Origin of the sequence: Acinetobacter sp. TSRC1-2, assembly GCF_049895885.1 — a bacterium.
In the GTDB taxonomy this organism is placed as follows: domain Bacteria; phylum Pseudomonadota; class Gammaproteobacteria; order Pseudomonadales; family Moraxellaceae; genus Acinetobacter.
This window is the reverse complement of sequence record NZ_JAFCTF010000004.1, coordinates 1-57,671: the sequence shown is the minus strand read 5'-3', so window position 1 is coordinate 57,671 and position 57,671 is coordinate 1. Positions and strand designations below refer to the sequence as shown.

The window sequence follows — 57,671 nt, the reverse complement described above, 5'->3', positions numbered from 1 at the left end:
GTTGATGCCAAGGTGGGGATCGATTCAAATGCACTATATCGCTTACCTGAAATCGCAGCAATGCGCGATAAGTCTCAGGAAAATGAGCGTGAATTGAAAGCTTCCGAATTTGATCTGAACTATGTTGCCCTTGAAGGTAATATTGGTTGCATGGTCAATGGTGCTGGCCTTGCTATGGCTACCATGGACATCATCAAACTATATGGTGGCCAACCTGCAAACTTCCTTGATGTTGGTGGTGGTGCAACCAAAGACCGTGTGATTGAAGCATTTAAAATTATCCTTTCAGATTCATCTGTGCAAGGTGTGTTGATCAATATCTTCGGGGGTATTGTGCGTTGTGACATGATTGCAGAAGCAATTATTGCAGCAGTTCAGGAAGTACATGTCACTGTACCTGTAGTTGTGCGCTTGGAAGGCAACAATTCAGAGTTAGGGGCAAAATTACTTGATGAATCAAATTTTAAATTAATTTCTGCGAATGGTTTGGCGGATGCCGCAGAAAAAATTGTTGCTGCAGTGAAAGCGTAAGGGAGTATCAATCATGAGCGTATTAGTTAATAAAGACACCAAAGTATTGGTACAAGGCTTCACAGGTAAAAATGGTACATTTCACTCAGAACAAGCGCTTGCTTATGGCACTAAAGTGGTGGGTGGGGTAACTCCAGGTAAAGGCGGACAAGCGCATTTAAACCTTCCTGTATTTAACAGCATGAATGAAGCAGTAAAAGAAACGAATGCCGATGCTTCTGTAATTTATGTACCAGCACCTTTTGTTTTAGATTCAATTATAGAAGCTGTAGATTCAGGTATTGGTTTAATTGTAGTGATCACAGAAGGCGTACCCACTTTAGATATGTTAAAAGCCAAACGTTATCTTGAAACCTATGGTAATAACGCACGTCTAATTGGGCCGAACTGTCCAGGCATCATTACACCAGGTGAATGTAAAATTGGCATTATGCCGGGACATATTCATCAGCCAGGTAAAATTGGCATCATCTCGCGTTCCGGAACCTTGACTTATGAAGCTGTGGCGCAAACCACGAAGCTGGGTTTAGGCCAGTCAACTTGTATTGGTATTGGGGGAGACCCAATTCCGGGCATGAACCAAATTGACTGCTTGAAACTGTTTCAAGAAGATCCGCAAACTGAAGCCATTATTATGATCGGTGAAATTGGTGGTACGGCAGAAGAAGAAGCTGCTGAATATATTCAGTCTAATGTAACCAAGCCAGTCGTGGGTTATATCGCAGGTGTAACTGCTCCTAAAGGTAAACGTATGGGACATGCAGGTGCGATTATTTCTGGTGGCAAGGGTACCGCAGAAGAAAAATTTGCTGCCTTTGAAAAAGCGGGTATGGCGTATACTCGTAGTCCAGCAGAATTGGGTTCGACTATGCTTCAAGCATTAAAAGACAAAAGCTTGGCTTAATTTTTTGAAAAATAAAATAGCTCTCATTTGAGGGCTTTTTTATTGGAGTATATTCATTAAAATTAAGGCAAATAAATAATTACAATTTGAGATGAAACTTTTAGATATTTAAATATTCTATTTTAAAAATTGTTAAACGGATACAAACTGTACTATCAACTATAAAGAAATGCACTGATAGAAAAAATATATAGAAATATTTTTCACGATTACTATAAAGTGATATGTGTCATATTAATAGATAAAAACACAAAATGAAACACAAAAACAGGTTGATATGATTAGGTTTGAGGGTATTGTTTATTGGATTGCAACAATTAATAACAATGAATGATGAATATTTTAAATATGAATAAAATTAATTCTAAATTAAATATACTTACACTCTCTTGTGGCACTTTACTGTTTTCTACATTCCTGCATGCAGAATTATTGTATAGAGACACGGTGGATCCGCAACGTGAAGCAACGGTGAGTTTGATTAAGCAGGGGCAGGTGGATGCAGGTTTAAAAAAATTCAGGCAATTATTGGTGCTTCAACCTAACAATCAGAAGCTGATTGCTGACTTTGTGGTAATGGCATATGAAAATCAAAAATTTACTGAAAAAGATATTAAATATCTTTCTAATATACAGAATAAACAATTTCCAGGATATGCAAAAGTAAATGTTATTAAAGCCTTGCGTGATTTAAAAGAATTTGAATTAGCAGAACAATGGGCAAAAAAATTCGCTGAAACTGATCAAAATCAAATATGGACTGTGTGGATAGGAGTATTACAGGCAGAAGCGGGTAAAGAAGTTGAAGCAAAAAAAACCCTTTCTCAGATTGATATTAATTATGTGGAAGCAGATTATTTAGCACAGCTCGCTTACACATATCGAATTCTAAATATGCCAGTTGAAGAATTAAAAGCAGCTAGCCTAGCCGTTGAAAAAAATCAAAATACGAGTTCGCAAGAACAGTATGCATTGGCACTGATGGTAAATGCTAATTATTCTAAAGCTGATCAGTATATTCAAAAGAATGAATTACTAACAAAAAATCCCCAACTTCGAACTTATATACAAATTAATGAATTTACCCAGCGCATTCAAAATGCAGTGGAGTATTACAAACTTTCAATGTATCGCGACCGGGGGAAAGTTGCTTATAAACAACTTGATCTCGTTATTGCTGATATGGAAAAGTTTGAAACTACTTTGCCGCCTGATCTAAATATTAAACGTAAATTTTATTATGAATATATTTATGTGTTAAATGAAAGAAATCGGTCTCAAAAAATCTTTGAACAAATTCCAAAAATTGGGTTGCCGATTGAGCAGATGCCTGCGTATGTGCGTCATTCGATCGCGGATGCATATTTAAAAACTCGACAACCTAAATTGGCTGAAGTGCAATATAAGAGTTTACTGAAAGAAAAAAATTATCCTAATTTTGATGTTTATTCCGGTATTTATTACTCTTTAATTGAACAAGAAAAATTTAAAGAAGCCAACCAATTACTCCTGGATATGGACAAATTATTACCTACTTTTCAATACAGTAATGCAAAAGGAGTGGATAAAGTGACTCATGATGACCGTACTGAATATTTAGGATTGGTCGGTCTCAATTATGCGTATCGTAATGAGGATGCTAAAGCAGAACAACATTTTGAAGAGTTGGTTGCAAAAGCGCCAAATAATGTGGTTTATCAAAATCATCTTGCACTCATTCAACGATGGCGTGAAAAACCACAGCATTCAGAATGGACATTGGCACAATGGGACGGCGTTGAACCAGTTGATCCAGGTGTTCGAGTTAATCATTTACAGAACATGCAAGCATTAGGGGATATTCAACAATGGCGTATGTTAAATGCTTATCTCATGCAAAATTTGCCAGAAGATACCGCAGTCATAAAAAGTAAAAAAGAGCTTGATGATAGAAATCATGCATCTATTCAACATCAGAGTACTTTTTCAGAGAGTGAATCTGATAATTCAGCCTTGCTCAATCGTTTAAAGGGAAGCCAAGAACATGAAAACTTAACACGCATTAATAGTCCTTGGTTTTATGACAACTATCGTACTTATATCGATCATCGTATTCGTTCTGCTGATTATTCAGAAGGTAAAATTGATGATCAACGTTTAGGGTTGGGGCTTGAATGGGCATCTCGTCGTAAAGCTGCAAATATTCTCTTTTCTCAAAGCATTGATGATCAAGATGATCGTTTTGGTGTGCAACTGGATTGGTCACAATGGTTGAATGACCATTGGCAGTATATGTTGGGGTTTAATAGTCAGGCCAATATTCCATTACAAGCCATTAAAAATGGTAATGAAGGTCAGTCTTATAGCGTTGCTATTAATTGGCAGGAAAATGAATCTCGTGAAGCGGGAGTGACATATCAAATAACTGATATTGATGATGGGAATATCCGCCAGGAAATTTCCCCTTACTTTAAACAGCAGATTTTTCAGTCCCCTCATCATATCACTAGTCTGACTTTAGGCGGGTATTACGGTCAAAACGATAAAGTTCAAGTTGACTATTTCAATCCTGAAGAAAGTTATAGTGCTGAACTGACTTTACAGCATGATTGGATGACTTGGCGCAGTTATGATCAAAATTTTAAACAACATTTTCAAGCAACTATCGGAACTTTTGGGCAAGATGGATTTTCCTCAAAACCGATTTATAACGTGTTATATCGACATGACTGGAAAATTTATCGAACATGGAGTCTGAACTATGGCATTGGATGGGGAACACATCCTTATGACGGGGAAGATGAAAAGAGAACATATGGGGTTGTTGGTTTTGAGGGGCGTTTTTAATGAAGCAAATAACAAAACAAATATTTGGATTAATGCTGACAGGTGTTTTGGCAATTCCTAACGTGAGTATGGCTCAAAATCAAACTAGGTCTGCAATCGAAATCCCAGATAACCTGTTTGTTACGCTTACTTTTCATGATGTGCGAGATGATGTTGCTCGCACAGGAGATAGAGATGTTTATGCAATCAGTACTAAAAATTTAGCGCAATATTTTGCATGGCTTAAGCGAGAGGGCTGGAATCCAATTCGCTTAGAAGATATATGGCAAGCTCGTCAAAAGAAAAAAAGGTTACCTCCTAAATCGGTGTTATTAACCTTTGATGATGGTGCATTAAGTAGTTATACCCGGGTCTTCCCTTTATTGAAGCAATATGATCTTCCAGCGGTATTTGCAATTCCAACCAGTTGGATTAATGGCAATACAAAAGATGCCTATGTTGCCTATGGTGAAAATAATTTGATGAACTGGGATCAAATGCGTGAAATGCAAGACTCAGGCTTAGTTGAGTTTGCTTCACACTCTGACAATATGCATAAAGGTATTCTTGCCAATCCGCAAAAAAATATGCAGCCTGCGGCAATAACCCGCGAATATCTACCCAAAGTTAAAAAATACGAGTCTGATCAAGCTTATCAAAAACGAGTCATTGCAGATTTAAAAGAATCTAAAAAAAATTTAGACTTTCAATTGGGTATCAATACTTTAGCAGTTTTTTGGCCCTACGGTGCAGTGACGAAAGAAAGTGAACAACTTGCTGTAAAAGCAGGATTACCAATGTCTTTTAGCTTGGGTAGCATGTCTACGCTTGCAGATACAGGTAAAACATATCAACGTGCTCTTGTGATGAATAATCCAACGCCTGAAACACTTCACGCGGAGATGGTGGATTTTCTAACTTTTGTACGTGCGCCTTACAAGCAACGTAGTAGTTTCATCCGTTTCGATTTAACTGAAATGGTTAGTCCGAATAATCAAATTTTTGATCAAAAACTAGGACAATTTTTAGATCAAGTCAATGCATTAAAAACCAATATGATTTTATTAAAAACTGTAGCTGATGAAAATGACGATGGAAAAATAGATGTTGCTTATTTCCCAACTCGACAGTTAAGTATGCGTCAAGATCTGCTTAACCGTACAGTTTGGCAGGCACGTACGCGTATTGGTAATACTGTATATGCAGAACTGCCAATTAGTTTAGAGACAAAACAAGGTTTAAATCTTGCGGAGCTGACAGCTGATTTGGTTAAAAATAATACACATCTTGAAGGCTTGATGATAGAAATCGGAGATGAGTTTTCATGTGCTATACAAAATAAAACTTGGGATGATGACTGTAGCCAGAAAATGAATAAAGTTTTTCAAATTAAAGAAAGAACTAAAGAAAGGGCAAAGTATTACGCAAACATTAGTAGTAATTATCAAACTGCTCTCAAAATGAGTTTAAAGGATAAACATATTGATGGTTTAAAACCTTTAATTGAGCATAGTTTAGCTTATAGTGATTTCCTTTACATTGAATTTGATCCAGTACGTCATCCTGAAATATTTAAGGCTATACAAAAGCAATTACAACAATTGAATGATCGTCAAATACAACGTTTAATTTTTAGTTTTACGATCAATCCAAATGCCACAAAACGTGAATGGAAGCAATATCAGTATGATTATCAAACCTTAAAAAATCTATCAGTACAAAAAATTGGTATTAATAATTATCAAGTAAAAGAAGGACAGAAGATTCAAGAGAATCTTTATAGAGAGTTAAGCACTAATAGTAGTCCATTAACTTATCGGAATCCTTATGAGCGCGACTTGGCTAAGGGGGCGAAATAATGGAATGGTTTGATCAACTTCGAGTCAGTGATTTTTATTTTGGTTTTGCTTTTTTCTACCCATTATTTATGGCTTGGATTTGGATTGCAGGCGGCATTTGGTTTTATCTAAAGCATGAACGTAAACAACCCGCAATACCACCAGCTAGTGAGCATGCCTGCAGTATTATTATTCCTTGTTTTAATGAAGAAGCACAGATAAGAGATACCATTAAATTTGCGATGCAAACCCAGTATCCAAATTTTGAAGTGATTGCGGTAAATGATGGGAGTCGAGATAAAACGGCTGAAATTTTAAATGAGCTTTTACTGCAATATCCAAAACTTAGAGTGGTTCATTTGGCTGAAAACCAAGGTAAAGCCTATGCGCTTCGTGCAGGTGCGATGGTCAGTCAAAATGAATATCTGGTTTGTATTGATGGTGATGCCTTATTACACCCGCATGCTGTGTTATGGATGATGCACCATTTAACGAATTATCCTCGTGTCGGAGCGGTGACGGGTAATCCACGTATTGTCAATCGTTCTAGCATCCTCGGTAAAATTCAGGTCGGTGAATTTTCATCTATTATTGGCTTGATTAAACGTGCACAACGAACCTATGGACGTATTTTTACCGTATCAGGTGCAATTGCAGGTTTTCGTAAAACTGCTTTAGACCGCATTGGTTATTGGCGTGATGACATGATCACAGAGGATATTGATGTGTCTTGGCGTTTGCAGTTCGATCATTGGGATCTGCAGTATGTACCCAAAGCATTATGTTACATCTATATGCCAGAAACATTGAATGGATTATGGAAACAACGTTTACGTTGGGCTCAGGGTGGAATTGAAGTCCTGTTTGCTTATTCCTCAAGTCTACTAAAATGGAACCTACGTCGCATGTGGCCGATTGCACTGGAATCAATTGTCAGTGTGGTTTGGGCATACGTGATGTCCGGTATTATTGCCTTATATTTATATGGTCTGTTTTTCTCTTTACCAGGAGAGTGGGCAATTCAATCTCTCTTTCCTCAATGGTATGGGGTTATTCTAGGAATGACTTGTCTTGTTCAATTCTTTGTCAGTCTATGTATTGATAAACCTTACGATAAAGATCGAATCTTCAGGAACTATTTTTGGGTCATTTGGTATCCTTTGTTCTTCTGGATTCTCACCATGCTGACCACGGTCGTTGCATTACCTAAAACAATTTTCAAAACTCAAAAACGTGCGCGATGGGTTAGCCCAGACCGTGGATTTAGAGGAGAGACGGAAAATGACTAATGTAAATAAATATTATCTTATTGAAGATGAGTCAAAGTTAGAACTTCCTGAATATATAGATCGACCCGAATATGTACGAAATAAGAGCATCGGTTACAGTTTACAAATCGTGGGGTGGTTCATTTTTATGTGGCTGTTTATGCCAGTGATAACGATATTCTTCTGGTGGCTTGAAGGTAAAACTATTTATCAGCAAATGGTGATACAAGCTGAACCCAATAGCCAGCTGAGTCTAATGAATATCATCGCCATGATTACCATCTTTATTTGTGGACTACTACTTTGGGCAACTTATAATTGGGTTCGTTTTCATGGAGAAGACCGTCGTAGAGCTCCATTAGCCATAGATGAAAAACAGTTAGCCAGTAGTTTTAAAGTCAATACAGTTGATATCCTAAATATGCAACTGGCTAAAAATTTAACTCTTTATTATGATGAACAAGGAAAACTAGAGTTTTTCGAGATCAATCATCAGTTAAAAAAGCGGATTTCAGCCTAGAAGGTTGGGGGTGTTCATTGACAAAGTCATCGGGGTAATAACCAATATGTTTTACCCCATGTTTCTCTAATAACTGTATAGTCTCAATAATTTCTTGTGTTGAAAGTTTCTGATTATTTTTCCAATTTACAGCTTGCAGTTCAAAAATAGTACGATCCAATTCAGGATCGTATTTTTTTGACTGGGTGATTAAGTCTAAATAGAATTGCTGATGATCATCTGCTCCTTCCATATAGGGCATCGCCATGATCGCATTGTAGTCATAGTATTTATATGTGCTGGGCATCGACTGGCTAAACCAGTTCTCACTTACCGGATTCAATACCACGGGTGCATACATATTCCGTGCAGTAAGGATATTTGGTTGCTGTTGTTTAAGTATCTTGCTAATACCTTCAGCAAATTGGTCAAGATATGCTGTTTTGTGTTGAGCTAATGGTGCTTTTTTTGGAGAATTGTGGAGTTTTGATACCTGCTCTGAATTAAACCCCCACGATTGATACATCTTTCGGGCAGGAGCAGAAATATCTTCATAATCACTCAGGGTAATATCATCATGATAGAGCACACCATCCACTGAATTAGACTTCATAAAATCTAAATAAATTTCAGAAACGTATTTCAGATTTTGTTGGTCAAATGGAGAAACCCGAATATAACCTTGCTTTCCACCATCACTATGTGAAACATATGGAATGTGGTAGCTTTTTGGAAATTCCCAAGCCATTAAAGGCAGCCACGCATATATATGTTTTACCTGAGTTTTGCTACGAATTTGCTTCACAACGAGCGGAAACAGATTTTCTCTTAATGGAATATGACGGTTTTTAAAGTAAACCTGATCTACCGAGCCATTCGCATCTGGATCAGCAAAAGCTTGTAAAAAAACGGTATTTGGTTGAATCTGTTGAATCCGTTCTATTAAAGTCCGCATATTCTCCTGTTGCTGTTTTTTGTCTTTGTCATATATGTAATCAATATCGATATGCATAATGCGCATCTGATCAATTTTAGTGGTTCTCTTTGCTAAGGAAATAGGTTTTTTGACAGTATTCTGCTGAACAATATCATCTATGGGGTGACGTTTAATTTGAGTTAAATCTGCAGAGTTTACAGTGGAAGGCAGACAGCCTAAACTTAAATAAAGGCAGTGGGTAAAACGATTTTTATATATTTGTTTAAAATTGATCATTTTGTTTATACTCGCGTTTAGTTAATTTTTGCTCGATAAATCATTGTTTTTTGAAAAAATCATAAATCATTTGTGGTTTTTTTCTGTGAAATTTTATTTTTTAATTTTTATTGCGCTTGAATTAAATCATCAATTACAAGTTTTTTCATTTTGAATATGGCGTCTAGGGCATGGGGATTATTGTTTAAAATCTCCCCTAAATTTTTCGGGACAATTTGCCAGCTGACACCAAATTGGTCTTTACACCAGCTACACCAGTCTTCAGTGCCGTGTAAGGTAATTCCATTCCAGTAATAGTCAATTTCAGCCTGGTTTTCACATTCAATGACTAAGGAAACCCCCTCACTAAATTCAAAGTCTTGTTTAATACCACTGTCCATTGCCATAAGGGTAAAGTCATTTGCAATGACTTGAGCATGTTTCACTTGTCCGGCAAATTCACCCTCGGTATATTTTAAGATGCCTTGAGTCCGAAAGCTCTCGAATAAACTTTGATAGAAATTTAAAGCTGCTAGGCACTGTCCTTGATATGCACCGCAATACATCAAGGTGGGAACAATTTTTTGCTGATTGACCTCTGATAGTTTACCTAAATAGAGTTGCCAGCTAAAGCCATGGTGGTCTTGTAGCCAGCCGTAATAATCACTCCATGGATATTGATTTAATTCCATTAGGGTAGAACCACCATCAATCAAGCGCTTCCAAAATTTATCAATTTCAGAACGACTTTCGCAAATCACCATAAAAGAAATAGAAGGATTGGTTGTAAAAGAGGGACCACCATTAATACCAACAAATGGGATACCTGAAAATTGTGCTTTTACCGCAGTGTCCAGTTCTTGAGTAATTTGGCTATTTGGGAAAATGGAGCAATACCATTCCAACGCAGCTTTTGCATTTTCTTTAAACCGCAAGGCGGGGTAAATAGAGTGAGTCATTATTATGCTCTATATATGCAATATCAGCAGATAATGTAACTTTCTACAGGTATAACTCAAGTAAGTTTATGCAGAATAATTGTATAAAATTTATTCGATTCAAAATAAAAAAATGCAGCCAATTTGACTGCATTTTTTAAATTTTTATTTAGATGAAGTCACTTGAGCCTTTGCGTTAAGTCATGAATATCACCTGCTTGAATACCCAGTTGATTCATCCGGCTATCAATGAGCGAGGGTTAGAGTGTGATAACGTAAATCCCTGTTCATTACTTAATCAGATAGGGGATTTGCCCATGATCCAAATAGCCTTTACCTGGTGCATTGATGTCGTATATCTATACTAAGTTATTGATTTAAATCTGATTAATATCATTATATTTTCCATTAGCTTAATGCTTTTACGGATAATTTCGTGTAAATATTTTAATAATGCTAAACGAATCTGTATTTCTACCTTTCAGTAGACAAGATGTTATTCGTTTCATTAACCACACGGCTGAATAATTCAACCGGTTAAACTATAAATGGTTAAGAAAATAATCAGCGAGACAAAAAGTGGCACACACCCAAATATAACCAGTCTAAAACTTGAATAAAAATAATCGGATCTGTATTGATGTCAATTTCAATATGTTGTGCAGTGCTTAAATCATCCGGAAAAATTGCTCCAACTACCCTTGAGAGCCACTATCCAGTAAAAGCAAAATTAGCTCTAAACTGCCTGATAGCAACATCAGGCAAATACAAACGCTGAAAATGAGGGTGAAAGGATGAGTAATAAGTTCCCCCATTATTGTTTACCTCTCTACATTTGTTCGTTTAAATTATTCAAGTTATTGTTTATTATCTAAAAATAATCTAAATTAAACAGAGTATTGAAGAAATAAATTTGTCTAAAAAATGAATTCATGTTGATATAAATGCGAATTCAGTTGTTGAGCAGACTTATTATTTTATGAAGGAGTATTTTTAGTAAGGTTTATAGAGGATGATTTAAATTCCTCCTCCCGTAAAAGAGTAGAAATGCATAAAGGCCTAGAAGATGCTGATCATCCACACTTTGATTAAATTGGCTAAATGCAGGAGATCTCAAAATAATCAGATCTTGATTTAAGCCGCGCCTAATTCAGATAAAGCTTAATGCAAACAGGTTTGAATACGAACTTTCATGTCCAAGGCCTGTTGCGTAATAAAGTTATTCATCCAGTGCACTGGTTGTCCCATCGGATTAGTTTTAACCGCGGTATTTAGGAAATTTAATTCAGGTTGATTGAATAATTGGCTTTCAATCGCTTCTTCAAGTTGCGCACTATTGGCTGCAAGTGGAAGACTGACCAAATAGAACGCTTTGGGGTAGTTATAAAAAGCATACAGCAAGTTAAATGCTTTTTGATCGGCCTTAAGATTACCCGCACCAATTTCATAGCTACGGTCTTGGTTGCTATAGGTAACACCCATCAAAAAATCGAAATAATTATCCGAAAGTCTTAGTCCAAATTGCAGCCCAATCTGGTCAGCACTGAGTTCATGTTGCACAAAATTATTCAGGATTGAACCATCATCATTCAAAGGTTCTTGCAAGATCAGAAAATGCTCATTGTGTTGATAGATATGACCAGCAAGCTGTGCCTGTTCCAGGCTAGATTTAATGGATTCAAGAGTACAGTCTAACGTAGGCATAATTCAAAACAACATAGGAGATGGGAGAGAATTTGGCTACTCTATGCAATTTTCAGCACGAATAACATAGATGTTTTAGAGGAATAACCAATCAGATAAGATTTTGTAAATTTTAATGTTGGCTTGTGGTAACAGCCCTATCTGAATAAAAGAATAGATCATCATTTAAGTGAATCATTAATAAAAACTTATACTCATTATTAGATAAGCTTTATATGACAATTTTGCATATCAATATAATAAAACAAGCAATAGTTGTGATAACTAAATCTTTATAATGAATATATATATTTTTAAAAGTGTAATAAGTACACGTTGATCTGAGCTGGTGTTGTCAATGTCCATAAATGAGGAAAGACTTACTCATCTTAAACAGCTAGAAGCTGAGAGTATTCACATTATCCGTGAAGTGGCTGCCGAATTTGAAAATCCGGTCATGTTGTATTCTATTGGTAAAGATTCTGCCGTCATGCTGCATCTTGCTTTAAAAGCCTTCTATCCTGCAAAACTCCCATTCCCGCTATTGCATGTCGATACGGGCTGGAAGTTCAAAGATATGATCACATTCCGTGACAACATGGCGAAAACCCATGGTTTCGATTTGATCGTACATCAAAATAAAGAAGGGAAAGACGCTGGGATCAACCCGTTTGATCATGGTAGTTCTAAATATACCGACATCATGAAAACCCAGGGCTTAAAACAGGCTTTGGATAAATACAAGTTCGATGCTGCTTTTGGTGGCGCGCGCCGTGATGAAGAAAAATCACGTGCTAAAGAGCGTGTATATTCGTTCCGTGATACGAAGCACCGTTGGGATCCTAAGAATCAGCGTCCTGAACTTTGGAATCTTTACAACGGTAAAGTGAACAAAGGTGAAAGTATTCGTGTGTTCCCGTTATCAAACTGGACTGAGCTTGATATCTGGCAATACATTTACTTGGAAAGCATTCCATTAGTACCACTTTATTTGGCTGCAGAACGTCCTGTAGTTGAACGCAGTGGCACACTGATTATGGTTGATGATGAACGTATGCCTCTTAAAGAGGGCGAAGTTCCACAAATGAAATCGGTACGTTTCCGTACATTAGGTTGTTACCCATTAACGGGTGCGGTTGAATCAACTGCCAACACCTTGCCGGAAATTATCCAGGAAATGCTTTTGGCCACCAGTTCTGAACGTCAAGGTCGTATGATTGACCATGATGAAGCAGGCTCGATGGAAAAGAAAAAGCAAGAAGGTTATTTCTAAGAATCCCTTTATAAATTTCCCTTGCGCAGCAGTGCTGCTCACCTCTTTATAAAAGAGGGGCAAATAAAAAAGGGCAGTCCTCCATTGTTTATGGAGGACTTAGGTGGATTCAAAGAGATTTAAAACAACCGATTTCTAAAGAATATGTGGAGTTTGAGCAATGTCTCATCAATCAGAACTCATTAGCCAGGATATCTTGGGCTATTTAAAACAACATGAAAATAAAGATTTATTGCGTTTCTTGACTTGCGGTAACGTGGATGATGGTAAATCGACTTTAATCGGTCGTTTGCTTTATGATTCAAAATTGATTTATGAAGATCAATTGCAAGCGGTAACCCGTGACTCTAAAAAAGTCGGCACCACAGGCGATGCGCCTGACTTAGCGCTTCTTGTAGATGGTTTGCAAGCTGAACGTGAACAGGGTATTACCATTGATGTGGCATATCGTTATTTCTCTACAGAAAAACGCAAGTTCATCATTGCTGATACTCCGGGGCATGAGCAATACACACGTAATATGGCTACAGGTGCATCTACTTGTGACCTCGCGATCATTTTGATTGATGCGCGTTATGGTGTGCAAACTCAAACTCGTCGTCATACTTATATTGCAAGCTTGCTCGGTATTAAGAACATTATTGTTGCGATTAACAAAATGGACTTGGTTGAATTCTCTGAAGCGCGCTTCAATGAAATTCAAGCCGACTATGCCAACTTCGTGAGCCAATTGGGCGACCGTAAGCCAAGCAACATCATCTTTACGCCTATTTCTGCATTGAATGGCGATAACGTGGTGAACAAGTCTGAAAATACGCCGTGGTACACTGGCGAAACCTTAATGGGTACGCTTGAGTCTGTTGAAATTAACCGTGATACCGCGAAACGTGATTTCCGTTTCCCTGTGCAGTATGTAAACCGTCCTAACCTCGACTTCCGTGGTTTCGCAGGTACGATTGCGCTTGGTGAAATTAACGTGGGCGATAAAATTGTTGCTTTACCATCGGGCAAATCTTCAACGATTAAAGAGATCGTCACTTTTGATGGCAACCTTGAACATGCATTTGCAGGTCAAGCAGTGACATTGACGCTAAACGATGAAATTGACGTATCACGCGGTAATATGTTGATCCGTGCAGATCAGGGGATTCCTGCAATTTCGCGTTCGGTTAAAGCGACTGTGGTATGGATGGCGGATCAACCGCTTGTGCTGGGCAAGTTGTATAACATTAAAATTGGTACGCAAACTGTTCCTGCCAAAGTGACTGGCATTAACTTCCGTACCAATGTGAATACACTTGAGCAAATGCAAGTGGATCACCTTGAGCTGAATGCAATTGCCAATGTCACTATTGAATTTGATGCACCAGTAGTATTTGACCGTTATCAGGACAGCCGTTATACCGGTTCATTTATCTTCATTGATCGTTTGAACAACGTAACGATTGGTGCCGGTATGGTAGAAGAGTCTGTTGAATGGTCGGCTCATACCAATCCGGTAACAGCGGAAGACCGTGCAGCACGTTTGGGTCAAAAACCTGCGTCAATTACTGTGTCTGCAAAAGCATTGGAAAATGCCCAAGCGATTGAAAACCTGTTGCTTCAACAAGGCATTGTAGCGATTGCGAAAGCTGACCTTGATGCGGCTCAAGTGGCACTTCTTCGTGAAACAGGGATTGCGGTCATTACTACTGTTGCAGAAGCGACAGATGTAACTTTCACGCAAGAGTCTGTTGAAGAATTGGCTGAGAAAATTGTGGAATTGGTTCGTTTATAATACTGAGCTGATTTGAAAGAAGACCCGCTGAAAGGCGGGTTTTCTTTTTAAGAAAACTTAGGTTTCTTGCTTTTCCTTTTTTATATTGGGGATCATTTTTTCAAAAAAAGAATCAGATTTTGCGGTTTCCATTCCATCAGCTGGATTCTTTCTAAATGCTTCTAAATTCAGATCTAATAATTTGGTTTTAAGATAGATTGTCTCATCAGTTTCGGCATTGAGTGTGATAATTTCAGATTTATACTTTTCAAAGGAGCGTGCTAGAGCCTCTTTGTGGCCATATTCCTGCTCTAATTTTGAATATTTATTCAAATTAATATTAGCTACAGTTGCAATCCAAATTAAAGGAACATTTAATATTACTCTGACTATGATTGATGTGATTGTAATTTGATCTAATTTATCAAATTCAATAGTTAAAAAATTGAATAGGGCAAGCAAGAATAAAGAGATTCCAAATACCCACAAATTATTCTTTTTACTTTCCCTAGCTTGATTAACCTTGTCAAAAAAACCACCTGCTAGGCCAGCACTACTTGCTTGATTGATTGTCTTTAAAGCTTGTTCTTCAATACTACTTAAATTAGTTAATCGTGTATCTAGCTCATTTTCTAATGAGTGATTTTTCTCATCACCAAAAATTTTTACATAAAATTTATCTAAGCTAGCTTTTTGCTTATTAAACATTGTTGAGTAGGATGAAAGTGCTTGTCCATCCTTATCAGTTTTATCTAAGAAGATATAATCATAGTATTTTTCAATTTCTTGATATTTTTTCTTTATTGCTTGTTCACGTGAAGTTTCCAATCCTTCTATTACGACTTCGTTATTAAAGAGATAGGAATATAGTTCTTTAGTTTTTGTCGATAGTTTATCAAGCTTTTGACTATAACTAAGTTCCTCGCCTTCAGTTGCTTCAAAGTAAGATTGGTAATGTTCTTTGAGTTTATCTGCTCTATTATATAGATTAGCTAAGTTATCCGAGTCTAATAGTTCTTTTAAAGTCTGTAAGGTCGTAAATCCATCTTCATATTTGTATTCAATCATATCTTTTAAAGAAGAAATTTCTAGTTTTAGTTGTAATAATTCATCTAGTTCTGACTGAAGCTGATTCTTTAAGGCTTTAGCATCTTGGATATCTGCTTGAAGTTGCTCTATCTCACCCTTAATCATTTTTGATGCAGCAGTACGTCCATCAGTTATATGCTCAAGATTATCAGCTAATGTGTATTTAGCCGAAAGCTTTCCATGTAACGCGCTAAGTTGTCTGAGAGCTTCTTCTACCTCTTTTCGCTCCCCATCTGTCATACCTGAAGAAAGCATATCTCTGATTTTCCCCATAAAAATAACTCAAAATAGTAATTATGGTTAAATACTACACTTTTTAAAATGGGTTTGATATTTATTTTATTTAAATATAAGATATATCTTAATTGATCTTAAGATATATCTTTGCTATGCCAAAATCAGACCTGATTGCAGACATCGAAAGCATACCTCTACCACGTAAACGTCTGTTTGAAGCAGGACAGATGAAGCTATTGGTGCTACATTTTATTGCGCAATCTCCCAAGTATAGCTACGACATTATTAAAGACGTGGCATCACTGGTCGGTGGCAACTATAAGCCGAGTACAGGCACCATCTGTCCGACCATTAACTATCTTGAAGAACATCAATATACTCAAGCTGAACTGAGTGCCGATGATCGTAAGCAATACAGTATTACGCCTACAGGTCTTCAACATCTCGAAGAGAATCAAGAAACAGTAAAAAAAATTCTCGACCGCTTTAGCACACGCAAGCAAATCCAGAATGACGAACACTATGTGGACATTAAACGTGCAATGGAAAATCTAAAAATATCCTTGCGCCTGAAAATACAGCATTGTGAGCTTACGCCTGAACAAGTCCAAGAAATTGCAGAAAAAATTGATCAGGCCGCTGTAAACATCGCTCGAATGTAATCACCGACATTTAAAAAGACTCAAAACATCTATAAAAGCCAACATCAAGACGAAGTACATATAGGTCAATTATGCATAACCCTCTTCCAAAAATTCATCCCAAACATTTAGCGTGGCTCATGCCTCTATTTTTATCTGGCATCATGAGTGGTGCGATTTCTTGTTTTAACATGATTATTAATAAAGGTTTTGGGGATGGCTTCTTTTCCTTGTGGCTGCATGCATGGAGTTTATCGTGGCTGATGGCATTTCCACTGATTCTCATGGTGCTGCCTTTGGTTCGTCGTTTCCTTATGCTATTTATGGCTAAACCAAATTAAACCGACATCTAGGGGTATTTCTCTAGATGATGGTAGGCTCTCAGACATAAGCAGGAGTTGGCTTCAAAGCACAGACAAACTATGTTGAAATAAACCGTAGATAGATGAATAGTTAATAAATTGAAAGGGAAGAAATTATGTCACAAACCAACATGCAACAAGTCATCATTACAGAGCCGGGCGGTATCGATAAACTGGCTTATGAAAGCGTTACGATTCCTGAAGCTAAAGCAGATGAAGTGTTGGTGAAAGTCCATGCCTTCGGAATTAACCGCCCAGACATCTTGCAACGCCAAGGTTTGTATCCAATGCCTAAAGGCGTAACACCAGTTCCGGGTCTGGAAGTTGCAGGTATTGTTGAAGCTGTAGGCAGTGATGTGACTAAATTTAAAGTCGGTGACAAAGTCTGTGGTTTAACCAATGGTGGCGGTTATGCTGAATATTGCGTTGTACCTGAAAGCCAAACATTGACTATTCCGACAGGCGTAAGCTTTACTCAAGCGGCTGCTATTCCTGAAACCTTCTTTACCGTGTGGGCGAATGTATTCCAGATGGGTAAAGCCAAAGCAGGGGAAACTGTATTGGTTCATGGGGGTGCAAGCGGGATTGGTACGACGGCACTGATGCTGTGCAAATCACTTGGTATCAAAACCTTTGCAACTGCCGGTTCGGACGAAAAAGTTCAAGCAATTTCCCATCTGACCACAGGGATTAACTACAAAACTCAAGACTTTGAACAAGTGATTAATGAGCAAACTGACAATGGCGGTGTAGACGTTATTTTGGATATGGTCGGTGCGCCATACTTAGAACGTAATTTGAATTTATTGCGTCGTGATGGACGTTTGGTTTATATCGCCTTTCTGGGTGGTCGTAAAGCGAAAGAGATTAATCTGGGGCATATCATGATGAAACGCTTGACCATTACCGGTTCAACCATGCGTGCCCGTACCACGGCTGAAAAAGCCGAGATTGCACAAGGCTTGCAAGAAACTATTGTGCCATTATGGGCAAAAGGTGAATGCTTACCGATGATCTATAAAACATTTAAGTTTGATCAAATTCAGGAAGCACATGCGGCTATGGATACAGGTGAGCATGTTGGGAAGATTGTGGTGGAAATCATCTAATTTTTCTACTTAAACAATGAAAGCCAACAAATGTTGGCTTTTTTTTGCATAAAATAAGTTAATTAGTTCAAATTAATTTATTGAATAACAGTGAATATATTTTAAAAAATGGTAAAAATTGTCGAATGCTTGACACAACCTGTCGGAAGTGTGGATTAAATTAACCTTTAAATTTAACCTGACCAATTTGTTTGGTATTGGGTGAAATATCATGCAATAAGGGGATGTACAATGAAGATTATATCAACACCATATACCCGTGCGCATAGTTTCCGTGCTTTAAAACGCCTGCATAAAGCGATTATTCGTAATCAGGTGTCACATTCAGACCTGCATAAATTTTACCAGGCAATGCTTCATTTAGAACGTTATGTAGAACGCCTTCATCGTAAGGGTAAAAAAAGCCGCGTGACACGGCTGGTTAAATAGCTTTCTAGAGCCTCTTTATTAGCCTTAAGTTGAAGGGAATATTTGAAAATTATTTTTTATTTGGCTGTATAATTTTTGTTGATAATTAAATAATTTTGCATATTTTTATGTGCGGTGCTGTAAAGCACAAAGAGGGGATTTATGAAGGATAATCCTTCAACACATGAGCGTCTTGCAGAACGTTTGGCCCGTATATTGACTAAGCTTAATGTGGGGCATCAGCTGAGCGTAAAACAATTGGCGCTTGAATTCCGGGTGAGTAGCCGAACCATAGAGCGTGATTTTGATCGTTTAAATTCTTATCTTCCACTTGTTCAAGACCCTAAAACCAAAAATTTTTATCTGGAATCTTCCTATCTCGGGCGCTTTAAATTACAGGATATTCAAAATTTTGCCCAGTTGTCTGGCATTCAGGATCTTTTTCCCTCTTTAGATATGTCTTTTTTAAGAGAGTTGTTCGATAACCGTGCAAATCTGGTTTTTTCTGCCAAAGGTTATAACTTTGAAGATACTACGCAGTATGCGGAACATTTTAAGATACTCACTGGAAGTATTCAAAAAAGACAGCAAATCGCTTTGTTTTACAGAGATCAAATGCGGGTTGTAAAACCGTATCGATTAATTCATCACATGGGCAACTGGTATTTGGCTGCTGTACGCAAGCAGGAACTGCGTGTTTACCGTCTGGGCCGTATTGAGAAAATTATCTGTAACCATCGACTTTCACGGTTTGAACATGATCGGGCTGTGCTGCAGCAGTTAAAAGATGAAGATGGTATTTGGTTTCAATACGAAAAGCAGGAAGTCATTTTATCTGTGCATCCAGAGGTTGCAATTTATTTTAAGCAACGGCGGATTTTTTCAGAACAGGTAGTTTTAGACGAATTGGAAACAGGGGAATTGCTGATTAGTTGTCAGATTCGGCATCAGAAAGAATTGAACCCATTGGTGCGTTACTGGATACCTTATGTGAAAATCGTCAAGCCTGAGCATTTACAGCAAGAACTAGATGCCAGTCTGCAAGGCTATTTAAAATGTGCACAGTAAAAATGAACTCAAGGTTTTAAAGTTTTAGCAGGGCGATGGGGGATACGGATAAGTATTTGACTCAACGCCCTTAAATTTTATGAGATGTCTGCAAGAAATTTCAGGCATAAAAAAAACCAGCATTAAGCTGGATTTTTTATTGCACCATTTTAAGTAGTCTTAAAATGGTGCCCGAGGCCAGACTCGAACTGGCACGCTTTGTGGGCGGGGGATTTTAAATCCCCTGTGTCTACCGATTTCACCACTCGGGCATTTTAACAAGATTGGAGGCGGAGGTCGGAATCGAACCGGCGTACACGGAGTTGCAGTCCGCTGCATGACCACTCTGCCACCCCGCCATCTCTTGGTGATGCACATATTAGCAATCTTTGAAAAAAAAACAATACTGTAAATAGTGTATATGCACATAAAATCGGCATATAGAATAAAATAGCCGAAATAATCATGTATTATTTGCGAAATTGATTCATATCTACTTTGGAGATGTGCCGTGGCATTAGTTTTAGATGGTCGTGCATTGGCAAAACAAATTGAAGCTGACTTGTTAACACGTGTAGAAGCGTTGAAAGCAAAAACAGGTCGTACCCCCATTCTTGCGACTATTTTGGTCGGTGATGATGGTGCATCTGCCACTTATGTACGTATGAAAGGCAATGCGTGCCGCCGTGTCGGTATGGATTCGCTAAAAATTGAATTAGGCAAAGAGACCACAACTGAACAATTGCTGGCTGAAATTGAAAAACTCAATGCCAATCCGGATGTTCACGGTATTCTGTTGCAACACCCGGTACCTGCTCAAATTGATGAACGTGCATGTTTCGATGCAATTTCTTTGGCAAAAGACGTTGATGGCGTAACCTGTCTTGGCTTTGGTCGTATGGCCATGGGCGAGACTGCTTATGGTTCTGCAACACCAGCAGGCATCATGACCATCCTGAAAGAAAACAACATTGAAATTGCAGGTCAGCATGCAGTGGTTGTGGGTCGTTCTGCGATTTTGGGTAAACCAATGGCAATGATGCTTCTTCAAGCCAACGCAACGGTAACCATCTGCCATTCGCGTACCAAAAATCTTCCTGAGTTGGTTAAACAGGCTGACATTATTGTGGGTGCAGTTGGTAAAGCTGAACTTATTCAAAAAGACTGGATTAAACCAGGTGCAGTCGTTGTAGACGCTGGCTTCCATCCGCGTGATGGCGGTGGTGTGGGTGATATCCAGTTAGTAGGGATTGAAGACGTTGCTTCTGCTTATACACCAGTTCCAGGTGGTGTAGGTCCAATGACCATTACCACTTTGATTCGTCAAACGGTTGAAGCTGCTGAAAAGGCTTTAGGTTAATTAAATTTAGAATCCAATATTGAATAAATTTTGGTATTGGATTCGCGACATCGCCATTTGCTGCTGTTCGAGGCAGGACTAAGTTCGATAAAAATGTTTCTGTGAATCATTGAGTAAATGATGGTCTCAGTCGAGTTCAGCAAATGGCAATGGTTTTGCCTACTTTTCCCGAAAGAAAAGTAGGTCGAACCAAAGGTTGATCCAAATATTAGAATTCTTCTTGTAAGACTCCGCCGTGAAGGCATCACAAAACATTTTAAAAGTATTCCAATGAGCTGTACTTTCCAATTCCCCAAAGCCCCAGAGCATCTTATCCAAGCCTTACATGAGGTGATCCCCGGTTGTGACTTGATGGCGCAGCAGCTACCTGAAACCCCGATTTCACTCTGGCTGATTCCACCGGTCTTTCCAACCGACCGCCTAGATGATGAAGTGATTCGTCGAATCTGGAATGATACACCATACTGGATTTTCTGCTGGGCATCTGGGCTTGCGATGGCGCAATGGCTACTTGCAGAGCCACAACACGTTAAAGATAAGGTTGTCCTCGACTTTGGTGCAGGTTCGGGCGTAGTCGCGATAGCAGCAAAAATGGCAGGGGCTAAACGTGTTATTTGCTGTGATATAGATCCAATCAGTTTGGATTCATGCCGTGCCAATGCAGAATTGAATAATGTAGAGCTTGAATATCTGGATGATTTGTATAAAGCAGAACAGGTCGATGTGCTGTTAGCAGCGGATGTTTTATATGATCAATGTAACCGCTTTTTCCTGGATGAGTTTTTAAAATTTTCCCCTGAAGTATGGGTCGCAGATAGTCGGGTGAAAAATTTTAGTCATCCCCAATATCAAAAATTGGATGAACGCAGTGCTACAACTTGGCCTGACTTGGATGAATCTAAAGAATTTCGAAATGTGAGTTTTTATAAGACGCTGTAAACAGCGTCTTTTTATTTATCAAGTAATTAGTAGCGCTTAAGAACAAGTATAACGAACCACATTTAAGGTGCTTGGACGAGTATCTAAAGACTGGCGAGTGGCCATATTTTCACTGTTATACAAATCTGGAGTATTGCTTAAACTAATGCTGGTACGGCTTTGACCCAGTTGACGACCATATTGTGGTGTTTGTATTTCTGGATTGGCAATTTCACTAATGCTTAAAATATCGAGTTTGTAGTGTTTATTTAGGCCCAATACTTTTTGACAAGCACGTTGTAATTTTTGCTCATCCACTTTTTGGTTTGGACGAATGACTAAAGTATAAGCCAAGGTTGCTGAGTTAGGTGACTGACTTTCTATTTGATAGCCGACATTGCCATTATATTGACGTGGTGTGCTTTGACACGCAGTAAGTCCAAGCGCTATAAAACCTAAGCCAAGCAATTTATAGGTATTGTTCATCTTTAAAAGTTCCAAGCGTTGTTATTGGATTGAGTATGCCATAAGCCTACTTTTTTAACGATGCAATCCAGGCATCTATCCAATAAAAAAGCTTTCCAATTGTGACAACCTAGAAAGCTTTTTTAGGTGATTATTCAACTAAGTACGCTGGGTTGAATCGTCGGCAAGCATGCTATTTTTCTTGGTGTCTTTCATAAAGATATAGATAATCAAAGACAAGCCAATCATGAAGCTAATGTAGAAAAAATAGTTTTTATGACCTGCATTTTAAAGCTAAGCGTAATCAGTTCTGCTGTACCACTAAACAAAGTGTTAGCAATGACATAAGGTAAAGCAACACCCAATGCATGAATGTGTGCAGGAAGTCATTCCGCTTTAACTACCGCATTAATGGCAGTATAACCCGTTACAATAACCATACCATTCATACCAAGCATGAATGTAGTGATTGGATTGGTGGTCATCCCAAGCCATTAAAAATTGGAATTGTAAACAATACGCCTAATAAGCCAAGGGCGATCATAACCAGTTTACGACCAATTTTATTGGACAGAATATCAACCGCACGTTGAAGCAGGTTGACCGTGTCATTGCCTTCAGGGAAAAATGGTGAAGCAAAGTACAAAGTAAATGCGGCATACACATATCAGTCCTACACTTTAAATAAATTACCTGCAGAGCCGCCAAGGATAGATTTGAAACGAGTTTTTCTGTCAAGTTGCGGATTAGCAACCGGAGAAGGTGAATCTGCCACAACAATTCTTCAAAAAATTGTTGGCAAAATACATTCTTTTAAATCCTTCGAGGTGAAAAATTTGAAACCATATGTTTTATTGTGGAAGATAAAAATAAATTTTTAAAAATATGTTATACGCCTATGTTTTTGCTTCATCATTCGACTTTAATTTTATCGGTGTTTTGCTTTGAATGTTTAGTAATTCTAATTTATTGTTTTAATTAATTAAATAGGATAAAAGAAAAGCCTTTCCTGTCAAAAGGCTTAAAAAATAACTGGGAATTAGTGTTCTTTAATTTCTGAATGGTGTTTGGTATCTTTCATAAAGATATAAACAATCAGTGATATAGAAATTAAGATGGTGACATAAATAAAGTACCAAGACTCATGTCCAGCTTCTTTGAAACTCAATGCAAAAAACTCTGCTGTTCCGCCAAATAAAGTATTGGCAAGTGCATAAGGAAGTGCGACTCCTAATGCACGAATATGTGCAGGGAACATTTCGGCTTTTACTACAGCGTTAATTGAGGTGTAGCCCGTAACAATGATCAAGCCGACTAAACAGATCCAGAATGCAGACCAGTAGTCTTGAGTCTGTCCTAGTCTGTCAAATAAGAAATAGGTAAATAAAACGCCCAACACCCCAAAGGCAATCATGAGTGGTTTACGTCCAATTTTATCCGATAAAGCTCCGGCAAAAGGTTGTAAACACATGAAAATAAAAAGCGCCAAAGTGGTGATTTGCGTGGCTTCGGGTTTGCTAAATCCAGAGGTGTTGACTAAATATTTTTGCAGATAGGTGGTGTAAGTGTAGAAAGCAACAGTACCACCTGCGGTTAAAAACAACACAGTAAATGCCTGTCTAGGATAATGCTTGAACAGTGCAAACATACTCGATTCAGGCTGATTCTTATCTTTTTGTATATTTTTAAAAGATTGGGTTTCGAGCAGCCCACGGCGAATATAGAACACGACTATGGCGAGGCAAGCCCCGATAAAGAATGGAATGCGCCAACCCCATGCATGTAGTTGTTCTTCAGTCAGTACAAACTGTAAAATCAGTAACACACAGAGTGCAGTGAGCTGACCTGCAATTAAAGTGACGTACTGAAAACTGGAAAAAAAACCGCGTCGGTTTCTTTCTGCCATTTCACTTAAATAGGTGGCACTGGCACCATATTCTCCACCCACACTTAAGCCCTGAATAAGTCGGGCAACCACTAGAATAATGGGCGAAAACACCCCAATTTGATCATGGGTGGGGGCTATTGCAATCATCAGAGAACCAATACACATTAAGGTCACGGAAAGGGTAAGGCCTGATTTCCGTCCTTTTTTATCCGAGTAAATACCCATGATCCAGGCCCCGATTGGGCGCATTAAAAAGCCGACTGCGAAAATGGCAGCAGCTTGGAGTAATTGTGCAGTCTGACTGCCTTTGGGGAAAAATGCGTGAGCAAAATATAAGGTAAATGCGGCATAGACGTACCAGTCATACCATTCAACCAGATTACCTGCTGAACCACCCAGAATAGATTTGACTCGTGTTTTGGTATCTAGATTTACTTGAGGAGCGTTATCTTCAATCATGGGTACAAGTCCATTTTGTTATTGTTTTTAGATGTTAAACCTATTGTTTTAACGGTATAAGCACGCGAGTTTTTAGTTTTGTATAAAAAATGTGCGAAATTTAATTATTTGAAAGTGAAGTAGTTTAAGTGGGGGGGAGTAGATGATTTATAGGCATTGTTTATTTTTGATGTGAAAATCTCATTGTTATTTTATATCCACTCCACTCATCCATAATTTCCAAGTGTTATTTCATCTCAAATGGTGTTAAGTTTTATAGAACAATAAGAAATTTAACTCAGCTGTTTTAACAAAATTAGAGGAGGTGGGCATGCAAGTGATTCATCCGGTCTATGATGTAGTAGTAATTGGTGGAGGCATCAATGGTGTTGGTATCGCAGTCGATGCAGTGGGGCGAGGGCTGTCTGTGTTTCTATGTGAAAAGGATGATTTAGCCAGTCATACCTCTTCTGCAAGCAGTAAGCTTATTCATGGTGGTTTGCGTTATCTCGAACATAAAGAGTTTCGGTTAGTTCATGAAGCATTGGTTGAACGCGAAGTATTATTAGCCAAAGCACCTCATATTATTCGTCCATTGCGCTTTATCATGCCTCATCAACCGCATTTACGTCCTGCATGGCTGATTCGGACTGGTTTATTTGTTTATGATCATTTGGGTAAACGAGAAAAATTAGCAGGCTCAAAGCATATTCATTTTGATGCAGCAACCAGCCCTTTAAAAGAAGAAATGACCCAGGGTTTTGAATATTCAGATTGTGCGGTGGATGACGCACGTTTGGTGGTTTTAAATGCGATACAAGCACATGAGCGAGGTGCACATATTGTTACTCAGACACGATGTAGCTCTGCATATCGTGAAAATGGGTTGTGGTTGATTCATCTGGAAAATGCGCAAGGCACTTATCAAATTCAAGCCAAAGCCTTGGTGAATGCCTCAGGGCCGTGGGTTGCGAAATTTATTCAACAGAATTTAAAACAAAAATCACCGTATGGGCTTCGACTCGTTCAAGGCAGTCATATTATTGTGCCGAGAATCTATGAAGGAGATAAAGCCTTTATTCTTCAAAATGATGATCAGCGGATCGTTTTTGCAATTCCTTATTTGGATCAGTACACCTTAATTGGAACCACTGATCACGAATATAAAGATGATTTAGATCAGGTCAAGATTACCCAGCCTGAAATTGATTATTTGCTGGATGTTTACAATGATCACTTTAAGCATCAGTTAGCCCCTAAAGATATTTTATATACCTATTCAGGGGTTCGGTCCTTGTGTGACGATGAGTCTGATAATCCATCTGCGATTACTCGCGACTATACTTTGGCCATATCTCAAGAACAGAAAAATGATGCGCCGTTACTTTCGGTGTTTGGTGGAAAACTTACAACCTATAGAAAGCTGGCGGAATCTGCAATTGCACATTTGCAACCTTTCTTTCCTCAAATGAAAAAGTCCTGGACTGAAAAAGCATTATTACCTGGTGCAGAAAACCTGATTTCGGTTGAGCTTTTACTGCAGCAGATTATGCAAACAATCGAGGACGTGCCATTTCAAGTGGCTTCGCGCTGGGCACATGCTTATGGAACACGGGTATGGCAGTTTTTAAAGGGTGTTTCAACGATCGATGAACTTGGTGAAGATTTTGGGCATGGTTTATTTGCCAAAGAAGTGGATTATCTGGTAGATCAAGAATGGGCGAGAAGCAGTCAGGATATTTTATGGCGTAGAAGCAAACTGGGTTTTCAATTTATGGATGACGAGATTCGGTTATTAGATCAATATCTTTCAAAATTGCATCTTAAAAGATCGCAGGATACTGCCGCTTAAATTTTTTAAACATGAAATAAAAGACCGTTTTAACGGTCTTTTACTTGAATCAACTTGTAAATTCGATCTTCAATTAAATTTTATTTAATTTTCTGTTTAAATTTCAACGCCACCTAGCGCTGCGCAATTTACAGGCGTATTCCATTGAACTGCAGTACCCCAGATCACAGGACGTACAACACGCCAAGGCCAGAAACCGAATCTTTGGCTTGCATTATAGTTGATGACCACGTTACCACCGACTTGGTGTGCACGCTCTGTAAAGCGTGGATACAGTTCTACGACACTGCCATAAGTACCTTTAGCTACTTTAATGCGTTTTTTAATTTAAAATTGGCTAGAGTCTGGTGTGCCTTTGATGGCACAAACGTGAAGAGCAGGCTGTTCTGCAGTAGCTGCTTGAGCCGTAGCTAAACCAGCTAAACCAAGCAGACAAATTGTAAGTGTGAATATTTTTAGCATGAAATTTCCCTCTTTTAATTATGGCGTTATTTGCGGGGGTATATTAACGTAAAAAAAGGCCACCGTAGTGACCTTTTATCAATTAATTCAATAAATTAAGCAGATTTTACCGCTTCTAAAAGTTCGTTTTGACGTGCTTTAAGTGCAGCGGGTAAACGTTCACCCAATTTAGTGAATAATTCAGTGTGGCTTTCCAATTCTTTGATCCACTGATCTTTGTCTTGCGCTGTAACGGTTACGAATTGCTCTTTAGAGAAGTCGATACCCGTCCAGTTCAATTGTTCATAAGTAGGAACCAAGCCGATTGGAGTTTCAGTCGCTTCAGCACGGCCTTCACAACGATCAATCATCCACTCAAGAACACGCATGTTTTGACCGAAACCAGGCCATACGAAGTTGCCTTCAGCATCACGACGGAACCAGTTTACGTTAAAGATTTTAGGAAGTTTGTTGCCAGCAGCTTCAGCTTTAGTCGCAACTTGTTCACCCAATTCTAACCAGTGAGAGAAGTAGTCAGCCATGTTGTAGCCCGCAAATGGAAGCATAGCAAATGGATCGCGACGAACAACACCTTGTTGACCAACAGCGGCAGCAGTCGTTTCAGAACCCATGGTTGCAGCTTTATAAACGCCATCTACCCAGTCAAAAGCTTCAGAAACCAAAGGCACTGTATCTGCACGTCGACCACCGAAGATAAACGCAGAGATTGGCACGCCAGCTGGATTTTCCCAGTCAGCATCAATAGAAGGGCATTGACCCGCAGCAACGGTGAAGCGAGCATTCGGATGCGCAGCTTTTTCGCCAGCAACGTGTGGCTGACCTTTCCAGTTAGTCAGGTTAGCAGGTGCTTCTTTAGTCAGGCCTTCCCACCAAACTTCACCATTATCAGTAACCGCAACGTTGGTATAAATCACGTCTTTGTGAAGAGTGGCCATACAGTTTGGATTGGTTTTGGTGTTGGTACCCGGTGCTACACCGAAGAAACCAGCTTCAGGATTGATTGCATACAAGCGACCGTCTTCACCTGGTTTGATCCAGGCAATGTCATCACCTACAGTTTCAATTTTCCAGCCTTCGTACCCTGCTGGTGGAATCAACATGGCAAAGTTGGTTTTACCACATGCAGAAGGGAATGCCGCTGCGATGTAGTGTTTTTCACCTTGTGGATTAGTTACACCAAGGATCAACATGTGTTCAGCTAACCAGCCTTGTTGACGCCCCATTGAAGAAGCAATACGTAAAGCTAGGCATTTTTTACCAAGCAATGCGTTACCACCGTAACCAGAACCGTAAGACCAGATTTCACGAGTTTCTGGATAATGCACGATGTATTTTTCAGGGTTGCAAGGCCATGCAACGTCTTTTTGACCTTCTACAAGCGGTGCACCTACAGTGTGTACGCAAGGAACGTATTCACCGTCAGTACCAAGAACGTCATAAACAGCTTTACCCATACGAGCCATTTTAGACATGCTTACCGCAACGTAAGGAGAATCAGTGAGTTCAATACCGATATGTGCAATATGGCTACCTAAAGGACCCATAGAGAAAGGTACTACGTATAAAGTACGTCCTTTCATTGAACCATCAAATAAACCGCTTAAACGCGTACGCATTTCAGCTGGCGCTTCCCAGTTATTCGTCGCACCTGCATCTTCTTGTTTTTCTGAGCAGATATATGTGCGACCTTCAACACGAGCAACGTCAGAAGGATCAGAATTAGCTAAGTAAGAACCAGGGTGCTTTTCTTGGTTAAGCGCTTGCATAGTGCCGTTAGCGATCATCAAGTCGATATAACGTTGATATTCTTCTGCGCTACCGTCACACCATTCAATTTTCGCTGGCTTCGTTAATTTTGCAATTTCTTCAACCCATGCAATAAGCTTAGGGTGTCGAACGAATTCTGGTGCGTTCACTTGGGTCATGGTGAGGCCTATCTCATATGTGTACAATTTGAATGTACAAAGTACAATCCAAGCAATGGGATGCATCGCTTGGATGAAAATATAAAAAAAAGTGGCTGTATTAAAGCATAAAATCGTAAAAAAAATAAGACTAAAGAAGTATGCAAAATAGATTGGAAGATTATGTCTATTCTTAATAAAGTCTTATAAAAACAATATCTTATGATTTTTAAATAAGATTTAAAACAGTATTTTTTTATATTATGGGGATTATTTATTTAAGTTATTTACTTTAAAAACAATTGGTTAGTAATATTTTTTTTATGAGAATTATTATTGATTAAATAAATGGTTGTCATTCGAATTTTACATAAAGAGGCTTTTAATTGCCGATAAATTGGACAAGATTAGAGCAATTGCTTCAAAAAGATATAGAAAATGTCAGAACCTTTAAAGCCCTTATCACTTATATATAATGAAAAGTCTGGATTTCATGCAGCGAATAAAGATGAAGTCTTTGAGCAACTTATGACAAATTTAACAGCTTATGGCTATGAAATTCAGGCTTTTGAAATTAGTGCGGAAGCGAGTTTTGATCATTTGATGAATAAAATCATTTTGCGCCATCAACAGGCTCATGAGCTTGGGGTTGTCGTTGCAGCAGGGGGAGATGGAACCTTAAACGCAGTTGCTGCGAAACTTATGGAAACTAAAATACCGATGGGAATCTTACCATTAGGAACATTTAATTATGTGGCACGATTACTGAATATTCCACTGGATCTATTAAAAGCTGCGGAGGTGATTGCCACAGGAAAGGTTCATGAAGTGCATGTAGCACAGATCAATGATCATATTTATTTAAATAATGCCAGCTTAGGGTTATATCCTTTATTTATTCAGAAACGTGAATTATATAATCAGCGCTTTGGTCGTTTTGCTTTAAATGCGTATACCTCAGGTCTGGATGTGCTGATTCGTGATCGTAAAGAACTGAAACTTGAAGTAGAAGTCGATGGAAAAAAATATCCGCTGAAAACACCTTTGATTTTCTTTGGCAATAACCAGTTGCAACTGGCAGAGATGAATCTACGTATTGCTGAATCTGCTAAACAAGGAAAGGTAGCAGGAATAGTCGTCGCCAAAAGTGATAAACGCACACTATTTAAAATGTTATGGCAATTAATGAAGGGGAATTTAGATAAAGCACCGGATGTGTATAGCTTTTCTGGAGATGAAGTCAAAATTTATTCAAAAAGAAAAAAATTAACGGTTGCTTTAGATGGTGAAATTGTTGAAATACCGCCCCCACTTAAAATTTCAGTGCGTAAAAATGCCTTAAAAATAATGGTGCCTAATGATTCTACATCTGTCTGATCTGCATTTTGGAACGGAAAAGCCAGCTTGTATGGCAGCAATCCGCTTATTTTGCCAAGAGCAACAGATTGAAGCGGTTGTGGTGAGTGGGGACTTAACCCAGCGTGCACGCTATATACAGTTTCATGATTGCAAAAAATTCTTGGAAAGTTTAAATCTTCCGTATTTGGTGGTGCCAGGCAATCACGATATTCCGCTGTATCAGGTATGGAATCGTATTTTTAGTCCATTTACCCGCTATAAATTGTTCTTTGGCCATATGGAAACCACCTTGGAAACTGAACATTTCTATATTATTGGGGTGAACAGTATTCGACGTCGTTATCACACCCGCGGACATATTTCCTTAGAGCAAATTCAGCAGATTGACCAGTCATTAATGATCGCACCTGTAGATAAAATCAAACTGATTGTTGCGCATCAGCCTTTTTATACCCCGCCGAATGATCCGCATGGGGTGAAAGATTGTCCCATGTTGGGACGGATGGCTTTAGAGTCGTGGAGTCAAAGTGGTTTAAATGGTTTATTGCACGGACATCTGCATCAATCGGCAGTCTATGATTTAAACCAGATTTATCATTTAGGCGCAGCACATCCAGTACTGGATATTCATGCCGGAACGGCGACTTCATATCGACTACATCATGGCTTGCCGAATAGTTTTAATGTCATTCATGCAAATGCAGATGTGCAGCATTATTATTTTGATGAACAGCAAAAAGAATTTGTATTAAAAGAAGAAAATGCTGAATAAATACGGAAATATTTGAGATTGAATAAAAAACATACAAAAAACAGTACTTTTTTTTGCTTACCCCCTTGAAGCGTTTTTTTCCATCCCCACCAAAGTGTCATCGAAATTATTTTTTGATGATGACCGATGGAATAACAAAGTCATCATTACTTCACTATAAAAGACTTAGTCTGATGGAGTTTCCAATGAGCAACATTCGTCCATTACATGATCGCGTAGTTATTCGTCGTGTTGAAGAAGAAACTAAAACTGCTGGCGGTATTTTACTTCCAGGTTCTGCTGCTGAAAAACCGGCTCAAGGTGAAATCATTGCAGTAGGTAATGGTCAGATCACTGACAATGGTGTACGTGCTTTAGACGTTAAAGTAGGCGAAAAAGTATTGTTCGGTACTTACGCTGGCACAACTGTCAAAGTACAAGGCGAAGAACTTCTTATTATGAAAGAGTCTGACATTTTAGCCGTTTTAGAAGACTAATTCAGACCTGTTTCAGTTAATCAAATTTTTGAAAATTAAAATATTTGGAGTAAAGCATGTCAGCTAAAGACGTAAAATTTGGTGATTCAGCTCGCAGTAAAATGATTGCAGGCGTAAACGTACTTGCCGATGCGGTAAAAGTAACTTTAGGCCCTAAAGGCCGTAACGTGGTGATTGACCGTTCTTTTGGTTCACCACACATCACTAAAGATGGTGTAACGGTTGCGAAAGAAATTACGCTTAAAGACAAGTTTGAAAACATGGGCGCGCAATTGGTTCGTGAAGTATCTTCAAAGACCAATGACATCGCAGGTGACGGTACAACAACTGCAACTGTCTTGGCTCAAGCAATTTTGAACGAAGGAATCAAATCAGTGACTGCGGGTATGAACCCAATGGATTTGAAACGTGGTATCGACCTTGCTGTTCGCGTTGTAGTTGAAAATATTAAAGCAACGGCTAAACCTGCTTCTGATACTAAAGCGATTGAACAAGTTGGTTCGATTTCTGCTAACTCTGACACCACTGTGGGTAAACTTATTGCGCAAGCAATGGAACGCGTAGGTAAAGAAGGCGTAATTACTGTTGAAGAAGGTTCAGGCTTTGAAGATTCGCTTGACGTGGTTGAAGGGATGCAGTTTGACCGTGGTTATATCAGTCCGTACTTTGCAAACAAGCAAGACACGTTAACCGCTGAACTTGAAAATCCATTCATTCTTCTTGTTGACAAAAAAATTGGCAACATCCGTGAATTGATCAGTGTATTAGAAGCTGTTGCTAAAACAGGTAAACCACTTCTTATTATCGCTGAAGATGTTGAAGGCGAAGCGTTGGCTACTCTTGTAGTAAACAACATGCGCGGTATTATCAAAGTATGTGCGGTTAAAGCACCTGGTTTTGGTGACCGTCGTAAAGCTATGCTTCAAGACATCGCGATCTTGACTGGCGGTACTGTAATTTCTGAAGAAATTGGCATGTCACTTGAACAAGCGACTCTGGAACACTTAGGTACAGCGCATAAAGTGACTGTTTCTAAAGAAAACACAGTGCTTGTTGATGGTGCTGGTGTTGCAGCTCAAATCGCGGATCGCGTTCAACAAATCCGTGCGCAAATTGAAGAATCAACTTCAGAATACGATAAAGAAAAGCTTCAAGAACGCGTTGCTAAATTAGCAGGCGGTGTTGCAGTGATCAAAATCGGTGCGGCAACTGAAGTTGAAATGAAAGAGAAAAAAGACCGTGTTGACGATGCACTTCACGCAACTCGCGCTGCGGTAGAAGAAGGCGTGGTTGCAGGTGGTGGTGTTGCGCTAGTACGTGCAGCTAAAGCACTTGATGGTGTTGTTGGGATTAATGACGATCAAAATGTAGGTATCAACATTTTACGCCGTGCGATTGAAGCGCCGCTTCGTCAAATCGTTGCAAACGCTGGTGATGAGCCTTCAGTTGTAATCAACGCTGTGAAAAATGGCGAAGGTAACTTCGGTTACAACGCTGCGACTGGCGAATATGGCGACATGCTTGAAATGGGTATTCTTGACCCAGCAAAAGTAACCCGCTCTGCACTTGAGCACGCTGCTTCTGTTGCAGCATTAATGCTTACAACTGAATGCATGATCACTGATATTCCAGAAGATAAACCTGCAATGCCTGATATGGGCGGTATGGGTGGCATGGGCGGTATGATGTAATTCATACTGATCATCCGATAAAAAAATCCCCGCATTTTGCGGGGATTTTTTTATCCATCTTCAGATTACTTAATGTTGATATAAGCCGCCTGATAGGATTCAGGATAAATAAACGATATCAGCTCATGTTGAGTTTTATTCGCTTTAATCGGTGAGATTGGACTATTTTCAAACGTAGCAATATGTTCGTTATTTTTAGTATCTACTAAAACAATATCGCTGTCGCGTAATTTAAGAGGTCGATCTGAATGGTTATTAATTTCAAAAAAATATGTCAATTTTGTACTTGCAATATCATTCGATTCTATTTTTTCTGATTTATATAAGTCAGCCTGTATATCTACATGTTTGAGTGCATTATTTACCTCAATATTTTGTACTTGAGGAATTTGATATTTCTCAAAATTTTTGAATCGGTTTCTAGTCTGATCAAGTAATTCTATTGAATGCTGATGCAGAGAAAAATAACGATTTTTTTTGGTTTTATCGTCACTTAATTGCAATAAATTTGAATTTTTCTCATCGAAAGTGAATGTTCCTGAAGACTCTTTTTGTTTAATTTTTTGCTTAAAAAAACTAATTTCTTTTAGGAGGTAGGTCTTGTCTTGATAAAGTCGGAGAGAAACGAGTTTCTTTTCACAAGCATCACAAGGAATAAATGCTTTATAAGAGCCCACCCAATTTGGAATTTGAACCTGTATAGGTTTTGAAGGTTGCTCAGGAAGATTAACTTTTTCATTCAGTGATGATGTACTCGTATTATCGCAGCCACTTGAAAGTAAAATGGCAAAAAGACTGAGTGTAATCATCGCTTGTTTCATAATGGTCATTTAATGAAAAAGATATTTTTAAACATAATCATAACTGAATTATCCCGCTAGTATTAAGTCGTTAAATAAATGATTTATTTGTAGCAAATCGTGACGAATAGCAAAAAGTGGGGGTCCTAAAAAGCCATATTTCAGGCTCTTTATGCAGAGAAAAAAGGGGGGCTAAACTGGTCAAGATCTTTTTTGGAGCTTGTAATTTAGCTTTGAATCTATGGCTTTTCCTGTATCCATATCACGTGCTTCTACAAAATTTTCACCGACAAAGAATTTACGATTATCACCGGCTTTATCTAAGCTAATGATCGATGGATTATTCTGGTCGAAGCTAAAAGTCCCTTTGACTTTAAATTCGTTGTCCTTTCCTTTACCCAAGTATTCTTCTGTTAATTCATAAGTTTTATCTGCTTTCAACTCGAGATCGGTTTTAATTCCTTCACAATCCGCACAGGGAAAAACACCTTTATATTTACCCGCCCAATCCAGTGAGGTTTCTGCAGTATCACTCATCGGGGTTGCAGGTTGAGTATTGGTGGGCTGCATGGATTGAGTTTGAGTGACCGTATCTTCAGGTGCTTGATTACTTGCATTCGTATCGGTATTCGGTTTGCTGCATGCAGTTAATGCGATAGTGATAAGAGGCAGGATTAACATTGTTTTTTTCACGCTTTAGTTCCTTTTATAAGACAATGTAACTTTTAAAACTACGTAGAAAAGGATATTTATTAAAGAATGATATTGTTCGTGCTTTGTTATTACTTGGATTCGTTTTTAAAATAGACATTACTGTTTTCTCTTAACTTTTATTGAGTAAACTCAATTTTTCCTGAAAATAATTATTTTTTTGCGGTGGATAAAGGTAAAAATAAATATATATTTCATTTAAATTGAAAGTTATACATTTATATATTAATTGATCATTTATTGCTCATGTTGAACTATCTTATTTTAGAGACATTGTTAGAATCTGCACACTTTATTAGGGTGTGGTGTTTTTGTGTTCGAGAAGTTAGCTGAACAAAGTCTAGAAATGATGGGCTGGGAAATTGATAATCATTGGCCACTTGATTTGGATCAGTGCGTAATGATTGCTGCACCCCACACCAGTAATTGGGATGCTTTATATGCCCGCTTGGCTCTAAAAGCTTTAGGGGTAAATGTCCGTTTAACGATTAAAGACAGCTATATGAAGTTTCCATTCGGGCCATTTGTACGTGCTTTGGGAGGCATCGGTATTGACCGTACCCCTAAACAACAAGGTGAGCCGCGCCCAAGTATGGTTGAGGTCATGACCGATTTATTCAAAGACCATCCAAAGTTGGTGATGCTGGTGACACCTGAAGCAACACGTGCAAAACAAGAACAATGGAAAACCGGGTTTTATCATGTGGCAACGGGTGCAGGTGTACCTATTGCTTTGGCCTATATGGATTATGCCAAGAAAAAAACCGGTGTAGGAAAAATTGTATATCCTACTGGGGATTATGAAAAAGATATGGCCGAAATTATGGATTTCTATTCAAAAATTCATGCTAAATTTCCGAAAAACTTTAGTGTTGATAAGCGTTATTACACTGAAGCATAAATTCTAAAAGGACAGGGAGCGTATCCCTGTCTTGCTTTAAAACGTGGCGAAATTTATAAATCAAAAAAACTTGCCTCAACGTTTCAGCATTTGCCAGTCAGCATGTGATTCTGCATTTTTTAGTCATGAACAGAGCTGTAGAGCATTCATTTAAAGAGATGAAATATGCCTATTTATTTGCTGTTGGACTAATGCCACCTAAATGCTGGCAAGCTTCCTGATATATGCCATATTGTTCCTTAATTACATCGGTTAATGGAACATCAAATAACTTTTCACCTTCTTTATAGCTCTGCACATAGGATTCGGCTTTTTGACGGCTAGAAGCGAGTGATTGTTCGTGAAATGAGGTAATAGAACTATGCGTCATTTGTGTGCTTTCAATTTTATTGCATTTAAAATATGAAAGCATTTTTTCAGCATGTTTGACATCGCGAGAAGTACTTAAACTACAGCCTGTTAGCAGAATCATCCCTGCTAAGCAAATCAAGGTTTTCATTTTAGAAAAATTAGTGGCGGGGATAAGTATTGTATAAAGTTTTCTCTCACATTAATGAAATGTGGAATACCAATTGGATGTTTTTTGATTAAATGATATTTATCTCATTTTTTAAAATATATTTCAGGGAAAATTATTTCAACTCCCTGCATGTGAATTTTAAACATTTTCCTGATTAATAAATTTAAAACAGAGTACTAAAGATTAAGAAACAGCCTGATGCAAATAATAGACTTAACGCGGTATGTTTAAATTGCCGCTCTGAAATTTTATAGAATAATTTTGCTCCCAAGATTACGGGGAAACTAACACTGACCAGCAGGATGGCCATATAAGGCAGCAGTTGTATTTCGAGTGTGCCTTGTAGCAAATAGGCAACCAAGGTAAACACCTGAATGCCGAAATTGAAATGGCGTAAAATATAACGTTGTTCTTGTTTGGATAAATTTTTCAACATGACCCAAGCTGAAGGAAGCGAACCACAAAATCCGCCTAAACCACCCAGTATTCCACCGATAAATCCTACCAAACCATCTGCAAATTTCCCTGACTGTTGCAGTCTTGGAAATTGCGGGTTGAAGAACATGATTGGGCACCATAGCGCCAAAAATAAGCCTAAGACTAGTTTAAATGTTTCTGGCTGAATAATATGCAATAAATAAGTGCCTAAAGGCACGCCAGTCAGCCCGGCAATTAAATAAGGTAACACCAGGGTTTTATTCAGATGAGGATGCTTTTGTTCATTGGATAATGAAATGATATGGCTCCATACCGAAGCAAATACCACTAAGGGTGCAGCAATCTGCGGAGGCAATACCCATACCCAGAAAGACATGGCAATTAAGGCAAAAGCAAAACCTGTAAGTCCTTGTACAAAACCTGCGACCATTGCACCAAGAATAAATAATAGCCAAGTCATAGAGCTCAGGTCATAAGGAAAGGCAGCAGTATTCTAAAGATCAGGGCAAAAGCCAAGCTTATAGTTAGCTGAATTTATGCACATCTATTTCAAAGTTTTGATAAAAGGATTGAATGAAATATTGATTGAATATATTCACAATGCATAAAAAAAGAATAAATCACTACAAGAGTGCAACAATGGCTCCGTTCACTCTCCATTAAATCGTTTAATACTGGCATAGTGCAGTAAGAGGTGATGGACATGATGAAAAAAATGATATTACTTTCTGTATTGGCAGTGTCTTTAAATGGCTGTGTTGTTGATCCTTATGATGGCGATTATCGTGATCATCGAGAACGCAATGGACATTATGATCGACAACATGGTGACCGAGATTGGAATAACAAAGACCGTCCGGACTGGAACCATGACAGAAACGATCGCGACCGACACTACAATCGTTAACAGGTCTATAAGCCAGATCTTGAATTTATAAACTACATTTGACAAAAAAAGGATTCCATATAGGAATCCTTTTTTATTGCCTTTCATTAACAGGCATTTTTTTGATATAAGCCTGCGCGAACAGTTCCGGCTTTGGTCTGTTTAATCTGTTGCCATGAAGACGGAAGTTTCAGCTGAGCCAAATCCCGGTCGGCTTCAACATAGATAAAAGCCTTATCTTTAATCAAAGGCTCGGCAAGTTGAGCCAGTTCTTGCCATAAATCTAGACTATAAGGGGGGTCTAAAAATACCAGATCAAATTGTTCTTTGAGAGTCGGCACGACTTGTTGAGCTGTGGCGATTTTCAACTTTGCATGTTGACTGGTCACTTTAAGCAACTGCAAATTATCTGTTAAAAATGCGGCTTGGGTTCGATTAGGTTCAATCATCACCACTTGTGCCGCGCCACGTGATAATGCTTCAAAACTTAAGGCACCCGAACCAGCACAAAGATCGAGGACATTCGAATTTTGAATGTCCCACATCAGCCAGTTGAACAAAGTTTCACGGACACGATCCGGTGTAGGACGTAAACCATCAATACTGGCAAAAGCAAGTTGGCGGCGTTTCCATTCACCACCAATAAGACGAAGTTGGTTTTTCATGGATCACTCACTTTCTACGGGTTGAGGGTTGGTTGATGAGGGTGTGCTTGGCATCGCTTGAATTGTAGGCTGAGCTGATTGAGCTGATGCCGTATTTTGAGCAGAAGGATCAGCGGTGACTGGCAAGGTGCCACTTGGTAATTCACCTGGTTTAATTCCGGCTGTCATCAAGCCGCCACTCATTTGATGGCTGGCTGGACGGATTGGATTCTTTTTACGCGTCAATAACCAGTAATCAAAGATTGGGCGAGCCAACTGTGCGGCTGAACCACCATGACGACCATTTTCCCACACCACTGCAATCGCAATATCAGGGTTTTCAGCAGGGGCAAAACCGATAAATAAACCGTGGTCAAGTTGACGCTCGGTTAATAATGCTTCGTTATACTTTTTACCTTGGGCGATACTTTTAACCTGGGCTGTACCCGTTTTACCTGCAATTTGATACATCGGGGTGCGAATTCCACGACCAGTACCAGTTTGAATTACATCAACCATGGCGTCACGCATTTTAATCCAGTCTTCAGGTTTACCATTAAACTGAATTTTGCCGTCTGGTGCATTATGCACTTGATATGGTTTGGCACCATGACTTTCACGCAGGACGTGTGGGGTAATATGCGAGCCTTGATTTGCAGTAATAGCAGTGGCCATAGCGAGTTGTAAAGGTGTTGCAGTAAAGGCACCTTGGCCAATACTCACGGAAATAGTTTCACCTTTCATCCATTTGGTTTTACGGGTACGCATTTTCCATTCTGGGTTTGGATACAAACCGGTACTTTCACTCGGTAAATCCACGCCAGTTTTTTCACTAAAACCAAACTGGCGCATCCAGGCATTCATTTTTTCTATGCCCATGCGATAAGACAGGACATAAAAGTAAGTATCACAAGACACTACTTGGGCTTTATGCATATTTACAGTACCGTGGCCGGTTTTTTTATGGTCACGGAAACGGTGGCTATCACCCGGCAAGGTGAAATAACCGGGGTCAGAGATAGCAGTTGCCCAGTCGACATAACCATAATGAATGCCTCCCAAACCAAACATCGGTTTAATGGTTGAACCCGGAGGATAAGCTCCTTGCACAGCACGGTTATAAAGCGGTTGGTCAAGATTGTCCCTGAGCGCACTATAGTCGGTATTGCTAATTCCAGTAACGAATAAATTAGGATTGAAACTTGGGCTTGAAACCAGCGCTAAAATTTCCCCTGTTTTGGGATTCAATGCCACAATCGCGCCACGACGCCCCGCCAGCTGTTCTGTGGCGATGACTTGTAAACCATAATCAATCGACAGATACAAATCATTGCCGCGAACAGGATCCTTACGACCTAAATTGCGCAGTACATTACCGTGTGCATCTGCTTCAACAGATTCGTTTCCGGGTACACCATGTAAAAGGTCTTCATAGGATTTTTCGACCCCAATTTTCCCAATCAGGTTAGTACCGGCGTATAAATCTTTATCAATCGATTTTAATTCTTTGTCATTAATGCGTCCGACATAACCAATGACATGCGCAAATAACTCACCATGTGGGTAATAGCGAGTCATTTGGGTTTCAATATTGACCCCAGGGAACTGAAACTTCACTTCGCTAAATTTAGCGATATCTGTTTCAGTTAAATTTAATTTAACTGAAACACGTTCAGTTTTTTTGGAAGTTTTAATTCGGCTGCTAAAACGATCTATATCTTCTTGAGATAATGCCAAAATTGGCATTAAGCGCCTAATGGTATCATCAATATCCTTAACATCAGCACGTGAAATGGTGGCTGAAAATACAGGGTAATTGTCAGCCAGTAAAATACCATTACGGTCATAAATATAACCACGTGCAGGTGCTAAAGGCTGCAACCGAATTCGGTTCTGGTCTGAGGCAGTTGAAAACTCATCGTAGTGTGCAATCTGTAAATATGCATAACGAGCAACGAGTAACAGAAGAAAGAAGACCACAATCCCGACCGAGATAAACACCCGATTGCGATAAATGCGCTTTTCTTGTTGGACATTTTTTAAAGGAAAGTGCTGCTTCATACGCGATCGACTTACATACCGGAGAGTGGAAAAAACTGGTGGCACATTCTAACGCATGTCATGATTTTTTGATATTTGTTCAGGTAAGCAGTTAGGTTGGTTTAGCTTAAACTTTGACTTTACAGACATTAAAATTGTAAAGTGCAGTATATAAGAGTTCTGATAATTCTGCTAAAGTCAAAATTGAAAAAAGGACTGTATTAAAAATAAAATTAAGGACAAGCATGAAAATAATCACAAAAGTGTATTCTTTGCTGGCATTTTTTGCGCTAGCGAATGTAGCTTATGCGCAAGACAATCCGTATTTACCAGAAGCAAAATTAACATCAGATAGTGCAAAAGCCTGGAATGTTGGGGCGGGATTCACACAAGAAATGATTCATGTGAATGCAGAGTGGGTGAATCCCTATGGAATTGCCTATGCGAAAGCAGGGGTATTCATAGATGATGATTATACTCCCGGTGCTCAGGTTGGATTTCGCTATCCATACCATCTCACCGGTAAAGATAAAAACGGTTATTATGTCGGGGTTTATGCTGGACATATTGAAAGTAAAGGGGTAGACAATGATCTCAAAGCACGATTGGGTGCTGGTGTGGATTTAGCCTATGTTTTGCTGAGTAATGAACGGATTAGTAGTTTTAGTATCGGTATTGGCGCGGGCGAAGAGTTAAAGAATAGTGCGGGCAATGTCGTTGCTGAAACAGAGCCAACAATACAATTCTCCTATACTCTAAGTATCGGTTTATAGTCAAAATGTTCAGTTTTATACGATTTAGTATTTTGTGATTAAAAATTAAAATGGATATTATGCATGCTTGAGTACGTCAACGAATTGTGGCAAACCTTCTTGAAACGCCCAGATTTCTGGGCAGTACTTAGCATTATTCCTGTAACTGCTTTTGTCACTTGGGCGCATGTGTGGATGGCGCTTAAAATGGTCTTTTACCCTATTACATTTTGGGGATTCCATTTAGGTCCGTTACCTGTCGGCTGGCAGGGCATTGTGCCACGTAAAGCTGGCCGTATTTCAGGGATTATTACCGATAATACTCTGTCAAAACTGGGGTCATTGCGCGAATTTTTAGATGCGATGGATCCGGAAGATATGGCGCGTATCATTGGTGAACAGGTTGGGTTTGAACTTGAACATATCATTGATGAGATGATGATTGACCGGAATGCGGTGCTGTGGGAAAACCTCCCTTATTCGCTTAAGCGCCGTATTTATGCTCAGGCACATAAACAGTTGCCAGGTATCCTAAGAGAGCTTGTGACTGAGCTGACCATGAACGTCGAGTCACTTGTGGATATGCGTGAAATGGTGGTTCGCCAAATGGAAGGTGATCGCCGTTTAATGGTGAATATGTTTCTTAAAGTCGGTCAGAAAGAAATCAACTTTATTTGGCATATTAGTGCGTTAATCGGGATGTTCTTTGGTATTTTCCAGATGATCGTCTGGTTTGTTGTGCCTTGGCACTGGACCGTACCATTTTGGGCTGCGATTTGGGGTTTTCTGACTAACTGGATTGCAATCTGGATGGTATTTAATCCGCTTGAACCGCATTATGTCCGTTATCCACAATTCTTTGAATTAACCAAGAACCGTAAATTTCCCTGGGTGAAACCTGTGATTCCACGTATTGGCACATACAATATTCAAGGCGCGTTTATGAAACGCCAGGAAGAAGTGTCAGATGTTTTTGCACGAGTAGTCACAGAAGACCTAATTACATTAAAATCGATCATGACTGAGATGATGTATGGCGGGAAGAAAAATAAGACTCGCCGTATCGTTAAACGTCATATTAACGAAATTATGGAAACACCCTTGGTTAGAACCTCTTTACAGCTCTCATTAGGGCCAAAAGAATACGCAAAACTCAAGACGGACTTGATCGATCGCTCAATTGAAATTACGATGGTGCCTGTATGCGACCCTGCCTTTAATGCGAGCCGTGCACAGAAAATCTATCAAATGTTTAGAGACCGTATTCTAGAGCTGACTCCCAGAGAGTTTCAGAATTTATTACGGCCCGCTTTTCAGGAAGATGAATGGATTTTGATCCTTCTGGGTGGCGTAACCGGATTTATAGCGGGTACAATCCATTTGTTTGTGGCTTTCTTATAATTAGATGCTGGACTGCGTGTTGGATCAATAGATTCGACATAAACAAAGTGTCATATACATTGTTAAATGAGGATGTTTTTTTATGCGCATTATATTACTCGGACCACCTGGAGCAGGTAAAGGTACACAGGCTCAGTTGATCTGTAAGCGCTACAATGTCCCACAAATTTCAACCGGTGATATGCTCCGTGCTGCAATTCGTGAAGGTACAGAATTAGGTCTTAAAGCTAAAAGCGTGATGGAAAGCGGTGGTCTCGTATCTGACGAACTCATCATCGGGCTTGTTAAAGAACGTATTGCTCAACCTGATTGTGTAAACGGTTGCATTTTTGATGGTTTCCCACGCACGATTCCTCAAGCAGAAGCTTTGGAAGGTGAAGGTATTAATATTGATCACGTGATCGAAATTGATGTACCTGATGAAGAAATCGTACAACGCCTTTCGGGTCGTCGTCAGCACGCAGCTTCTGGTCGTATTTATCATATTGTTTACAATCCACCTAAAGTGGAAGGTAAAGATGATGAAACTGGTGAAGATTTGGTTCAGCGTCCAGATGACCTAGAAGCAACGATTCGTAAACGTTTGGGTTCATATCACACTGAAACTGAACAATTGGTCGGTTTCTATCAAGGTCGTGCAGCTTCTGGCGAAAATGCACCGACTTATGACAAATTGAATGGTCTTCGTCCGATTGAAGAAGTTCAAACTGATTTGTTCGCGATTTTAGATCAATCAAAATAATTCAACTACCCTAGTGTAGTGAATGTTTTGACATTAAAAGAGTCCTAAGTCATATTAGGACTCTTTTAATTTGTACATTATGTTGAGGATGAACCCTTGCTAAAAATTGGCTTAGTTGTATTGATGATTTTTTTTGGTATTGTGGTATTGGCTTTAATGGTACAAAGTTTCAAATTCTTGCGCCGCGTGGAAAAGCAGGAAGCGGCAGAAAAGAAAAATAGTCAACCCGAGCGTCAGCTACATCCTAAATTGCAGCAAAAAAATAAAGATAAAAACTGAATTTAGATTTTATCTTCAATCATTTTCAATTGAATGCTTTTCGCTGCACCAAATTCAAACCGATCCGGCCACTGGCAGACATCAGACACCACGCATTCATAACATTTCGGCTTACGGGCAATACAACAATAACGACCGTGTAAAATCAGCCAGTGGTGCGAGTCAATGATAAATTCTTTAGGAATGACTTTAACCAGTCGATATTCAACTTCTAACACATTTTTGCCAGTCGCCAGCCCAGTTCTGTTACCTACACGAAAAATATGGGTATCGACTGCCATGGTCGGCTGACCAAAGGCGGTATTCAGCACCACATTTGCGGTTTTACGTCCAACGCCAGGCAATGCCTCCAGATCAGCACGATTGTCTGGAACGATACTATTATGCTGGTCGATCAGTATTTTACAGGCTTTGATGACATTTTCGGCTTTAGCATTATATAAGCCAATGGTTTTAATATATTCCTTCAGACCATCGACACCGAGTGCATAAATGGCTTCCGGTGTATTGGCAACAGGAAACAGTTTGTCCGTGGCTTTATTCACGCTGACATCGGTTGCTTGCGCAGAAAGTGTTACGGCCACTAAAAGCTCAAAAGGACTGGTATAATTCAGTTCGGTTTTCGGATGAGGCCTTTGCTCGCGTAATCGCTCAAAAAATACCTGAATTTGTTTTTTAGTCATATTCTTTACAGGCATTCTTTATGCTCCTTGCAAAGCATTGAGTTGGTGGTTGAGTTCATCTAGTTGTAGACGTTTTTGTGCATCCTCACGAACACTGAGTTGTTTTTCTAATTTTTTGATTTGTGTACGAATTTTTGCCAGTTCGATGGTTGATTTGGCATCAAAATGGATTACTGATTTAACTTCATTTTGAGTAATAACAATGTCTGGGACACTGTCATTTTGTGCTGAAAACCGAGCAAATAAGGTTGTATCAATATTGGCACGCACCACAGGACCTTTACGATTTACGCGTCGTTTTTCCTCACGTTGAATATGGGCGTAATAACGATTTCGTAAGTCATTTTGTTCCGTAATTTGCATGGTTTCATCGGGCACTGCGTGATGATCTGCAATCAGATCAATACAATCGACAGGGCAAGGTGGAATGCAAAGTTCGCAGCCTGTACATAGGTCCGTCAAAACGGTGTGCATGAGTTTGCCCGAGCCAATAATCGCATCCACAGGGCAGGCACTAATGCATTTGGTGCAACCGATACATTCGTCTTCACGGATAATGACCTTCATGCGCTGCGGGCGACCATCACTTTGAATCGGCCAAACACTTTCTTCAGCTTTCAGTGGGGCACGACCGAGTAAATGGGCTAAGGCATCGGCAACAGGTTGACCCCCTGGGACACATTTATTGGCTTCTTCACCGTCGCTTATGGCTTTTGCATACGGTAAACATCCATCCCGATGACCGCATAAGCCACATTGGGTTTGAGGAAGGAGGGCATCAATATTTTGGATGAGAGCAAGTTGCGAATTCATGTGTAGACCACGACTGCTGAAGAAATAGCAGCATACCGAAAGAAGATTAAAACGAAGTAGAGGATTTTAGCATGATTTCACCCTTTAATCTTATGCGCGAAAATGAAGCTATAAGCGCCTTATTATCGGGCGAAAAGATAGCAAAAACAGTCACACAGCATCACTTTAGTACTAAGATAAAAAAATGGTTATAATTAAAATAAATATATGTTATTAAATATTATTTAATTTTTTTAAAAAAAAGTATTGTGCTATTGTTACAAAAGCTATTTAATATTTTGCGCCAAAAATTATCATTTTTTGAAAATTTGACCAATTTTGATCCATCTTTCTGCTGAGGATTAAGTGTTGAAATATAACAGCCTTAACGACTTCCTAGATTACGTTAAATCACGTGATGCACATCAACCAGAATTTCTACAAGCGGTAGAAGAAGTAATGACTAGCCTTTGGCCGTTCATTGAAAAGAACCCAGAGTATGCTGATCATGGTCTACTTGAACGCTTAGTTGAGCCAGAACGTGCGATTCAATTCCGTGTTTCTTGGGTTGATGACAAAGGTCAAACACATGTCAACCGTGCATTCCGTGTACAGTACAATTCAGCAATCGGTCCATTCAAAGGTGGTATGCGTTTCCACCCATCTGTGAACCTATCAATTCTTAAATTCCTAGGTTTTGAACAAACTTTTAAAAATGCCTTAACTACACTCCCGATGGGTGGTGGTAAAGGTGGTTCAGACTTCAACCCTAAAGGTAAGTCTGAAGGCGAAATCATGCGTTTCTGCCAAGCATTAATGATCGAATTGTACCGTTACCTAGGTTCAAACACTGACATCCCTGCAGGTGATATTGGTGTGGGCGGCCGTGAAGTTGGTTACATGGCCGGCATGATGAAAAAGTTGAGTAATGACACTGCTTGTGTATTCACTGGTAAAGGTTTGACTTTCGGCGGTTCATTGGCTCGTCCAGAAGCAACAGGTTACGGCACAGTTTATTTCGCTGAGGAAATGCTGAAAACTCGTGGCGACTGCTTCAAAGACAAAGTGATAACGATTTCAGGTTCTGGTAACGTTGCACAATATGCTGCTGAAAAAGCAATGTACTTGGGTGCGAAAGTGGTTTCACTTTCTGACTCTGCAGGTACTGTTTACATCAAAGATGGTTTCACTGACGAACTTCTTGCTGAAGTAATGGAACTTAAAAACGTAAAACGTGGTCGTATTTCAGAATTCGCGTCTAAACACGGTTTTGAATACCTTGAAGGCAAGCGTCCTTGGTCAATCAAATGTGATATCGCACTTCCATGTGCAACTCAAAACGAGTTGGATGCGGATGATGCAGCTCAATTGATCGCAAACGGCGTGATCTGTGTTGCTGAAGGTGCAAACATGCCATCTACATTAGATGCTGTTGAGAAATTCATTGAAGCGAAAATTCTTTATGCGCCAGGTAAAGCATCAAATGCTGGTGGTGTTGCAACTTCTGGTCTTGAAATGTCTCAAAACGCGATTCGTTTGGGCTGGACTTTCGAAGAAGTTGACGAACGTCTACATGCAATCATGAAAGAAATTCACCGCAACTGTGTTAAATACGGTACTAAAGAAGATGGTTCTGTAAACTATGTTGATGGTGCAAACATTGCTGGCTTCGTAAAAGTCGCCGATGCGATGTTGGCTCAGGGCGTATTCTAAGAATATATTTTCTTGAAGCTAAAGAAACCGATGCTTGGGCATCGGTTTTTTTATAGCTGAAATTAACCTATTATTTTACAGTGGCACGTTCTACAGTCATGTCATGCACATACGCATATTTCGACTGATCGGCTGCCGGATGTTTAATTGCATAACGTTTTACCCGGATCACTTGGCGTTCAGCCGGATTATGCTCAAAACCTTCAATCTGATCGTAAAATAAAGTCCAATCTTTATCTACTTGGGTTTTAACGCCACTGTCGTTGTATTTGAGTTCACGTACCTGTAAACAGGTTTGCGGTGCTACACCAGTACAGGGTTTAGTTTCAGGTGAAATTTCCAGGAAAATGATTTCAGCCTGAGCGTTATATTTTGTTTCAGGTGTCATTTTTCCAGTGAAGACATATTTTTGCCCTATAGCCGAAATGACTGTTAAGGTTGGATTTTGAGGGTCTTTGAGGTCTAAAACGAAAGGTGCTTTGCGTTTACTAAACAAATCTGATGCTACGACTTCTTGTTGCATGGATGCTTCTGGGCAAGCCATTTGGGTCGCCATTAAATCAGCCGTTACAATTTGATTGTTTTCTACTTTCCAGCTGGTTCCCATACCATTACAACTGGTTGCAATACTCAAGCGACCTTTATCATCAAAATGAAGCACTAAAGGTTTAGGTGCAGTTCCGGTATTGGTGCTCCATTGATAAGAAGCAAGCGTCTTATCAACATTTTGTTGTTGTAATATAGACACAGCAACATCTCCAGCTTTTTGAATATCACCAGATTGGCAAGCCGCAAGCGTGAGTGGGAAAAGGGCAATCGCTAAAAATTTAAATTTCATGTTAAAAGTACTTGGTTTTGAAGAATTTTTAGTAGAATAACGTATGAGTATTTAAAAAATATGGATACATTCTGATGAGTTAAGTATCAAAATGTATCCATAGCTATTTTTTGTTGATTACTCATAAAAGGTTATGAGTGTGTATGCATCAGTCAAAACGATAAATATCCATACCGAGTGAACCCATACTGAAGCTACTATGTACAATACTAAAGCGATGACCCGTTCCCATTGCAAAGAAGAGCGGAGCGAAATGTTCTAAGCTGGGATGATTGCGTTGCACATAGGGAATATTCTGCCAATCCAGTACAGCAGCATAATCTTGATGGGTCAGTTTGCTCACCACATAATTACGGAAGGTTGATGCCCATTCGGGTACTTCTGCCGGTTCACCACGCCAAGCAAGCTCAGCCAAGTTGTGGGTAATGCTTCCCGAACCAATAATCAGCACCTGTTTTTCACGCAGTGGAGCCAGTGTTTGACCAATTTTATAAATATCTTCAGCAGACATGTTGATTGGTAACGAGATTTCTACCACAGGAATATCTGCCTCAGGATACATATGCAGCAATGGCATCCAGACCCCATGATCACGAGGGCGGGTGCTATTGGCATGTGCAGCCAAGCCTGCATCTGCTAAAAGATGCAGAATTTCTTCAGCCAGTTCTGGTTGTCCGGGCGCAGGGTAGCGCATTTCATAAAGTTCAGCTGGAAAGCCACGAAAGTCATGCCAGGTTTCAGGGCGTACACTGCTACTCACTTCTAGCGCATTACTTTCCCAGTGTGCCGACATTACAATAATGGCTTCAGGTTTAGGCAAGTTTAAACTCAAGCGCTCTAAAGCCGGACCGACTTGCTCTGGATTAAGCGCAAGCATAGGTGATCCATGTGAAATAAATAAACCGGGTAAAGTTTGTAAATTCATGACGGTGCGCCTAATTCAAATAATATCGACTGGGGTTGTAATGGTTATGATGCCAAAAAGGAGATATAGAATAAATAGAGTTTGTCTCAACATGTTGTTGCATATATGCAACGATTAAAAAACGAGCCAGATCATTTTCTCATCAAGACCAAGCGCTAACAATGACCCTATTTCAGCTTTCTAAAAAACTAAAATAAGTTCCTCGACAGGCTGATTTACCCTGCACGATGGTAAGGATGATTATTGTTAATAGTCATTGCGCGGTATAGCTGCTCAATCAGCATCACTCGAACCATCGGGTGAGGCAAGGTCAGCTTGGACAGCGACCAATGCCATGCAGCGGCTTTACGCACCGCTTCAGAGTGTCCGTCTGGACCCCCAATCGCCAATACCACATCATTGCCTTCAAGCATCCATACTTTCATGGTTTCAGCCAGTTTTTCAGTACTGAACTCTTTGCCACCCACTTCAAGTGCAATCAGGGTTTCATTATGCTTAAGTGCGTGCAGAATGCTGTCACCTTCAATCTGGCAATATTTTAAAATATCAGCTTCCGAATCATTTTTCCCGCGTTTTGCCATGGGTAATTCTATAAGCTGAGTCTGCACAAAAGGCTGAATACGTTTGAAGTAATCTTCAAAACCAGTGAGGACCCAAGCTGGCATTTTTTGACCGATGGTAATAATACGGATTTTCATAAGATTCGATGATTTGAAAGTCATCGTTATTATAAACGCTAAAACTGGTTTTACTTATTTTGAGCAACAAATTGAAATTGAAAAGTCGGGAGAGATGCTGCTTTAATCCTCAGCAATGGATTGAAGATAAATAATAAGAGAGGAATGATAATAAATGATATTAAAGAAGAATCAAAATTTAGGCTTATTGTTAAGCACTTTCCTTAGCACTATTTTTTTAACGACTTCAATATGGGCATTGCCGAGTGTGACGCCAGCCAGTACCGATAACTTAAAGGTCTATCTGGAACAAATCATAGGCGAACAGGGGCATCGTAATTATAAAAATATACAAGAATTACAGCGTGTTTCTGCATGGATTAAAGAACAAATGCGTTTGTTTGGTATTCCATGCCAGTATCAAAATTATTCGGTAAATGGTTTGGGCTATCGAAACGTAGTATGTAACTTAACGGCCGGTCATGCTGACAAAGTGATTATCGGTGCACATTATGATGTGTTTGGGGAGCAACAGGGCGCAGATGACAATGCCTCGGGTGTAGCAGGGGTGATTGAAACGGCACGTATTTTAGCGCAGCAAAAATCTCAGCTCGCAAATAATGTGGAATTCGTATTTTATACCTTGGCCGAGCCGCCATTTTTCAAAACTGAGCAGATGGGAAGTTATGTTCATGCCAAATCGGTACAAGCGAAAAAGGATCAAATTCAAGCCGTCTATATTTTAGAGATGATTGGCTACTATGATGAAAATCTTGTGCAGCAATATCCGGCTGGTTTGAAGTGGGTGTATCCAAGTCACGGTAATTTTATTGGAGCTGTGAGTAATTTACAGTCTTATGAGTTGGGGGTGAAGTATTGCCAATCCATGCGAACCCTGAATCGTTTAGAGTGTCAGAGGTTGGTAGCACCATCTTTTGTATCTGGAATGGAATTTTCTGATCATGTGAATTATTGGAAGTTCGGGATTCCCGCGATGATGATTACCGATACCGCTTCTTTTCGAAATAAGCATTACCATACCAAGGGAGATACCTTAAAAACACTGAATGTTGGAAAAATGGCCAGTGTGGTAGATGGACTGGTTTATAGCTTAATGGTTCAATCGGATTGATAAAGAACGCATAAAAAACGCAGTCCCTGAATGAATACTGGAACTGCGATCAAAAGGTCATCCACCTGGAGATGTAGATGACCATTCACATAACTTGTTAATCAGAAACTTACAGCGCATCTGTGTCTCTATAATAATAAATGAGGGTCAGATGTACATTTTTCAAGCATATGCTTTATTAATATAGTAAAACTTTTCATCATAAAAAAAGAGAGCCGAAGCTCTCTTTTTTGTATCTAAATACGATTAATGACGTGCAGCTTTGCTTTCTTCAACCGGTTTTACAATCGGATTTTTGGGTAAAGGTTTCGGGGTTTCGATTAAAGCCAATGGCAAGATATCATCGATACTTTTCACTGCTTTAATTTCCAGACCGGCTTTCACGTTGTCTGGAATTTCCACCAAGTCACGAACGTTTTCTTGAGGGATAAACACCAGTTTAATGCCACCGCGATGTGCAGCTAAAAGTTTCTCTTTTAAGCCACCAATACGCATTGCCCGACCACTCAGATTGGTTTCACCGGTCATGGCGACATCAGCGCGAACTGGAATGCCAGTGAAGGCAGAAATCAAGGCAGTCGTTAATGCCAAACCTGCAGATGGACCATCTTTCGGAGTTGCACCTTCCGGTAAATGCACATGGATATCGGTTTCTTCAAATCTTGAAGACTCAATCCCCAGTGCATCTGCACGGGTACGCACCACAGTCATTGCCGCGGTAATGGATTCTTTCATGACATCACCGAGGGAACCGGTGGTAATGAATTTACCTTTACCTTTTACAGCTGCAACTTCAATGGAAAGCAATTCACCACCGACCGATGTCCAAGCCAAGCCATTTACACGGCCCACTTGCGCTTCTTCTTCTGCCATACCAAAGTCGAACTTATGGACGCCTAGGTAATCAGACAGGTTTTCAGCAGTCACATCGATATGCAAGTTTTTGGCTTTTTTGCTCACCGCTTCTTTCACGACTTTACGTGCAATTTTTGACACTTCACGTTCAAGGCTACGTACGCCCGCTTCGCGAGTATAACGACGCACAATGTCACGAATCGCTTCTTCATGAATAGTCAGTTCTTTACCACGTAAACCGTTGTCCTTAATGGCTTTAGGAACCAGGTAACGCTCAGCAATATTGACTTTTTCCTCTTCGGTATAACCCGGTAGACGAATCACTTCCATACGGTCAAGCAAAGCTTCAGGAATATTCATACTGTTTGCAGTACAGATGAACATTACCTCAGAAAGATCTAGATCAAGATCTAAATAATGATCGTTGAACTTGCTGTTTTGTGATGGATCAAGCACTTCAAGCAAGGCAGAAGCAGGATCGCCTCGGTAGTCTTGTGCCATCTTGTCGATTTCATCGAGTAAGAACAGTGGGTTCTTCACGCCTACTTTTGTTAAAGACTGCACCACTTTACCCGGCATCGCACCGATATAAGTACGACGGTGACCACGAATTTCCGCTTCGTCACGTACGCCACCTAAAGCCATACGCACAAACTCGCGACCTGTGGCTTTGGCAATGGATTCACCCAGTGAAGTTTTACCTACCCCTGGAGGACCAACCAGGCAAAGAATCGGACCTTTAAGTTTTTTTACGCGCGATTGAACAGCTAAGTATTCAACAATACGTTGTTTAACTTCATCAAGACCATAGTGGTCAGCATCCAATATCTCTTGTGCTTTGTTCAGGTTAATGCTGACTTTGCTGGCTTTATTCCAAGGCGTATCTAAAATCGCCTCGATATAGTTGCGCACCACAGCAGCTTCACTTGAAGCAGGTTGCATTGCTTTGAGCTTACGGAATTCAGATTCCGCTTTTTTGCGTACGTGTTCTGGCAAATCAGCTTCTTCAAGACGACGTTCAATTTCAGCAACATCATCTTCAGCACCACCGTTCATGTCAGAAAGTTCGCGCTGAATCACCTTCATTTTTTCATTCAGGAAATATTCGCGCTGGTTTTTCTCCATTTGGCGTTTAACCGAGTCATGCAAGGTTTGTTCAATCTGTTGTTCTTCAGATTGTTGTAACAAATAAGTCATGAGTTCAGTCAAATGTGCTTCAAAGTCATCATGTTCCAGGAACTTTTGTTTTACATCGATGTTCAACGGGACACGAGTGGCCACGAAGAACAACAGTTGCAATAAATCATCGATTTTATTTGCAGCAGTAATTAATTCACGTGCATTACGTAATTTTGCTTCTGCATATTGTGCAAATAAAGCGCACAGTTCTTGCACACGTGTTTCTTGAGAGTCAGCTTCGACATTAACTGTCATTGGGCTAATAGCATGTTCGGCTGATAAATATTCATCATTGTCGATGATTTTTACCAGTTTAGAACGCTGTAAACCCTCAATTAATACTTTTATACAGTTTTCATCATTTTCATGATTCACAACTTGTACGATCTTTGCGACAGTACCGTATTGATATAAGTTGTCGTGATCAATTTCTTCTGTAAGAGAATCTTGTTGTGCAACTACAAATACAAGATTGTCACTGTTACGAGCCACGTCAACTGCTTTGATCGATTTTTCACGACCTACAAATAACGCAATCTGCATGTGTGGATAAACCACCACATCTCGTAGCGCTAAAAGTGGTAATACGCTTGGAACCTGTGTAACTAAGGTTTCTTGATTCATAATAATTTCAGACATGGGCACTCCTAATGAGTAACAATGGTGTTGCCATATTTTTATAGTGAAGTGTATTTCAAAAATTACAAGGGTTGGGGCAATGAAAATATATAAAAAATAGGTAAATGTATGATTTAGACGTGTTTGGGATGGTCAAACATACCAGATTAGCGTTTGAAATATAAATAACGTGAAGGAGTGAGTAAGGCATCCAGAGGTTGATCCCAGACTTCCCGATGTAAACGTTGCTCAATCAACTGAAAGTCATGGGCAATCCCCAAACGAAAAGGGCGTTGACCCGCACTGGCTAAGGTTTTGTCGTAGTAGCCGCCACCCATACCAATGCGTGTGCCGTAAATATCGCAGGCCAATAAAGGCATGATTAACAGGTCGAGTTTAGACACATGCAACCCGCGACCAGCCATGGGTTCTTTCATGCCGAAGGGATGATGTGAAAATTGATTGTTTCGATATTGTTTTTGTGTAATTTTGACCCATTGCAATTGCTGATTCATATTGCAAATCATGGGAAGATAAACTTCTTTATGCTGTTTAAAACAGTATTCAATGATTTGTCTGGTGTGTATTTCACCAAAGGCATGCAGGTAAACACCAATTTTTTTTGAGTGTTGAAATTGTTTAAGGCGCAGTAGCTGGTTCAGCACCCGTTGTTGAGATTGCTTTTGTACAAAAGAGGAAACGGCTCTACGTTGATGTCGAAGTTGTTTGCGTAAAATTTTTAAATCCACTGACATCACTTATTTGTTCCCAAAAAATACAAAAATCTTCATCGTAAAAGGAGTTTAACTGTTTTTCAGCTCTTTCAAAATCGGACAACAGCTTTCATTTGTGGTTTTACATTCATCCACCCAACTGCTTAAACGGGTTTTGAGAGCTTGTAATTCCCGGATTCTTTGATCGATTTTTTTTAATCGTTGTTCAATGACATGTCTCACCTGTTCGCGATCATCCAGTTGAAGTTGCAGTAATTCCTGTATTTCACTGAGTTGCAACCCTGCGTCTTTACCTTTTTGAATAAAGCTTAACGTTTCCATATCTTTGTCATTGTAATAACGATAGCTCTGCGTGGTTTCAGGCACGCGCATTAAACCGATACGTTGATAATAACGAATGGTTTCGACATTTACATGACACTGTTTGGCCAGTTTTCCGATAGTGAGCATAAAATATCCTCAAATGACTTGACTCTGTACCTAGGTACAGACTTTATGCTAACACAATGCAAGAATAAAACAGGTGAGTCGGATGAATGAGCAACAAAAATCTTCCTGCTGTACAAAACAGGATTCAGTCCTTGAATTGGTAAAAATTGATCCGGTCTGTAGAATGAACGTTTCTGAACATTCAGCGCACTTTTTTGAATTTGAGGGGAAAAAGTATTTGTTCTGTTGCGATGGCTGCAAACAGAAATTTATCGATTCTCCTGAAAAATATCTTCAACAACAAAGCAAACCTGTTTCCGGCTGTGGCTGTACCAGTAAAGCAAAAGCGGCAGCATCATCAAACTCATCTTGTGGCAGTCAAAAAGCTGAAGCACTGCAATATATTGATCCTGTCTGTGGCATGACCGTAACGGACTTGTCTAAACCGCATACTGAATATTCAGGAAAAAGTTATTATTTTTGTTGTCCGGGCTGTTTAGATAAATTTCAACAAAATCCGGATCAATATTTAGCAAAAGAATCTGCGAAAACTTCGGGTTGTGGTTGTGCATCAAAATCGAAAGTAGTAGCCCAGACTGCGGGTTGCTATGGAACAGATCAAAAGACTACGACTGAACAGGTGTCCGATCCAGTCTGTGGCATGCAGGTTAAAAAGGATTCGAAATGGCACAGCCAGTTGGAGTCCCAAGACTATTATTTCTGTTCAGAACGCTGTTTGACTAAATTTACCCAGCAGCCTGAACAATATCTGCAAACTAAGCAAAAAGCTTCCTCCTGCTGCGGTTCAACAGCAAAAGTGGCAGTTGAAGAAAAGAAATCTGGCTGTTGTGGTGGAGCGCATCCTTCATCAGTACAGAGTTCAGACATTGATCCTGTCTGCGGTATGTCGGTGGATACGGCAACCGATTTAAAAACAGAATATCAGGCTAAAACTTACTATTTCTGTAACCCGTCCTGCCTGGAGAAATTTAAGGGCGACCCGGAGTTTTATCTGATTCCGGCAGATCAGCGACCTGTACCGGAAGGTGCTGCGGACATGGATTATACCTGTCCCATGGATCCTGAAATTGTGCAAAAAGGACCAGGAACCTGTCCCATCTGTGGGATGGCTTTAGAGCCGATGCAACCGACCTTAAATGATCCACCGAATCCTGAACTGGTCGATTTCAGTCATCGTTTCTGGATGACTTTGCCACTTACCTTAATTGTATTTGTATTGGCCATGGGTTCGCATATTCATGCCTTTATTCCGCAGCATATTCAGCCTTGGATTGAACTGGTGCTCTCTATTCCAGTGGTGCTCTGGGCGGGTAAACCATTCATTGAACGCTGCTGGACATCCTATAAAACCCGCAACCTCAACATGTGGAGCCTGATTGGTGTCGGAGTACTTGCAGCTTTTATTTATAGTGTGGTTGCAACCATTTTTCCATCCTTAATTCCGATGCAGGCCAAAACCGGTCATGGGGTCGCTGTGTATTATGAAGCGGCTTGTATGATTGTATCTTTAAGTTTGCTTGGGCAAATTATGGAGCTGAAAGCGCGTGCCAAGACAGCTGATGCATTAAAATCATTGCTGAAACTGCAACCGCATACCGCAAAACTGGTGCAGCATGATCAGGTGGTCGAAGTCGATATCGCTATGGTGAAACAGGGCGATATCTTGCAGATTTCTTCAGGGGATCAAATTCCACTTGATGGCATTGTAGTGGAAGGCAAAACCTATGTTGACGAAGCCATGATGACGGGTGAACCTGTTCCGGTCAAAAAAGAAATTGATGACCGGGTAATTGGCGGTACGGTGAATCAGCAGGGCAGTATCCGTATTCAAACCACGGCAGTGGGCGCAAATACCACCTTAGCCAAAATGATTCAAACCGTAGCCGAAGCACAGCGCTCCAAAGCACCGTTGCAACGTCTTGCCGATGTATTTGCCAAATATTTTGTCATTGTCGTTTTAGCGATTAGTGTGTTGACCTTTATTGCCTGGATGGTGTTTGGAAATGCACAATTCGATCTGGCACTCATGTGTGCAGTAGCTGTACTGATCATTGCCTGTCCATGTGCTTTGGGGCTGGCAACGCCAATGTCGGTGATGGCAACAACAGGTCGTGCTGCGCAAAAAGGTGTGCTGTTTAAAGATGCAGAAGCGATTGAAGCTTTAAGTAAAGTCACTACTTTGATTATTGATAAAACCGGGACATTAACCGAAGGTAAACCGAGCCTGAAAGAGATTAAACTGCTTTCAGATACAGTTCAGCAAGCTCAAGTGGAACAATGGATTGCATCAATTGAGCAATATTCAACTCATCCAATTGCACAAACTTTGACAAAGCTCATTCCGAATAATCAATTGATTAAAGTCAATGACTTTGAGGATGTCACAGGCTTTGGTGTCAAAGGTCAGATTGAAAACCAAATATTGTATGTAGGCAGTCAAAAGCTGATTGATCAACTGGGCTTAACGTTAAATGAAGCTATTCAAGCCCAACTTGATCAGCAACGCTCGAAAGGTAATGTGATTAGTTTCTTGGCCAATGAACAAGAAGTTTTAGCTTATATCTCGATTCATGATGCAATTAAACACAATGCACATCGAGTGATTGATCAACTGATAGCCGATGGTATAGAGGTGGTGATGGCTACAGGTGACCATGAACAAAATGCAAAACTGGTCGCAGCAGAACTAGGAATTCAGCAGGTTTATGGCAACTGTACCCCGACTGAAAAATTAGACATCGTGAAAAAATATCAAGCTCAAGGGAAAGTTGTAGCAATGGCAGGCGATGGTATTAACGATGCACCTGCACTTGCACAAGCCAATGTCGGGATTGCGATGGGCAATGGTACTGATATTGCCAAACAAACGGCTCAAGTCACCTTGGTCAAAGGTGATATCCGTGGTGTGGCTGATGCCATTCATATGGCGAAACTGGGCGTAAAAAATATGAAGCAGAACTTGGCATTTTCTTTTGTCTATAATGGCTTAGGCGTGCCAGTTGCGGCGGGTATTTTTTATCCTCTGACTGGATTGTTATTGACCCCGATGCTTGCCGCGGTGGCGATGTCCTTAAGTTCTTTATCTGTCGTGATTAATGCGCTACGTTTGCAAAAACCTGAATAATACTGAAAGGCTAGGCATTCATAGAGCATACCCAAGATGAAAATTTTGGGTATTTTTTTGCCTAAAAAATAGTAATTAAAGTAGATTAAAGAGAGTATTGAATCTAAGTATCTAAAAAGGAATCTATTAATAGATTCCTTTTTAATTTAGACCTGATCATAAAGTTATGCTGACGATTTTTAATGAAATATTTTTAAATAAGGGAAATGTCTGCTGAAACCTATAGGTCTCTGTTACCTGCTTGGTCTGTGCCATGTCATTAATTGCGGCAATAATATAGCTTTTAAATTTTTTATGGAAATGGCGATAGCTATGTTAGAAACTTAGTCATGCTTCTGGCAGAATTTATTCAAGTCTTCACTAGATTGTGAACCTGAGCAGAATTGCTGCGCAAGTGAATGTATGATCATAGTGACCATGCTCTACAGTACTTTTATCTAGAGATTTTTTCGGTTTCTTACAAAAATAATTTCCATTCATGTAGAGATATACTTTTCATCTTGAAACAATAGACTGTGCAAGGGCGCTAAGAAAGGGGAGAGGATTAATTAAATGACTTAAAAGCCCTATTCTGAACCTTACTCAAAATATTAAATAACCCGAATCCTGCTTAAGCCAATGGTTCCATAATTTGAATTGTTGGCTTATTTCGATGGGTTAATTGATATGCAC

General features: G+C 39.6%; 50 protein-coding genes, 2 tRNA genes and 3 pseudogenes (1 of these 55 running past the window's edge). 29 read left to right on the top strand and 26 right to left on the bottom strand.

Annotation, left to right across the window (positions count from 1 at the left end; genetic code table 11):
* From sucC to pgaD, 6 genes are all read left to right on the top strand, one after another.
* Positions 1 to 531, top strand: partial view of an ADP-forming succinate--CoA ligase subunit beta gene (gene sucC / locus ACP69Y_RS06010; protein WP_425917031.1) — the final stretch only. Its footprint begins 636 nt before the window's first position; only the last 531 of its 1,167 coding nucleotides appear in the window; its start codon lies beyond the left edge, outside the window; the stop codon is at positions 529 to 531.
* Positions 532 to 544: 13 nt separating this feature from the next.
* A complete protein-coding gene (sucD, locus tag ACP69Y_RS06005; RefSeq protein ID WP_425917029.1) occupies positions 545 to 1,435 on the top strand; it encodes a succinate--CoA ligase subunit alpha in 891 nt (296 codons plus the stop codon).
* A gap of 348 nt (positions 1,436 to 1,783) precedes the next feature.
* On the top strand, positions 1,784 to 4,261 hold the full coding sequence (pgaA, locus tag ACP69Y_RS06000) for a poly-beta-1,6 N-acetyl-D-glucosamine export porin PgaA (protein WP_425917027.1): 2,478 nt from the start codon (positions 1,784 to 1,786) through the stop codon (positions 4,259 to 4,261).
* Between the two features lie 68 nt (positions 4,262 to 4,329).
* Positions 4,330 to 6,099 carry a poly-beta-1,6-N-acetyl-D-glucosamine N-deacetylase PgaB gene (gene pgaB, locus ACP69Y_RS05995; protein WP_425917276.1) on the top strand — a complete coding sequence of 590 codons (1,770 nt, stop codon included), beginning with the start codon at positions 4,330 to 4,332 and terminating at the stop codon, positions 6,097 to 6,099.
* On the top strand, positions 6,099 to 7,367 hold the full coding sequence (pgaC, locus tag ACP69Y_RS05990; protein WP_425917026.1) for a poly-beta-1,6-N-acetyl-D-glucosamine synthase: 1,269 nt from the start codon (positions 6,099 to 6,101) through the stop codon (positions 7,365 to 7,367). The genes pgaB (ACP69Y_RS05995) and pgaC overlap by 1 nt, the downstream gene beginning before the upstream one ends.
* Positions 7,360 to 7,866 (top strand): poly-beta-1,6-N-acetyl-D-glucosamine biosynthesis protein PgaD, encoded by a 507-nt coding sequence (gene pgaD / locus ACP69Y_RS05985; protein WP_425917024.1) that lies wholly within the window; start codon positions 7,360 to 7,362, stop codon positions 7,864 to 7,866. The genes pgaC and pgaD overlap by 8 nt, the downstream gene beginning before the upstream one ends.
* On the opposite strand, the gene pgaB (ACP69Y_RS05980) is transcribed toward pgaD, so the two are convergent.
* The 4 genes and pseudogenes from pgaB (ACP69Y_RS05980) to ACP69Y_RS05965 form a co-directional block, all read right to left on the bottom strand.
* The gene (pgaB, locus tag ACP69Y_RS05980; RefSeq protein ID WP_425917022.1) at positions 7,832 to 9,058 is read right to left on the bottom strand and encodes a poly-beta-1,6-N-acetyl-D-glucosamine N-deacetylase PgaB; all 1,227 of its coding nucleotides are present in this window, start codon (positions 9,056 to 9,058) and stop codon (positions 7,832 to 7,834) included. The two genes, pgaD and pgaB (ACP69Y_RS05980), sit on opposite strands and share 35 nt — an antisense overlap.
* Before the next feature lie 107 nt (positions 9,059 to 9,165).
* Positions 9,166 to 9,996 (bottom strand): VOC family protein, encoded by an 831-nt coding sequence (locus ACP69Y_RS05975; protein WP_425917020.1) that lies wholly within the window; start codon positions 9,994 to 9,996, stop codon positions 9,166 to 9,168.
* A gap of 372 nt (positions 9,997 to 10,368) precedes the next feature.
* A pseudogene (locus tag ACP69Y_RS05970) lies at positions 10,369 to 10,497 on the bottom strand (flotillin domain-containing protein); the annotation flags it as partial.
* A 639-nt stretch (positions 10,498 to 11,136) separates the two neighbouring features.
* Positions 11,137 to 11,679, bottom strand: a complete 543-nt coding sequence (locus ACP69Y_RS05965; protein WP_425917019.1) for a hypothetical protein — start codon at positions 11,677 to 11,679, stop codon at positions 11,137 to 11,139.
* Between the two features lie 343 nt (positions 11,680 to 12,022).
* On the opposite strand from ACP69Y_RS05965, the gene cysD reads away from it, so the two are divergent.
* Positions 12,023 to 12,931 carry a sulfate adenylyltransferase subunit CysD gene (gene cysD, locus ACP69Y_RS05960; RefSeq protein WP_171459113.1) on the top strand — a complete coding sequence of 303 codons (909 nt, stop codon included), beginning with the start codon at positions 12,023 to 12,025 and terminating at the stop codon, positions 12,929 to 12,931.
* Positions 12,932 to 13,091: 160 nt separating this feature from the next.
* Complete coding sequence (gene cysN, locus ACP69Y_RS05955) at positions 13,092 to 14,708, top strand: sulfate adenylyltransferase subunit CysN (protein ID WP_425917017.1); 1,617 nt, start codon at positions 13,092 to 13,094, stop codon at positions 14,706 to 14,708.
* A 57-nt stretch (positions 14,709 to 14,765) separates the two neighbouring features.
* Here the strand turns inward: cysN and ACP69Y_RS05950 are convergent, their stop codons facing one another.
* Positions 14,766 to 16,049: a coiled-coil domain-containing protein gene (locus tag ACP69Y_RS05950; protein ID WP_425917015.1), complete on the bottom strand. Its 1,284-nt coding sequence runs from the start codon at positions 16,047 to 16,049 to the stop codon at positions 14,766 to 14,768.
* A 116-nt stretch (positions 16,050 to 16,165) separates the two neighbouring features.
* Here ACP69Y_RS05950 and ACP69Y_RS05945 point away from each other — a divergent pair, with 116 nt between their 5' ends.
* The 5 genes from ACP69Y_RS05945 to ACP69Y_RS05925 all read left to right on the top strand — a co-directional run bounded on the left by ACP69Y_RS05945 (position 16,166) and on the right by ACP69Y_RS05925 (position 19,601).
* Positions 16,166 to 16,675: a PadR family transcriptional regulator gene (locus ACP69Y_RS05945; protein ID WP_425917013.1), complete on the top strand. Its 510-nt coding sequence runs from the start codon at positions 16,166 to 16,168 to the stop codon at positions 16,673 to 16,675.
* Positions 16,676 to 16,746: 71 nt separating this feature from the next.
* Positions 16,747 to 16,995 (top strand): DUF2798 domain-containing protein, encoded by a 249-nt coding sequence (locus ACP69Y_RS05940; protein WP_425917011.1) that lies wholly within the window; start codon positions 16,747 to 16,749, stop codon positions 16,993 to 16,995.
* Positions 16,996 to 17,132: 137 nt separating this feature from the next.
* Positions 17,133 to 18,125 (top strand): NAD(P)H-quinone oxidoreductase, encoded by a 993-nt coding sequence (locus tag ACP69Y_RS05935; protein ID WP_425917010.1) that lies wholly within the window; start codon positions 17,133 to 17,135, stop codon positions 18,123 to 18,125.
* A gap of 231 nt (positions 18,126 to 18,356) precedes the next feature.
* Complete coding sequence (locus ACP69Y_RS05930) at positions 18,357 to 18,554, top strand: hypothetical protein (protein ID WP_425917008.1); 198 nt, start codon at positions 18,357 to 18,359, stop codon at positions 18,552 to 18,554.
* 141 nt (positions 18,555 to 18,695) lie between these two features.
* The gene (locus tag ACP69Y_RS05925) at positions 18,696 to 19,601 is read left to right on the top strand and encodes a helix-turn-helix transcriptional regulator (protein WP_425917006.1); all 906 of its coding nucleotides are present in this window, start codon (positions 18,696 to 18,698) and stop codon (positions 19,599 to 19,601) included.
* Positions 19,602 to 19,766: 165 nt separating this feature from the next.
* On the opposite strand, the gene ACP69Y_RS05920 is transcribed toward ACP69Y_RS05925, so the two are convergent.
* Positions 19,767 to 19,852: transfer RNA gene (locus tag ACP69Y_RS05920), tRNA-Leu, on the bottom strand.
* A 13-nt stretch (positions 19,853 to 19,865) separates the two neighbouring features.
* A tRNA-Cys gene (locus ACP69Y_RS05915) sits at positions 19,866 to 19,939 on the bottom strand.
* 152 nt (positions 19,940 to 20,091) lie between these two features.
* Between ACP69Y_RS05915 and folD the strand changes: the two genes are divergently transcribed.
* Both folD and ACP69Y_RS05905 read left to right on the top strand, forming a co-directional pair.
* Positions 20,092 to 20,940 (top strand): bifunctional methylenetetrahydrofolate dehydrogenase/methenyltetrahydrofolate cyclohydrolase FolD, encoded by an 849-nt coding sequence (gene folD / locus ACP69Y_RS05910; RefSeq protein ID WP_425917004.1) that lies wholly within the window; start codon positions 20,092 to 20,094, stop codon positions 20,938 to 20,940.
* 270 nt (positions 20,941 to 21,210) lie between these two features.
* On the top strand, positions 21,211 to 21,879 hold the full coding sequence (locus ACP69Y_RS05905; protein ID WP_425917002.1) for a class I SAM-dependent methyltransferase: 669 nt from the start codon (positions 21,211 to 21,213) through the stop codon (positions 21,877 to 21,879).
* 36 nt (positions 21,880 to 21,915) lie between these two features.
* Here ACP69Y_RS05905 and ACP69Y_RS05900 read toward each other — a convergent pair whose 3' ends face one another.
* The 3 genes and pseudogenes from ACP69Y_RS05900 to ACP69Y_RS05890 all read right to left on the bottom strand — a co-directional run bounded on the left by ACP69Y_RS05900 (position 21,916) and on the right by ACP69Y_RS05890 (position 24,670).
* A complete protein-coding gene (locus tag ACP69Y_RS05900) occupies positions 21,916 to 22,344 on the bottom strand; it encodes a hypothetical protein (protein WP_425917000.1) in 429 nt (142 codons plus the stop codon).
* A 138-nt stretch (positions 22,345 to 22,482) separates the two neighbouring features.
* A pseudogene (locus tag ACP69Y_RS05895) lies at positions 22,483 to 22,918 on the bottom strand (MFS transporter); the annotation flags it as partial.
* A gap of 444 nt (positions 22,919 to 23,362) precedes the next feature.
* Positions 23,363 to 24,670 (bottom strand): MFS transporter, encoded by a 1,308-nt coding sequence (locus ACP69Y_RS05890; RefSeq protein WP_425916999.1) that lies wholly within the window; start codon positions 24,668 to 24,670, stop codon positions 23,363 to 23,365.
* A gap of 310 nt (positions 24,671 to 24,980) precedes the next feature.
* On the opposite strand from ACP69Y_RS05890, the gene glpD reads away from it, so the two are divergent.
* A complete protein-coding gene (glpD, locus tag ACP69Y_RS05885; RefSeq protein ID WP_425916997.1) occupies positions 24,981 to 26,501 on the top strand; it encodes a glycerol-3-phosphate dehydrogenase in 1,521 nt (506 codons plus the stop codon).
* A gap of 96 nt (positions 26,502 to 26,597) precedes the next feature.
* Here the strand turns inward: glpD and ACP69Y_RS05880 are convergent.
* Together ACP69Y_RS05880 and ACP69Y_RS05875 are read right to left on the bottom strand one after the other, a co-directional pair.
* Positions 26,598 to 26,963 (bottom strand): annotated as a pseudogene (locus tag ACP69Y_RS05880) (hypothetical protein).
* 95 nt (positions 26,964 to 27,058) lie between these two features.
* Positions 27,059 to 28,888, bottom strand: coding sequence for a phosphoenolpyruvate carboxykinase (GTP) (locus ACP69Y_RS05875; RefSeq protein WP_425916995.1), 1,830 nt, complete (start codon positions 28,886 to 28,888; stop codon positions 27,059 to 27,061).
* 417 nt (positions 28,889 to 29,305) lie between these two features.
* Between ACP69Y_RS05875 and ACP69Y_RS05870 the strand changes: the two genes are divergently transcribed.
* The 4 genes from ACP69Y_RS05870 to groL all read left to right on the top strand — a co-directional run bounded on the left by ACP69Y_RS05870 (position 29,306) and on the right by groL (position 33,165).
* Positions 29,306 to 30,244 (top strand): diacylglycerol/lipid kinase family protein, encoded by a 939-nt coding sequence (locus ACP69Y_RS05870; protein ID WP_425916993.1) that lies wholly within the window; start codon positions 29,306 to 29,308, stop codon positions 30,242 to 30,244.
* Positions 30,225 to 30,998 carry a metallophosphoesterase family protein gene (locus ACP69Y_RS05865; RefSeq protein ID WP_425916991.1) on the top strand — a complete coding sequence of 258 codons (774 nt, stop codon included), beginning with the start codon at positions 30,225 to 30,227 and terminating at the stop codon, positions 30,996 to 30,998. Before ACP69Y_RS05870 ends, ACP69Y_RS05865 begins: the two co-directional genes overlap by 20 nt.
* A gap of 185 nt (positions 30,999 to 31,183) precedes the next feature.
* Positions 31,184 to 31,474, top strand: coding sequence for a co-chaperone GroES (locus ACP69Y_RS05860; RefSeq protein WP_425916989.1), 291 nt, complete (start codon positions 31,184 to 31,186; stop codon positions 31,472 to 31,474).
* Between the two features lie 56 nt (positions 31,475 to 31,530).
* Positions 31,531 to 33,165 (top strand): chaperonin GroEL, encoded by a 1,635-nt coding sequence (gene groL, locus ACP69Y_RS05855; RefSeq protein WP_425916987.1) that lies wholly within the window; start codon positions 31,531 to 31,533, stop codon positions 33,163 to 33,165.
* A 65-nt stretch (positions 33,166 to 33,230) separates the two neighbouring features.
* Here the strand turns inward: groL and ACP69Y_RS05850 are convergent, their stop codons facing one another.
* Together ACP69Y_RS05850 and ACP69Y_RS05845 are read right to left on the bottom strand one after the other, a co-directional pair.
* Complete coding sequence (locus tag ACP69Y_RS05850; RefSeq protein WP_425916985.1) at positions 33,231 to 33,986, bottom strand: copper resistance protein NlpE N-terminal domain-containing protein; 756 nt, start codon at positions 33,984 to 33,986, stop codon at positions 33,231 to 33,233.
* Positions 33,987 to 34,166: 180 nt separating this feature from the next.
* The gene (locus ACP69Y_RS05845) at positions 34,167 to 34,658 is read right to left on the bottom strand and encodes a copper resistance protein NlpE (RefSeq protein ID WP_425916983.1); all 492 of its coding nucleotides are present in this window, start codon (positions 34,656 to 34,658) and stop codon (positions 34,167 to 34,169) included.
* Positions 34,659 to 35,022: 364 nt separating this feature from the next.
* Between ACP69Y_RS05845 and ACP69Y_RS05840 the strand changes: the two genes are divergently transcribed.
* Positions 35,023 to 35,577, top strand: a complete 555-nt coding sequence (locus tag ACP69Y_RS05840; RefSeq protein WP_425917274.1) for a 1-acyl-sn-glycerol-3-phosphate acyltransferase — start codon at positions 35,023 to 35,025, stop codon at positions 35,575 to 35,577.
* 169 nt (positions 35,578 to 35,746) lie between these two features.
* Here ACP69Y_RS05840 and ACP69Y_RS05835 read toward each other — a convergent pair whose 3' ends face one another.
* Both ACP69Y_RS05835 and ACP69Y_RS05830 read right to left on the bottom strand, forming a co-directional pair.
* Positions 35,747 to 36,049, bottom strand: coding sequence for a hypothetical protein (locus ACP69Y_RS05835; protein WP_425916981.1), 303 nt, complete (start codon positions 36,047 to 36,049; stop codon positions 35,747 to 35,749).
* A 211-nt stretch (positions 36,050 to 36,260) separates the two neighbouring features.
* On the bottom strand, positions 36,261 to 36,995 hold the full coding sequence (locus ACP69Y_RS05830; RefSeq protein ID WP_425916979.1) for a sulfite exporter TauE/SafE family protein: 735 nt from the start codon (positions 36,993 to 36,995) through the stop codon (positions 36,261 to 36,263).
* A 243-nt stretch (positions 36,996 to 37,238) separates the two neighbouring features.
* On the opposite strand from ACP69Y_RS05830, the gene ACP69Y_RS05825 reads away from it, so the two are divergent.
* The gene (locus ACP69Y_RS05825; RefSeq protein ID WP_425916977.1) at positions 37,239 to 37,442 is read left to right on the top strand and encodes a hypothetical protein; all 204 of its coding nucleotides are present in this window, start codon (positions 37,239 to 37,241) and stop codon (positions 37,440 to 37,442) included.
* Between the two features lie 86 nt (positions 37,443 to 37,528).
* Here ACP69Y_RS05825 and rsmD read toward each other — a convergent pair whose 3' ends face one another.
* Both rsmD and mrdA read right to left on the bottom strand, forming a co-directional pair.
* Positions 37,529 to 38,086, bottom strand: a complete 558-nt coding sequence (gene rsmD, locus ACP69Y_RS05820; protein WP_425916976.1) for a 16S rRNA (guanine(966)-N(2))-methyltransferase RsmD — start codon at positions 38,084 to 38,086, stop codon at positions 37,529 to 37,531.
* Between the two features lie 3 nt (positions 38,087 to 38,089).
* Positions 38,090 to 40,126, bottom strand: a complete 2,037-nt coding sequence (mrdA, locus tag ACP69Y_RS05815; RefSeq protein ID WP_425916974.1) for a penicillin-binding protein 2 — start codon at positions 40,124 to 40,126, stop codon at positions 38,090 to 38,092.
* A gap of 233 nt (positions 40,127 to 40,359) precedes the next feature.
* Between mrdA and ACP69Y_RS05810 the strand changes: the two genes are divergently transcribed.
* The 4 genes from ACP69Y_RS05810 (at position 40,360) to ACP69Y_RS05795 (ending at position 43,279) form a co-directional block, all read left to right on the top strand.
* Positions 40,360 to 40,878: a hypothetical protein gene (locus ACP69Y_RS05810; protein ID WP_425917272.1), complete on the top strand. Its 519-nt coding sequence runs from the start codon at positions 40,360 to 40,362 to the stop codon at positions 40,876 to 40,878.
* 63 nt (positions 40,879 to 40,941) lie between these two features.
* Positions 40,942 to 42,258, top strand: coding sequence for a hypothetical protein (locus ACP69Y_RS05805; protein WP_425916972.1), 1,317 nt, complete (start codon positions 40,942 to 40,944; stop codon positions 42,256 to 42,258).
* A gap of 82 nt (positions 42,259 to 42,340) precedes the next feature.
* A complete protein-coding gene (gene adk, locus ACP69Y_RS05800) occupies positions 42,341 to 43,000 on the top strand; it encodes an adenylate kinase (RefSeq protein ID WP_425916970.1) in 660 nt (219 codons plus the stop codon).
* 96 nt (positions 43,001 to 43,096) lie between these two features.
* Positions 43,097 to 43,279, top strand: coding sequence for a hypothetical protein (locus ACP69Y_RS05795; RefSeq protein WP_425916968.1), 183 nt, complete (start codon positions 43,097 to 43,099; stop codon positions 43,277 to 43,279).
* A 2-nt stretch (positions 43,280 to 43,281) separates the two neighbouring features.
* Here the strand turns inward: ACP69Y_RS05795 and nth are convergent, their stop codons facing one another.
* Positions 43,282 to 43,977 carry an endonuclease III gene (gene nth / locus ACP69Y_RS05790; protein ID WP_425916966.1) on the bottom strand — a complete coding sequence of 232 codons (696 nt, stop codon included), beginning with the start codon at positions 43,975 to 43,977 and terminating at the stop codon, positions 43,282 to 43,284.
* A gap of 3 nt (positions 43,978 to 43,980) precedes the next feature.
* Positions 43,981 to 44,775, bottom strand: a complete 795-nt coding sequence (locus tag ACP69Y_RS05785; RefSeq protein WP_425916964.1) for an RnfABCDGE type electron transport complex subunit B — start codon at positions 44,773 to 44,775, stop codon at positions 43,981 to 43,983.
* Positions 44,776 to 45,120: 345 nt separating this feature from the next.
* On the opposite strand from ACP69Y_RS05785, the gene gdhA reads away from it, so the two are divergent.
* Positions 45,121 to 46,467, top strand: a complete 1,347-nt coding sequence (gene gdhA / locus ACP69Y_RS05780; protein ID WP_425916963.1) for an NADP-specific glutamate dehydrogenase — start codon at positions 45,121 to 45,123, stop codon at positions 46,465 to 46,467.
* A gap of 70 nt (positions 46,468 to 46,537) precedes the next feature.
* On the opposite strand, the gene ACP69Y_RS05775 is transcribed toward gdhA, so the two are convergent.
* The 3 genes from ACP69Y_RS05775 to rlmH form a co-directional block, all read right to left on the bottom strand.
* A complete protein-coding gene (locus tag ACP69Y_RS05775) occupies positions 46,538 to 47,305 on the bottom strand; it encodes a DUF4377 domain-containing protein (protein WP_425916961.1) in 768 nt (255 codons plus the stop codon).
* 148 nt (positions 47,306 to 47,453) lie between these two features.
* A complete protein-coding gene (locus ACP69Y_RS05770; RefSeq protein WP_425916959.1) occupies positions 47,454 to 48,230 on the bottom strand; it encodes a dioxygenase in 777 nt (258 codons plus the stop codon).
* Between the two features lie 215 nt (positions 48,231 to 48,445).
* Positions 48,446 to 48,928 carry a 23S rRNA (pseudouridine(1915)-N(3))-methyltransferase RlmH gene (rlmH, locus tag ACP69Y_RS05765; RefSeq protein WP_425916957.1) on the bottom strand — a complete coding sequence of 161 codons (483 nt, stop codon included), beginning with the start codon at positions 48,926 to 48,928 and terminating at the stop codon, positions 48,446 to 48,448.
* A 154-nt stretch (positions 48,929 to 49,082) separates the two neighbouring features.
* Between rlmH and ACP69Y_RS05760 the strand changes: the two genes are divergently transcribed.
* Positions 49,083 to 50,039: a M28 family peptidase gene (locus ACP69Y_RS05760; protein ID WP_425916956.1), complete on the top strand. Its 957-nt coding sequence runs from the start codon at positions 49,083 to 49,085 to the stop codon at positions 50,037 to 50,039.
* 246 nt (positions 50,040 to 50,285) lie between these two features.
* Here ACP69Y_RS05760 and lon read toward each other — a convergent pair whose 3' ends face one another.
* The 3 genes from lon to ACP69Y_RS05745 form a co-directional block, all read right to left on the bottom strand.
* The gene (gene lon / locus ACP69Y_RS05755) at positions 50,286 to 52,712 is read right to left on the bottom strand and encodes an endopeptidase La (protein WP_425916954.1); all 2,427 of its coding nucleotides are present in this window, start codon (positions 52,710 to 52,712) and stop codon (positions 50,286 to 50,288) included.
* Positions 52,713 to 52,858: 146 nt separating this feature from the next.
* Entirely contained in the window at positions 52,859 to 53,446 is a 588-nt protein-coding gene (locus ACP69Y_RS05750; RefSeq protein ID WP_425916952.1) for a 5-formyltetrahydrofolate cyclo-ligase, read from the bottom strand.
* A gap of 48 nt (positions 53,447 to 53,494) precedes the next feature.
* On the bottom strand, positions 53,495 to 53,875 hold the full coding sequence (locus ACP69Y_RS05745) for a MerR family transcriptional regulator (RefSeq protein WP_425916950.1): 381 nt from the start codon (positions 53,873 to 53,875) through the stop codon (positions 53,495 to 53,497).
* 82 nt (positions 53,876 to 53,957) lie between these two features.
* On the opposite strand from ACP69Y_RS05745, the gene ACP69Y_RS05740 reads away from it, so the two are divergent.
* A complete protein-coding gene (locus ACP69Y_RS05740) occupies positions 53,958 to 56,999 on the top strand; it encodes a heavy metal translocating P-type ATPase (RefSeq protein ID WP_425916948.1) in 3,042 nt (1,013 codons plus the stop codon).
* Positions 57,000 to 57,671 lie beyond the last annotated feature (672 nt).

Coding starts and splice junctions, on each gene's coding strand:
- sucD (WP_425917029.1), top strand. CDS start 545: ATGAGCGTATTAGTTAATAAAGACACCAAAGTATTGGTACAAGGCTTC.
- pgaA (WP_425917027.1), top strand. CDS start 1,784: ATGAATAAAATTAATTCTAAATTAAATATACTTACACTCTCTTGTGGC.
- pgaB (WP_425917276.1), top strand. CDS start 4,330: ATGGCTCAAAATCAAACTAGGTCTGCAATCGAAATCCCAGATAACCTG.
- pgaC (WP_425917026.1), top strand. CDS start 6,099: ATGGAATGGTTTGATCAACTTCGAGTCAGTGATTTTTATTTTGGTTTT.
- pgaD (WP_425917024.1), top strand. CDS start 7,360: ATGACTAATGTAAATAAATATTATCTTATTGAAGATGAGTCAAAGTTA.
- pgaB (WP_425917022.1), bottom strand. CDS start 9,058: ATGATCAATTTTAAACAAATATATAAAAATCGTTTTACCCACTGCCTT.
- ACP69Y_RS05975 (WP_425917020.1), bottom strand. CDS start 9,996: ATGACTCACTCTATTTACCCCGCCTTGCGGTTTAAAGAAAATGCAAAA.
- ACP69Y_RS05965 (WP_425917019.1), bottom strand. CDS start 11,679: ATGCCTACGTTAGACTGTACTCTTGAATCCATTAAATCTAGCCTGGAA.
- cysN (WP_425917017.1), top strand. CDS start 13,092: ATGTCTCATCAATCAGAACTCATTAGCCAGGATATCTTGGGCTATTTA.
- ACP69Y_RS05950 (WP_425917015.1), bottom strand. CDS start 16,049: ATGGGGAAAATCAGAGATATGCTTTCTTCAGGTATGACAGATGGGGAG.
- ACP69Y_RS05945 (WP_425917013.1), top strand. CDS start 16,166: ATGCCAAAATCAGACCTGATTGCAGACATCGAAAGCATACCTCTACCA.
- ACP69Y_RS05940 (WP_425917011.1), top strand. CDS start 16,747: ATGCATAACCCTCTTCCAAAAATTCATCCCAAACATTTAGCGTGGCTC.
- ACP69Y_RS05935 (WP_425917010.1), top strand. CDS start 17,133: ATGTCACAAACCAACATGCAACAAGTCATCATTACAGAGCCGGGCGGT.
- ACP69Y_RS05930 (WP_425917008.1), top strand. CDS start 18,357: ATGAAGATTATATCAACACCATATACCCGTGCGCATAGTTTCCGTGCT.
- ACP69Y_RS05925 (WP_425917006.1), top strand. CDS start 18,696: ATGAAGGATAATCCTTCAACACATGAGCGTCTTGCAGAACGTTTGGCC.
- ACP69Y_RS05905 (WP_425917002.1), top strand. CDS start 21,211: ATGAGCTGTACTTTCCAATTCCCCAAAGCCCCAGAGCATCTTATCCAA.
- ACP69Y_RS05900 (WP_425917000.1), bottom strand. CDS start 22,344: ATGAACAATACCTATAAATTGCTTGGCTTAGGTTTTATAGCGCTTGGA.
- ACP69Y_RS05890 (WP_425916999.1), bottom strand. CDS start 24,670: ATGATTGAAGATAACGCTCCTCAAGTAAATCTAGATACCAAAACACGA.
- glpD (WP_425916997.1), top strand. CDS start 24,981: ATGCAAGTGATTCATCCGGTCTATGATGTAGTAGTAATTGGTGGAGGC.
- ACP69Y_RS05875 (WP_425916995.1), bottom strand. CDS start 28,888: ATGACCCAAGTGAACGCACCAGAATTCGTTCGACACCCTAAGCTTATT.
- ACP69Y_RS05870 (WP_425916993.1), top strand. CDS start 29,306: ATGTCAGAACCTTTAAAGCCCTTATCACTTATATATAATGAAAAGTCT.
- ACP69Y_RS05865 (WP_425916991.1), top strand. CDS start 30,225: ATGATTCTACATCTGTCTGATCTGCATTTTGGAACGGAAAAGCCAGCT.
- ACP69Y_RS05860 (WP_425916989.1), top strand. CDS start 31,184: ATGAGCAACATTCGTCCATTACATGATCGCGTAGTTATTCGTCGTGTT.
- groL (WP_425916987.1), top strand. CDS start 31,531: ATGTCAGCTAAAGACGTAAAATTTGGTGATTCAGCTCGCAGTAAAATG.
- ACP69Y_RS05850 (WP_425916985.1), bottom strand. CDS start 33,986: ATGAAACAAGCGATGATTACACTCAGTCTTTTTGCCATTTTACTTTCA.
- ACP69Y_RS05840 (WP_425917274.1), top strand. CDS start 35,023: ATGATGGGCTGGGAAATTGATAATCATTGGCCACTTGATTTGGATCAG.
- ACP69Y_RS05835 (WP_425916981.1), bottom strand. CDS start 36,049: ATGATTCTGCTAACAGGCTGTAGTTTAAGTACTTCTCGCGATGTCAAA.
- ACP69Y_RS05830 (WP_425916979.1), bottom strand. CDS start 36,995: ATGACTTGGCTATTATTTATTCTTGGTGCAATGGTCGCAGGTTTTGTA.
- ACP69Y_RS05825 (WP_425916977.1), top strand. CDS start 37,239: ATGATGAAAAAAATGATATTACTTTCTGTATTGGCAGTGTCTTTAAAT.
- rsmD (WP_425916976.1), bottom strand. CDS start 38,086: ATGAAAAACCAACTTCGTCTTATTGGTGGTGAATGGAAACGCCGCCAA.
- mrdA (WP_425916974.1), bottom strand. CDS start 40,126: ATGAAGCAGCACTTTCCTTTAAAAAATGTCCAACAAGAAAAGCGCATT.
- ACP69Y_RS05805 (WP_425916972.1), top strand. CDS start 40,942: ATGCTTGAGTACGTCAACGAATTGTGGCAAACCTTCTTGAAACGCCCA.
- adk (WP_425916970.1), top strand. CDS start 42,341: ATGCGCATTATATTACTCGGACCACCTGGAGCAGGTAAAGGTACACAG.
- nth (WP_425916966.1), bottom strand. CDS start 43,977: ATGCCTGTAAAGAATATGACTAAAAAACAAATTCAGGTATTTTTTGAG.
- ACP69Y_RS05785 (WP_425916964.1), bottom strand. CDS start 44,775: ATGAATTCGCAACTTGCTCTCATCCAAAATATTGATGCCCTCCTTCCT.
- ACP69Y_RS05775 (WP_425916961.1), bottom strand. CDS start 47,305: ATGAAATTTAAATTTTTAGCGATTGCCCTTTTCCCACTCACGCTTGCG.
- ACP69Y_RS05770 (WP_425916959.1), bottom strand. CDS start 48,230: ATGAATTTACAAACTTTACCCGGTTTATTTATTTCACATGGATCACCT.
- rlmH (WP_425916957.1), bottom strand. CDS start 48,928: ATGAAAATCCGTATTATTACCATCGGTCAAAAAATGCCAGCTTGGGTC.
- ACP69Y_RS05760 (WP_425916956.1), top strand. CDS start 49,083: ATGATATTAAAGAAGAATCAAAATTTAGGCTTATTGTTAAGCACTTTC.
- lon (WP_425916954.1), bottom strand. CDS start 52,712: ATGTCTGAAATTATTATGAATCAAGAAACCTTAGTTACACAGGTTCCA.
- ACP69Y_RS05750 (WP_425916952.1), bottom strand. CDS start 53,446: ATGTCAGTGGATTTAAAAATTTTACGCAAACAACTTCGACATCAACGT.
- ACP69Y_RS05745 (WP_425916950.1), bottom strand. CDS start 53,875: ATGCTCACTATCGGAAAACTGGCCAAACAGTGTCATGTAAATGTCGAA.
- ACP69Y_RS05740 (WP_425916948.1), top strand. CDS start 53,958: ATGAATGAGCAACAAAAATCTTCCTGCTGTACAAAACAGGATTCAGTC.